Source organism: Lachnoanaerobaculum sp. MSX33, from assembly GCF_000512995.1.
Classification (GTDB): Bacteria; Bacillota; Clostridia; order Lachnospirales; family Lachnospiraceae; genus Lachnoanaerobaculum.
The window spans coordinates 1-57,671 of record NZ_AZXX01000060.1 but is presented as its reverse complement, the minus strand read 5'-3'; the positions used below and the strand labels follow the sequence as shown (position 1 = coordinate 57,671).

The window sequence follows — 57,671 nt, the reverse complement described above, 5'->3', positions numbered from 1 at the left end:
AATAACTATAATAGATAAGTTAAGTTACGATCCTGTTTTTTTAGTACATCTTCTGATGTATTCTAATAAATATATAATGTCATTTGTATCTAAAGTGGCACAGGCCTCAATAAATATGCAGAAGATTAGGAACTTTGAATACTATTTTCCAGGCTTTGAGAAACAAAAATATTTTTCTACCTTTGTCGAACAAGTCAACAAATCAAAAGTTGAAGTTCAAAAAGCATTGGACAAAGCTCAGTTATTATTTGATAGTCTTATGCAAAAGTACTTTGGGTAGGTGACAAATAGTAAAAACAGAACAAATGTATACAAACGTTTTGTTATTGAATAATTAAATCAGTATATATAATAAGGAATTGGATGGCGTAGGATGATGGTATACAAAGGAGAATACCATCATGGAAGACAAAATTGTAATAATACTAAACGAAATGTCAGAGTACTTATCTATTTCGCAGATGAAAAAGCTTCAGGAAGTAATTTTGAAAGCTTTTTCTGATTGTGAGGCTACTAAGCAGGATATATCGAATGAAGATTTCTTGAAACTCTTTTTGGATGCAAAGAAAGTGGAGGGATGTTCTGAAAGGACGATACAGTATTATAAAGTAACAATAGAGCATTTGTTAAGGAATAAGGATACACCGGTAAGAAGAGTAACCACCGAAGAGATGAGAGAGTATCTCTCTGACTACCAAAAGATAAATAATTGCAGTAATACTACCATTGATAATATTAGAAGAAATATTTCCAGTTTCTTTTCATGGCTCGAAGAGGAAGATTATATTTTAAAAAGTCCTATGAAGCGTATTCATAAAATAAGGACTAAGACAGTGGTAAAGAGCGTAATTTCTGATGAGAGTATAGAAAGACTTAGAGATAATTGCTCATCAAAAAGAGACAAGGCTATAATAGACTTGCTGTATTCTACCGGTATAAGAGTAGGTGAGCTTGTAAATCTAAATATTAGTGACATAGACTTGGAAGGTCGTGAATGTGTTGTATATGGGAAGGGAAATAAAGAGAGAAAAGTATACTTTGATGCTAAGGCAAAGGTACACCTTATTGATTACATTGAGACTAGAGATGATGATAATGAGGCTCTTTTTGTTACATTGGATGCACCACATGATAGATTGAAAATAAGTGGTGTAGAAATTCGATTAAGGCAGCTTGGTAGAAAGCTTAATCTTGAAAAAATTCACCCACATAAGTTTCGTAGAAGTATGGCAACAAGAGCTATAGATAAGGGAATGCCAATCGAACAAGTGCAGAAGATACTTGGTCACTCTCAAATTGATACTACAATGCAATATGCCATGGTAAACCAAAATAATGTAAAGAATTCCCATCAAAAATATATTGCGTAAAATACAGATTGAGATTTGTGTGGGATTTTGAATGAAATTAGGTTTCTGTGAAGTATTTGATGATTACACAAGTAGATGTAGAAAAATACCTAAAGAGGAATATTTATCTAATGGAAAGTACATTGTAATAGATCAAGGACAAAATAATATTGCCGGATATACAAATATTGATGATGGTTTGTTTGAAGATGTACCTGCTATTGTGTTTGGTGATCATACTAGAATTATAAAATATGTTGATGAGCCGTTTTTCTTGGGGGCAGATGGAGTAAAACTTTTAAAGTCAAAGATTAAAGATGCAAATTATAAATATTTATATTATGTATTGAGGAACGCGAGAATACCTGACACTGGTTATAACAGACATTTCAAATGGCTTAAAGAGATTAATTTGGAATATAAGGATGCGGAGTCTCAGAAAAATATTGTAAAAACATTGGATACAGTTACAAACATAATTGAGCTATATAAAGTAGAATTAAGTAAGCTAGATAATTTAATTAGAGCCCGATTTGTTGAGATGTTTGGAGATCCAAGTGTTAATAATAAAAGGTGGCAAAGGGGAGTAATTAATGAAATTGGGTCTTGTATTGCAGGTGCTACACCAAGTACAAAAGTTGATGAGTATTGGAATAATGGTACTATTCCGTGGATGAGTTCTGGAGAGGTCAATAAAGGTAGGATAGATAGAACAGATAATTTCATAACACATTTGGGGTATGATAAAACAAGTACAAAACTTGTTCCTCCGAAGACTGTGGTATTAGCGATGGCAGGGCAGGGAAGAACGAGAGGTATGGCAGCAATAACTGAAATTGAGCTATGTACAAATCAATCAATCTGCTCAATAGTGAATAATGAAAAGATAGACGCTGAGTATTTGTTATATTTTTTAAAACGTCAGTATAATGAGCTTAGAAGAGCTTCTACAAATACTGATGGAAGAGGTGGGTTAAATCTTAAGATAATAGGAAATTACCCTATTATTATTCCTCCAGTTGGTTTACAAAAAAGATTTGCCAACTTTGTTGAACAAGTCAACAAATCAAAATTGTTATCCGTCTCACAACCTCAAATCCATATATACAAAACCCTAACTTTGCTGTAAAATGGTCATAGTTAACGATTTTCTTAACACGATTGAGTTTTGCATAAATAAAATTTTAAGAATATTCCTATAAAGTTGAGATATTCTCTATTAAATACTACTTACTAAAACTATGGGGAGGTTTGCCATGGGCAACTTTGACTATTTGAAAAAGGAAAAGAGATTTGATACCTTTTCAGATGTTGCTATTGCGGCAGAAAAAGTTTTATATATAGATCCGGGGCTGTGTGTAATGAATTGCCGCAGAGCCATGGAGTTTGCTATTAAATGGATGTATTCGGTAGATGCTTCATTGACTAAACCATATCAGGATAATCTGATAAGTTTGATGAATACTGAAGAATTCAAAGATATTATTGATTCAGACTTGTTTAAGCGTATGGATTATATACGTAAGATAGGTAATGACGGTACTCACAATGCAAGGAAGGTAACAGAGGAGAAGGCAATACTTTGTCTCGAGAATCTACATATATTCTTTGATTTTGTGAGCTATTGTTATGCGGATAATTATGTTGAACAAAGCTTTGATAAATCACTTCTGACAAAAGAGGTTGAGCCGCCAAAGACAACTGAAATTTCCGATATAGATTTGGATAAATTGATAGCAGAGAATGCATCACTTAAGGCTTCACTTACAGAGCAGAGAGAAGAAAAGATCCAAAGCTATGTTACAAAGCCGCTTGAACTCTCAGAATATTCAACAAGAAAAATGTACATTGATGTTATGCTGGCAGATGCAGGATGGAGAGAAGGTTCTGATTGGTTAAATGAGGTAAAGATAGATGGATTGCCTACAGATTCAGGTGACGGATTTGTAGACTATGTACTTTATGATGCTTCTCACAAACCACTTGCAATAGTAGAGGCAAAGCGTACATGTGTAGATGTTGTGGCCGGAAGAAAACAGGCAAACGACTATGCAGACGCTATTGAGAAAAAATTCGGTAGAAGACCTTGTATTTTCCTTACAAACGGATTTGAGACCAGAATAATAGATGGTGATTATCCTGAAAGGAAGGTAGCAAGCGTATATTCAAAAGAAGACTTGGAAAAGATGTTCAACTTAAGAAAAATGAGAACATCTCTTGAAAATGTCGTTATAGATAAGAATATTGCAGGTAGATATTATCAGGAGGCCGCAATCAAGGCGGTATGTAATGCTTTCGATAATAAACATCGTAGGAAAGCATTACTTGTTATGGCTACGGGTTCAGGAAAGACAAGAACTGTAATAGAGTTGTGTCATGTACTTCTTGATGCAGGATGGATTAAGAATATCTTGTTCCTTGCGGACAGAACATCTTTAGTAACTCAGGCAAAGAGAGCGTTTAGAAATAATTATCCTGACCTTTCAGTAACCAATCTTTGTGATGAAAAAGATAATTATAATGCTCATTGCGTTTTTTCTACATATCAGACTATGATGAATTGCATAGATTCGGCTAAGGAAGAGGATAGAAAAATATTTACATGCGGACATTTTGATCTTGTGATATGTGATGAAGCACATAGGTCTATATACAATAAATATAAAAATATTTTTACATATTTTGATGCTCCTTTGGTAGGACTTACAGCTACACCAAAAGACGACATTGATAAAAACACTTATGAAAGATTTGATCTTGAGCAGGGAATTCCGACATACGGATATGAACTCTCACAGGCTGTAAATGATGGATATCTTGTTGATTTTTTATCAGTTGAAACGAAGCTTAAGTTTATTGAGGAAGGAATTGTGTATGCGGATCTTTCAGATGAAGATAAGAGCATATATGAGAATACTTTTGAGACAGAGGATGGTTATTTACCGGAGTCAATAAGCTCATCTGCACTCAATGAGTGGATATTTAATTCTGATACTATTCGTAAAGTTCTTGATACATTTATGAAGAACGGAATTAAAATAGATTATGGACAAAAAATTGGCAAGAGCATTATTTTTGCAAAGAATCATGCACATGCTGAGAAGATTCTTGAAATCTTTAATAAAGAGTATCCACATCTAACCGGATATGCTCAGGTTATTGACAACAGAATTAAATTTGCACAGCGTATTATTGATGATTTTTCGGATGCAAATAAATTTCCTCAGATAGCTATTTCTGTAGATATGCTGGATACCGGTATTGATGTTCCGGAGGTTGTCAATCTTGTTTTCTTTAAGAAAGTAATGAGTTATGCAAAGTTCTGGCAGATGATAGGACGTGGAACAAGACTATGCCCAGGGCTTATTGACGGTGTAGATAAGTCTAAATTTTATATTTTCGATTTTTGTGGTAATTTTGATTTCTTTAGAATAAGTAAGGGTAAGGCTACGGATAATTCTATTCCTATACAGAGTGCCATCTTTAATTTAAAGTTTGAAATTGCATATAGATTGCAGGATTTGGATTATCAGAGTGATGAGCTCAGAGCGTTTAGAAAAAGACTTGTGGAAGAGATGGTAGCAAAGGTATCAGAGCTTTCAAGAGACAGCTTTGATGTAAGGCAACATTTAAAGTTTGTGGAATTATATTCTACTGAAGAAGGTTATAAGGCACTTACATTTGAAGATACTGTGTTGATAAGAGAAGAACTTTCACCTCTTATTTTACCTGAAGATGATGAAATCAGTGCAGTGCGTTTCGATGCATTGATGTATGGCATAGAGCTTGCATGTCTTGCAGGTAAATCATATAAGAGGTTTGTTACTGATTTAAGGAAGAATGCGAAAAAACTTGCAAGTATTGCTAATATTACAGAAATAAATGAGCAATCAGACCTTATAGGAGATATATTACATACTGATTACATAGAGGGCTGTGGTGTAAACGAGTTTGAGATAATAAGAGAAAAGCTCCGTGGACTTATGAAGTATATCCCAAAGGGAGGTATTATATATGATACTAACTTTACTGACGATATAATTTCAATAGAATGGAATGACTCTGATCTTGAAAGTGATTCATTGAAGAATTATCGTGCAAAGGCTGAATATTATATTAAAGAGCATCAGGACAATGAGGCTATACAAAAGTTGAAATCAAATATTCCTTTAAGCAAAGATGATATAAAAGAACTTGAAAAAGTACTTTGGTCAGAACTTGGAACAAAAGAGGAATATGAGAAGGAATACGGACAAAAGCCACTTGGTGAGTTGGTAAGAGAAATAGTCGGTCTTGATATGAATGCAGCTAAGGAGGCATTTTCAGAGTATCTTGAGAACAGCAATCTTGACAGCAGACAGATTTACTTTGTAAATCAGATTGTAGAGTATATAGTTCACAATGGAATGATGAAGGATTTATCTGTATTACAAGACGCTCCATTTACAGACCAGGGAAGTATAGTTGAGATATTTACAGATTTGGGAGTATGGGCAAATATCAAAGGTATTATAGATAGCATTAATGAGAATGCTGCTGCGTAGTTATAGTATTTTGATACATATTATAATATGTAAAATCAGATACCAATGCTAAAATATTAAACTATAATAAAGATGAGATGACATATAGATGGTTTTTTGAATATAAAGTTACATAAATATAGGATGGATTGTTAAAATTTTAGAGAATAGGAGTTATTTATGGAAGCAGAGAGTAATCTTAGTAAAGAAGAAGTAGTATATAAAATATTTGAATTATATGAAGAGTGAAAAAAATTCCCAGAATGGAATATAATAATAGATAATATACTTACTGCTATCGGTGATGAAAATGTGATTGAGTTTTTTGTTTCTGTTGGTGATATATTTTTAAGTCAGCAATTAAGAGAAGTAGTCAATAAAGGTATATTTTAATTAAAGGCTGACATGGATATTTGTACTTTATTCAATTTCTCAAAGTGTGTAGCATTAAACACATGATATACTATGTGTAGTGTAATGTCTGGAATGTTAGAAAAGTTTGAATAGGAGGATAAACGATGGATAAAAAAGACAACATGATTGTAAATCAGGAATCCCTTGCAAAAAATTATATTATTAGGGGATAGGAAGTTTTTCTTGACGTATCTGAACGTTCAAGGTCACAAAATGTGACCTTGAACAAGGTTGCTGGGAGAGGTAGTAATATTAAGCACAATACTCATGCTTTAAGAGCTGCGGAAGATCAAGTGGAGAGTTTCATGACAGAAGTGACTGATCAGACAATAGTTGTATACAAAGAATACGAAATACGTTTATTCTGACAGCATATAGTGTTATTATTGTACTATATTAGATTGTAAATAATAAATGGATTTTTGATAAATTAGGAGTGGCTATGATAGATAATAAACTAGAAAAAATAGTAAAAAATGTATTGGATGGGAATGCAATCCTTTTTTTAGGTGCTGGTTTTTCAGTTGGAGCGAAAAATATTGATGATACTGATTTTCCTATGGCAGCTGGTTTGTGTAAAGAATTAATAAAACAAGGAAATATAGATATAGATGGAGAAGACGAAAAAGATCTCGAGGACTTAAGTTATATATCAACAAGGTATCTAGATGCAGGAAATACACTAAGAGATTTAATAAATATACTTAAGAAAAAATACAGTTGTTTGTGTGTAGGTGATGAGCATAAAGTTATAGCAGGAATTGATTGGAAGAGAATTTATACTACAAATTATGATGATGTAATGGAATTCGCATCAAGAAATAAAGGTATATTGAGAGAGCCAATAACATCCTCATCACGTATTTCAGAAGTACATAATCAGAAAAATGCTGTAATACATATTAATGGTTATATTGGAGAAGTAAACGAGAATAATATTAATACTACCTTTAAGTTGACGCAACAATCATATTTGAAAAGAACAATTACTGGTAGTGATTGGGCAGTTGCGCTACATCATGATATTGTAAATGCTAAAAGTGTTATATTTATAGGATATTCCTTGGGATATGATATAGAACTTCAACAAATATTTTCAGAAGATTCATCATTAAAAGATAAATGCATATTTGTAACTTTTGAACCTGGCAAAAGAACATTATCAGTAATGGAGAAATTTGGAGAAGTCTATGATAAGGGGCTGCTAGAATTTAGCAAATATATACAAAAAGTTGATAAAAGCTACAATAGGTCTAAAAAAGAACATGAACTAATCTGTCTGAGAGAATGTAAAAAGAGTAAAAGTGTTGCAAATAACATTGATTCAAATAGCATTATTGAGTTATTGTTATACGGTATAGTAGACGATGACAAGATTGCAACTAATTATAAAAATAATTATGTTGTTGAAAGGGAATGTGTTGATTCAGCTATTAAGTTTTTGAATAAAGAAGGTAAAGTTGTTATATTTCATTCGGATTTAGCAAACGGAAAAACAGTTGTAATGAAACAAGTGGAGGAACGTTTAAAATTATTGGGACGTGTATACTATTTAGATAAATTTGATATTTCATTATCAGACGATTTATCACATCTTGCATCAGAAAAGGGAATGCATTTTTTGTTTTTTGAAAATTATAATCAGCTAGTAGATAGCTCTATCTGGGAAATTATACTTAGATATAATTGTAGTAATATAAAATTTGTTTTTACGGCAAGAAGTTATATAAATGATAATTTTTATGGTAGACTTATTAAGGGACTTAATTTAGATGAAAATTCGCTGGCAATGTATGAACTGAATTTTTTAACTCAACTAGAGATACAAAGTTTTATAAATTATTTGAATCAATACAATCTGTGGGGAAGTCAGGCAGCAATGAAAATAAATAAAAAGCAGAATTTTTTGAGTAAGAAATGTAAATCTGAAATTAGAAATATTCTGTTGGAAATATATAAATCTCCAAATGTTATTGATAAATTTAATGAAATTATAGGTATAATATGTAAAACTGAAGAGTGCAAAAAAATACTTTTGATGGCTTTCATATGTCATGTTATTGCTATAGATATTACATATGACGATATAGAGACTATACTAGGTTTTAGAACTAATATTTTGTATTTTGATAAGTATAAAGAGATAAAAGATCTAGTGCTACTTGATCGCAATACTATTAAATTCAAGTCATCAAGTGTTGCATATCATATAATTGCGAATAATAGATTTAATAATGATATATTAGATATTTCATGTGAAATGGTAAATTTTTTATCAAAGCATGCATATATTCAAAAGAATATTTCTATTTTAAAATTAATTATTTCATTTTCAAATTTACGTATGATATTTAACCGAGAAGATAAAGAAATTAATAAAATGTATATTAGATTTTATGAAAATGCAAGAAAGACTCAGTATTACTCAAAAAACCAATTTTTCTGGATTCAGTATGCACTTGCAGTTATGGAAATTCATGATTATAGTGCAGCAGAAATATATTTAGAGACTGCGAGTGCTTTTTCAAAAGAACGATATTCTGAAGAGTCATATCAAGTTGAGAGTTTGAGAGCTAGATTGTTGTTGGAAAAAACAATATATAATAATGATAAGGAAAATGCATATAAAAATTTTGCAGAAGCTCATAAACTTATATGTTCAAATAAAACACCAGAAAGACATTATCCATATAGGCAGGTTGGACAATATATTGTTTTCTATGAAAAGTTTTATAAAATTTTTGATAATAATCAAAAAGTATCTTTTTCGTTTATGTGTATACAAATAAAGGATAAAATGAAAGAATATATAAATAGTTCAAATCGTTATGAGAGGAATGATAGAAGTAAAAATAAAGAAATTTCTAATATTATTTTAAAGTTAGATAATATAATTTATAACATGTGTAATAAAACTATTTGAAGAATTAGGATAAGTTAAATTTTATATTACGATTTCTGTATCCGATAGTAGTTGAATATAACCAGATTGGAAAATAAGTTGTTCGGGGTCACATTTTGTGATCCCAAAAGTTCATAATTTAACATACTCAATCAGATGGTAAAACTAGAAATTTGACAACCGAACGAATATTATATAAAACCTAAATATAGCAGGAATTGGAGTATAGAACTTAATACAGTATTCGGAATAGTAAATACACGACTTGACTTGATTATAGGAGGACAAATATTGAAGTGGGCAAATAACTTAAAATCTATTATTGACAAAAATGCTCCCGGCAATTGCCCTGTTTGTAATAGTATAAATACGGATTATTCAATGCATATAATAGATGATAAGACAAATATGGGATATGGTGTCATATGGTGTAATGATTGCAAAAATGCATTTCATATATCGAGGATAAAAGTATCTCCAAATATGAAAAATATCCCGGTTCCGGAAGGGTTAAAGTATTAAGTAACATTAGTAGCTTATTTTTAGTTTTATAGGAATCAAACCAGTAATTAATAAAAAGACAGTACAAGAATCTATGTGTTATATGTTAGGAATAATTTTATATGAAAACTTACTATATATGGATTGCTACATTCAAAGAGGATGATTTTGAACAGTATTGGGATAATGAGCCATATGAAAATGAATTAAAACTTTTCAAAGAGGGGCTTGGATCTAAACCTGATATTAGCCTAAAGTGTGGATTTTGCAGGGAAACGGGATTGGAAGAACTGGATGAAAAGGACTTTTGGTTTTGTTTTAGGGCTTCTTTATGTAATGTACGCGAGCTTGAAAAAGATTATATCTCTGATTTGGATGAATTTGAGAGGGTGTGTAATGCAAAAGGGATTTTAGAAGGAAATGTTATTTGGGGAGTAGCTGTTAAAGATTTTCCGGATTTAGATTCGGAAGGTTGCAGTAGTATGAAGTATGTAGGTATATTAAAGGTGTAAAGTTTTCTTAATTCCCTTTATTTTACTTTCTATATTGTGCTAATATATCAGAAAATAAATTTTATAAAGAACAATTATACTCGTATGGAAATTTCAATACAGGGTATATGGGAGATATTTATGTACAAGATATTTGTATATGGAACTTTGAAATCTGAATATTTGCAAAATAAGCTCTTAGGGCATACTTTGGAATCATATGATGCAAGACTAGAGGGATATTCTATAAACACAGCTGAGAAGTATTTCAATGTAGTTCCAAATGAGGGAGGATGTGTTAAAGGTAAGGTATTACTTGTAAATAAGGAGGACATGTTCTATATAGACCAATGGGAAGTAATTCCTATGTATATAAAGGCAAAGGTGAGAGTTCATTCCGAGTATGGTTATGAGGATGCTTTTATTTACATAAAAAAAGATAAGGAAGAGAAGATACATTTGCAGGATAATGTCAGCAATATGTGCAACAATGAAAATCTTGAAGCCACAATTGATGAATTTGCGGATGTGAGAGATATGGAGTTTCCGGTCTGTGATCTATACCTTAATTATCCTATAGAAGACTTAAATAATCTATCAAAAAATAAGGATATATTCACTGAAAAAGTAAAAGAGGTAGTTACAGATAAAGAGTTTTCATTTATCGGATATGAGTATTTAAGCTACAATTATGGCGATTGTCAAGTAACTGTAAGAGTATCACTTTATATTATAGAAAATAATGAAAAAGCTACATTAAGCGTAATGCTACCTGTTTCGACATGTAATCCTGCAAAGTTTTGGGAGAAGGCTTTTACACGAGAGTTGGAAATAGAAGGAAGAAACTTTGCAGATTATATTTATTCAAAATATAATCTCAAAGTCTTGGATGCACCTAAATTTATCATATATTCATCAGGTGAAATTGATGAGTCAAAAAGGCTTGATGTTTTCTCAGTTGAAAAGTGTTTTAATAAAGCGTTTGATATTAGTAAAGCGGTAAATACGGATATTTCAAAAAACAAGGATGTTAAGATTTATATTTCCGATAATGTAAAAATCGAAATACCAAATGACTTTGAGGTCTGTTATACCGACAGATTAAAATCTGTTATATTAACTCTATCTGTATAACATTCATTAGTAAAATATGATAAAATAGCCTATATCTATAGATAAGGAGAATACTATGTTGGAAGTAGGAATAAAGGGACAAAGAGAGACTATTGTAACAAAGGAAAATACTGCAGCAGGTATAGGAAGTGGAAGTTTAGAGGTGTTTTCCACACCGATGATGATACTTTTGATGGAAGAGTCATGTTTTATGAGTGTTAACGATATACTGGAGGAGGGATTTACTACAGTAGGTACTTGTGTAAATGTAAAGCATTTATCAGCCACACCGCTTGGGATGAAGGTCGTGATAAAGTCTGAGCTTATAAATGTGGATGGAAGAGCTCTTACATTCAAGGTTGAGGCATATGATGAAAAAGGTCTTATAGGAGAGGGAATTCACGAAAGATTTATTGTAAATAATGAAAAGTTCCAGGCAAAGACTGACAGTAAGTTAGATAAATAAGCTAAGGTGCAGAAGGGTAAAACCGACTGCACTTTTTTATTTTAAGACTATCTTTATTGGTGGTACAATTATTTTGTGATAGTATAGGATAAAAGGAGGACTTTATGAAAAAGAGTTTTATATATTTGATTCCTGCAATTTTTTTATTGGCAGGATGTGGAAAGAAAATTTCAATAACAATTAATACAAATGAAAGTACAGTGGCTGAAAGTTCTGCGAAAGAAAGCATTCAGGAAACTGAAACAAAAGTACAAAATGACGTGGAAATGCTAAAGGCACATGTATATTACAAAATAGCGGGTGACGGAAATACAATACCTCAACTTAGTGTAGAGGGAAATGAAAAGTTGAATGACATTGTAAACAAAATAAATAATGAATGGGTGGGAGGATATTATCCAAGGATTAATCTGACTCGAACCGATACAAGTGTTTTCAGTGCATTGCTGGCTACTACCGTAATGAATGGAAGTACTGATACCAAAGAACTGCTTAGAGGAGTAAATATAGACTCAAATACAGGCAAGGAGCTTAAGATAGAGGATGTATTAAAGGATCCTACAGGTCTATATGATAGGATTGAAAAGGATAATTATCTTGCAGATGAATATGGAGAAGATATAGAGGGATTTAGTGAGAAGCTAAAGACAGTTCTGACAAATCCCGATGCTTTTAATTTGGGTGCAAACGATAAGGCTGATCTTGCGTGGACACTAAGTAGTGGTTGTATGATGATTTATATGACTGCAAAGGATGAATATACAGAAAGGATAGTTTCCATACCTTTGGAGTTTGCAAGATATGGTGAGTTTTTTAATGAAGAGATACTTAGCTTGCCAAAGGACTACGCTTTTGAAATACCAACAGATAAAGAGGTAAAGATAGATCTTGACGGTAAAATTAGAACTGTTAAGATAGAACAGGATATTGACGAGTATCTTATGTTACAGAAGATAGATGTAACAATTGACGGTGAAAAAAGCATATATGAGGAAGATGCAAGCTATGGTATTTCCAAGGCAAGTGTGGTGAAAAAGGGAGATAATGCCTATCTCTATATTGAACTGCAGTATGACAATGATTACAACAGTATATCAATCATTGATTTGAATAATAAATCAGAAAAACTTGAAATTTCTGAAAGTTTTGCAGATACTGCTCTTTTAAATCCGGATGAATTTTATCTTGGAGACAGGATTTATACTATAAGTACCTTGGGTATAGAGGGAAGATATACTGTTGGAAGTAAAGGAATACCGAAGATTTTGGAAAACTACTATACAATTACCACACCTATACAATTGACAACTAAAATCTCCATAAAAGCTAAGAAGTTGGACGGTATAAACGGTAAGGAAGTTGGGGATTACGATATTCCTATCGGCAGTGTACTGGTTCCGGTAGGTACGGATAAGGAGAGTTTTACCGATTATACAACTTCGGATGGCAGTCTTATTCGTATACCTATGGGAAAAGCTTCTGAATACGGTTTCAGTATAGAAGGAAAGAACATAGAAGATGTGTTTGACGGTACAATCTTTGCAGGATAATGATATGTCGGAAGGTCAAATAATTATTCATGTGGATATGGATGCCTTTTATGCTTCAGTGGAGATGAGAGATGATAAGACTCTAATAGGTAAGCCGCTTATCATAGGTTCAATGCCGAATGAAAGAGGAGTTGTATCGACCTGTAATTATGAAGCCAGAAAATACGGTATTCGTTCAGGGATGAATATTAAAGAGGCGTTTAATCGTTGTCCTAAAGGAATATTTAGGCATCCGAATTTTGAGAAATACAAAAAAGTATCGGAGCGGTTGCATAAGATACTGGAAAGTTATACCGATATAACGGAGTATATTGCACTTGATGAAGGATATCTTGATCTTACGGAAAAGGTGGATTCATGGAAGGAAGCAGGAAAAATCGGGCTTGAGATCAAAAAAAGGGTAAGAGAGGAGCTTTCTCTTACCTGCTCTGTAGGTCTGGCGTATTCAAAGACTGCAGCAAAGACTGCAAGTGAAGAGAAAAAGCCTGACGGATATTTTGAAATAAAGACAAGAGAAGATTTTGTAACATTGGTACTTGATAGAAATGTAAAATCATTATATACAGTAGGAGAAAAAACTGCAAAAAGGCTTCATTTATACGGTGTTGATACAGTAAGAGATTTACAAAATAAAAGTAACGAAGTGAAAATGTTTATGGGAAAGCAGGGTGAATATCTTGTTGATCTGGCTTTCGGTTATGACGATAGAAAGGTAATACCTTATAGGGAAGAGGATACAAAGTCTATCAGTAAGGAGTTTACATTTCAAAAGGATGTATCAAGCTTTAAACTTTTGGATGATGTGCTTTTTATATTGTCTTTTCGTGTTGCAGGGAGGGCAAAAAGACTTGGACTTTACGGGGAAGGTGTTTCCCTTAAAATCACTTATTCCAATATGAAGAGTATAACAAGATCCATGCTTATAAGTGCAAGTACAAGTGATGCCTATACCATATATGAAAATGCGAGCAATCTTTTAAAGAATGTACATAAAGGCGAGGTAAGACTTGTTGGTACAGGGCTTTATCATTTGAGAGAGGAAGATGGAAGACAGCTTAGTTTTTCAGATATTTTCTCTGTAGAAAAGGATATGGTAAAAGAGAAAGTCGAAAGTAAATGGCAGGAAATGAGCATGTATTATAATCTTAATTTTGATGAAATAAAGGACATGCAAAATAATGTAAAAGTATATGATTATATAGAGCGAATGAGGGAAGTTATGGACTCTATACAAAAGTATAACAGTTAAAAATTTGTGATATAATATATCCAAAAGATATCGGAAAGGATCGAATATGAGAACTTTTGATGAGCAGGCTATAGTTTCTATAGCACCTAATGCGAATGCGGTTTCAAACGGCAGAAAGCTGTCATCAGGAAACAGTTTTGTAAAAAGAATGAAGTCGGCTGATGACAGTCTTTATTTTGGTGAGTGCAAAGGAAGTGGAAAGAGCAATTATAATGTTTCCATAGACTTTGAAAAAGAGGGTGAACCGGTATTTCGATGTTCTTGCCCAAGTAGACAGTTTCCATGCAAACATGCTATAGGCTTGATGTTTGAGATGAAAGAGGGAAAGAGCTTTGAAACGGCTGAGATTCCTCAGGATATTTTGGATAAGAGAGAAAAGATAGAGGCAAGAGAAAAGAAAAAGGCCGAGAAGGAAATTGAAAAGGAGAAAAATCCTGACAAGCCGAAAAAAACAAGTGCAGCCTCAAAAGCGGCCAAAACAAAGAAGATAAAAAAGCAGATTGAGGGATTGGATCTGTTAAAAGATGTTATGAGTCAAATAACCGGTTCAGGTGTGGCAGCTTGCGTGGATAAAGCATTTGATAAAAAATATGATGAACTGGCAAAACAGTTGGGAGATTACTATTTGCCGGGAGTACAGATAATATTTAAAAGATTTTTAAAATCTTTAAGAACGATAAAAAATGATCTGTTTATAGAAGAAATAATAAATGATTATCCTAAGAGCTATATAGATGAGTTAAGAAACGACTATCCAAATGACTATGTTGAGGAGTATTTGTTATCTTTAGCGGTAAAGGAGCTCACAAAGCTTAGATATATAGAAAAGAGAGCAAGGGATTACCTTAATAAAAAGCTTGAAAGTGATTCTACCGACCCTGATGATAATATACTCTATGAGGCACTTGGTGGAGTCTGGAAGCTTGAAGAACTTGGAGAAACAGGTCTTAAAAAGGAAAATGTATCAATTGCGGAGCTAAGCTTTATGTCGGAATATGATGATGTAAAAGCAGAATATATAGATAAAGGCTATTGGATAGATCTTGATACCGGAGATATAAATTATACAGCCAATTATTGCCCCCTAAAAGCAAAGAAATATATTCAAAGAGATGACAGCTTCTTTGGTAAAAAGTTTATTGAAAAGCTTTATTTCTATCCTGCAAATGAGGGAGAAAACAGAAGAATCCGTTATGAGAGCGGCACAGATGAAGATTTGAATATAGATGATATCAAAAAGATAAGAAGTTTTGCAAAGAAGAATATAGCAGAGTTTTTAAAGCCTGCTAAAAATATATTGAAGGCTACTTTATCCGATAATGCTTATGGAGTACTTTTTGAGTTTGCAAAGATAGGTACAAACGGCAGTGATATTGTAGCAGAGGATAAAGAAGGCAAGCAGATTTTACTAAGGGCTATGACAAAGGATAAAACAGCTATGGACGCAATATTTGGACTTCCAAGTAAAGACTATCTTAAAAATCAGGTGTTATTCGGATTGGCACATTATGACTCGATGCTGAAGCAGATTTGTGTAGAGCCAAGAAGTATTATCACGGAAAACGAAATACTCAGATTGGCATATTAAGGGAGGCTATTATGAATTTGGATATTTTATATAAATTACAGGAACAATTAAGAAACAGTGTAATTACAGGCAGCTCTCTTATAAAGGAAGACTTCAGACTGAAAAAATGTGTAGATGATATGGAAGCACTTTCAAAGGCGGCACCGGTGTTTACTCAGATTAAAAAGCAGGCAGATGAGCTGTTTGTATGTGATAATCCCGGTGAGAAGACTTTGGATCTGCTTGCACTTGTAGATGCGGTACTTGAAACTCAAGCCGGTATATATGAAATCAGCGAGCTTTCAGATATTAAAAAAAGCTGTGGAAGGGTCAATGGAAATTATTCTTATAAGATGCTTGAGCCTATTATAACTGCACTTACTACAACAGGAAGCGGTAGATGGGAAGTGTTGGTGGAAGCCAGAAAAGAAAACCCTGATATCTTCTTAGACTATAGAATATTGCCGAAGTTTATTGACGGATTGGGTGATGGATACAGTGAGATCTCGTTTATGATCGGAAGATGGATAATGCAAAACGGAAAGATGATGGTAGAGCCGCTAAAAAGAGGCTTTGATCCGATGGGAAAGAGTGAGATGTATCTGAGATTTGATATTATCGCTGATCTCGCAAAAGAAGAAGAAAATGATTTTTATTTGTCTGTTATAAACGGAGAGGCAAGGAAAGATATAAGAAAAAGAGCTATAAGGTCTTTGAAGTATAGTGAAGATAATATAGACTTTTTGATTGAACTTGCAAAAACATCCGATAGAGCAAGTAAAACCGATGCTATAGAGACTTTAAAGACATTTAATAATGAAAAGGCTGTTGAATTTTTAAAAACTGTAGAAGTTAAGAAGAAATAAAAGGTGATAGATATGAGCGAAGAATTACAAAGGCTTCCGGCGGAGGTCATGTTCCAAAAAGAAATAGATGCACTTATTGCGGCTGAAAAAAATCCCGTTCCTGTCGGGTGGAAGATGTCACCGAAGTCTGTACTTACTTACATTATGGGTGGTGAGTGCAACGGTGTTAAAATAATGCCGAAATACATAGGAAATAAGAGAATAGTTGAAATAGCAATAGCAACTTTGGTAACAGACAGAGCATTACTTTTGATCGGTGAGCCGGGTACTGCAAAGTCATGGTTGTCGGAGCATCTATGCGCCGCTATAAACGGTAACTCAACCTGTGTTATACAGGGAACTGCAGGAACTACAGAGGAGCAGATAAGATACTCATGGAATTATGCCATGCTTATAGCAGAAGGCCCAAGTGATAAGGCAATTATAAAGAGTCCTGTTTTTGAGGCTATGGAAGAGGGTAAAATTGCCAGATTTGAAGAGATATCACGTTGTGCCTCCGAGGTACAGGATGCCCTTATTTCAATTCTCTCCGAAAAGAGAATTTCGATTCCTGAACTTGGTAAGGACAGTGCGGCTAAGAAGGGATTTTCCATAATAGCTACAGCAAATACCAGAGACCGTGGTGTAAATGACATGAGTGCCGCTCTAAAGAGAAGATTTAATATAGTGGTGCTTCCAAGTCCGAATACTCTTGAAGAGGAGATGGATATCGTAAAGACCAGAATCGAGAAGCTTTCAGAAGGTATGGCATTGCTTTCAAAGGTGCCTGAGGCTGAGGTAATAAAGAAGGTCTGTACAATATTCAGAGAGCTTAGACAGGGTGAGACACTTGACGGAAAGCAAAAAATCAAGTCCACAGCAAATGTACTTTCTACCGCAGAGGCTATATCCTTACTTACAAACAGTATGTCTTTGGCAGGCAGCTTCGGAGACGGTGAGATAAGTGATGCGGACCTTGCAGCAGGACTTCAAGGTGCAATAGTAAAGGAAGATTCCAAAGACTCAAAAGTTTGGGAAGAGTACCTTGAGAATATAATGAAAAAGCGTGGAAAAGAGTGGATTGGACTCTACAATGAATGTAGGATGCTCAATGGCTAGGAGGCAGCCATGAAAACTTTTGGAATTAGACATTTTTCACCTGCAGGTGCATATTTTCTAAGACAGTTTTTGGATGAAGTAAAGCCTTCACTTGTGCTTATAGAGGGACCGGCGGATTTTGACTTTTTGATAGATGATATTGTCTCAAAAAAACTTGTTCCTCCGTTTGCCATTATGGCATATACAAAGGAAGCACCTATTGACACGATACTCTATCCGTTTGCAGAATATTCGCCGGAGTATCAGGCAATTCTTTGGGCAAGGGAAAATAATACAGAATGTCATTTTTTTGACTTGGAATCCGATATAATTTTGGGACTTGAAAAAAAGAATGACGATACTCAAGAAGAGGAGATTATCTCAGAAACAAATCCAAAGAAAAGTATTGAAACGGATATGGAAGGTTTTTGGGAAAGAACCTTGGAGCAGAGTGAGGATATGCAGGCTTATAGAGCCGGCAGTGCTTTGTTTGGAGAAAGCATAAGAAAAGATACCAATGCAGATGACAAATCCTTTATAAGAGATACAGTCCGTGAAAGCTTTATGAAAAGAAAGATAAAGGAATATATAGAAAAGGGATTTGATACTGAAAAGATAGTGGCTATAACAGGCGCTTTTCATACATCAGCTATTGAAAGTCTTGAAGGAGCAATGTCCGATAATGAATATAAGGCATTGGTAAGAAGAGAATCCAATGTCACACTGATGCCGTATTCTTACTATAGACTTAGTAAAAGAACCGGTTATGGTGCGGGAAATGCGGCGCCGGCGTATTATGAGTTACTTTGGCAGGGATTTTTAAACGGAGATATTACTTATCATGAAAGAAAGTATCTGAGCAGCTTGGCAAAGTATATGAGAGAGCATGGCGGAATCGTTTCATCCGCTCAGGTAATAGAGGCGACAAGGCTTGCAAGAGAACTTGCGATTATTAGAGGAGGCTCTGTTCCCACACTTGAAGATTTAAAGGATGCAAGTATTACCTGTATGGGTGGTGGAAGCTTCGGCGAGATGGCAATGGGATTTGCAGAGACCAATATAGGCAAAAAGATAGGCAGTGTTCCACAGGATGCTATGCAGACTTCTATACAAAGCGACTTTGCTTCTAAACTTAAGCAGTTAAAGCTTGAAAAATATAAGGAACTTGTAGCAACACCGCTGCAGCTTGATTTAAGAGAAAACTTAAGAGTAAAGTCAAAGGATAGTGCTTTTCTTGACTTAAACAGATCGTTTTTCTTATACAGACTTGTTGTACTTGGAATAGATTTTGCCAAGATAAAAAGAAGCAATCAGGATAATGCAACCTGGGCCGAGAACTGGATACTTCAGTGGACACCGGAAGCTGAGATACAGATAGTTGAAAGCGTATTAAAGGGAGATACTATAGCGGATGCAGTAGCATTTGTATTGAGTGAAAGGCTATTAGAGGCTACAAAGATATCTGAAATAGCGGATGTTATAGAAGATGCGTTTAATTGCGGACTTCCTAAGATAGTTGAGGGTGCAAAAAGAAGTCTTGATGAGACGGCAAACGGTGCAATAGCTATGTGTGATATTGCGGATACCGTGAGCAAACTTTCAAATATGATTTCATTCGGTGATATCAGAAAACTGGACAGAGAACCTCTGATACCTATTGTCAAAAGACTTTGTATCAGAGCTTCACTTATGCTTGTCGGGGAGTCGGCATGTGATGATATAGCGGCAGCTGCATTGGCTGAGGATATTCAAAAAATACATAATGTTTTTATGGTACAGGACTTTTTGGATGAGAGCCTTTGGTTTGATAAGCTTACAGAACTCTCAAATAGAGATGATCTGAATACAAAAATTTCAGGACTTGCTACAGCAATACTGCTTGATGCAGGTAATATAGATGAGCCGACTCTTAGAAAAGAGGTATCAAGACGACTTTCTGTAGGTATGCCTGCAGAACTTGGTGCAAACTGGTTTGCAGGTCTGTCTATGAGAAATCATTATGCTCTTATAGGGAGACTTACACTTTGGGAAAGCCTTAGTGAGTATCTGGATACCTTGGATGAAGAGGAATTCAGACGTTCGGCAGTTTTTTTAAGAAGAGCTTTTGTAGAGTACAGCGCTAAGGAAAAAGATATGATTGCCGAAAATCTTGGTGAAATATGGGGACTCAATGCTCAGGAAGTAAGTGAAATAATAAACTCTGAGATAAAGGAAGTAGACACTGAGATTCTCGAAGACTTTGATTTTGGAGACTTTTAGGAGATATAAATGGATACAAATGACAGACTGAGGCGATGGAGACTGATACTTGGTTCTGAAGCACAAAAAAGAATGGAAGGTATGGGAGACGGACCGGATTTAAGTCAGGAAGATCTTATGATGGATACGGCACTTGATGCCATCTATAACAGAGATATGAAATTCGGCTTCGGAGGAGGAGCCGGGAAAGGTGCATCAAGTCCGCAGATAAGCAGATGGCTTGGGGATGTGAGAACACTTTTTGATAAGGATATTGTAAAGATAATTCAGTCCGATGCTATGGAAAGATGCGGCTTAAAGCAGCTGATATTTGAACCTGAGCTTCTTGAAAATATAGAGCCGGATATGCATATGGCAAGTATGATACTTACCCTAAAGGATCAGATACCGAAACAGAGTAAGGAAAATGCCAGAGAGTTTATAAGAAAAATAGTGGAGCAAATAAATGCTTTGCTTGAAACGGATTTAAAAAGGGCGGTTACAGCAAGTATAAACAGAAAGTTGCATTCTCCTATTCCGTCAGCATCCGCACTTGATTTTCAGACTACTATAAGAAAGGGTATCAAAGACTACAATACAAAGTTAAAGAAAATAATCCCTCAAAAGTATTATTTCTTTGAGAGAAGCGCTACAACCGCCGCCAATAAATATACTGTTATTTTGGATATTGATCAAAGCGGTTCTATGGGAGAGTCGGTAATATATTCATCTATAATGAGCTGTATCCTTGCCAGTATGAGTGCTATAAAGACTAAGGTTGTGGCTTTTGATACCAATATCGTGGACTTAAGTGAAAAATGCGAGGACCCTATTGATTTACTTTTCGGATTTACTCTCGGCGGTGGAACAGATATTGAAAAATCAATAAAGTATTGCACTAAATATATTGAGAACCCGAAGAAGACGATTTTCTTTTTGATTTCAGACCTTGAAGAGGGCGGAAACCGTGCAGGACTTCTCAGAAGATTGACACAGATGAAGGAAGACGGTGTTATTGTGATCTGTCTGCTTGCCATATCAGACTCAGGCAAACCTTATTATGATGCAAATATGGCACAAAGAATTGCAAATAACGGTATTCCATGTTTTGCAGCCGCTCCGCAGATGTTGCCGAGGCTCTTAGAAAAAGCAATGAAAAATGAGGATATGAGTGAGTTTGCAACTGGTAAATTTGGTGTGGAAAAATAAGAAGATAAGAAAATGAGAAAATTATTTACTGTTACACTGGGAATGCTCTGTGCGGCTTCAATTATGGGTTGCGGCGTAAAGGCAGATAATACAGAGACTCAGGAAACAACTATAGCACAGGAGAGTACCGTTACTAAAGAAGCAGAAGAAATAAATGAAACAAACGAATCTGCACCTATAACAGGTGGATGGGGAATAAATAATAATTTTGACGGAACAGATAATGCAAATGCTATGTCAGCTTTTGAAAAGGCCACAGAGGATTTGGATGGATACAGATATGATGTAGTGGCGGTACTTGGTTCGCAGATTGTTGCCGGAACAAATTATTTATATCTTTGCAGAGCGGAAATTGTAGTACCGGATGCCAAGCCGGAGTATGTAATTTTAAAGGTATATGAGGACTTGGAAGGAAATGCTGAAATTACAGGTAATCTCAGACTTTTGGAAGGAAAAGAAGGCTGGGAATACAATGATGCAAATCCTTATATGGATGAAAATGAAGAGGTCAAGGCTGCTTTTGATAAGGCACTTGAAGGCTTGACAGGAGCGGAGTATAAGCCGATTGCATATATAGGTCATAAGGATAATTCATATGCAGTGCTTACAAAGATAACCATTGTTTCGGTAGAACCTATGACAAGCCTTTCGGTTGTGTATATAACTGCTACAGAAAGCGGAGCAATGATCGATAATATATGATATTGATTTAGATTTAGAGGCTGTTTCGAATAATTAAAATTTATAAGGGGGAAATATGAATTTCAGATTTGCAAAAAAAGAGGATTGCGCTTTAATACTTTATTTTATAAAAGAGCTGGCATCATATGAGAAAATGCTTGATGAAGTGGTTGCTGATGAGAAGATTTTAGAAGAGTGGATCTTTGATAAGCAGAAAGCGGAAGTTGTTTTTGTAATGGAGAATGAAAAGGAAGTCGGGTTTGCACTTTTCTTTCACAACTTCTCTACATTCTTAGGCAGAGCCGGAATATATCTTGAGGATCTTTTTGTACTGCCGGAGTTTAGAGGAAGAGGATATGGTAAGGCCTTATTAAAGAAACTGGCCTCAATCGCTGTAGAGAGAGGCTGTGGCAGACTTGAGTGGTGGTGCCTTGACTGGAACAAGCCGAGTATTGACTTCTACCTATCTCTTGGTGCCGAGCCGATGTCGGACTGGACCACATACAGGATAACAGGGGATACATTAAGGAGGATGGCGGAAGCGTAAAAAATACAATTGATACAGTATGATAAGTTGAATAGACTGGTACACTTTGTGTAGTAGTCTATTTTTTTATATTTTAATTCATAGTATTTAATGATATAATATTGAATTTTTTTAATATATAAGATAATATATTATATATCTTACATGACTTATATTTCTAAATTTTCTTAAAATTCTAAAATCAAACAATATTAATCCCCGATGGAATAGATAGTAATTTTAATTTTTGGTATAATAGGGAGGAGACATGAGAGAAAAAGATGTAACTCAAAAAATGTTGGAAAACTATAATGATGTTTTCGCAGATGTTTTAAATGTACTTTTATTTGACGGTAATATGATAGTTGATGAGGGTAAACTTACTGATGCTTTACCAATGAGTATGCTGAAAGTGGACGGAAGAGTCAGAACTCAGGACAGAGATGTTGCAAAATATTGGAACAAGAATAAAATAAATATGGCATTTTTGGGATTGGAAAATCAAACCGGCCCTGATAAGTTAATGCCATTTAGAGTCTTTGGATATGACGGTGCAGAGTACGTAAAACAAAGCAGGAGGGAAAACAGGAATGAAATAAAATATCCTGTAATTACTTTAGTATTATATCTTGGATTTGACAGAAAGTGGGAATATCCCAAAACACTTTTTGAAATACTTGAAATAGAAGAAAATATAAAACCTTATGTTAATGATTTCAAGATAAATCTTTTCGAGATAGCATATTTAGATAGAGAAAAGATAGACTTATTTAAAAGTGATTTTAAAATATTGGCTGACTACCTGTACCAAATGAGAGTAAATAGGGACTATGTACCTGATAAAACTGTAATTGATCATGTAGAAGAATTGTTAATGTTGATGGCTGCAATGACCGGAGACGGAAGATTTGAGGAAACTATAAATGATTTGAACGGAAAGGAGAGAGTGACTATGTGCGAAGTACTTGATAGAGTAGAGGCAAAAGGCATTGAAAAAGGAATTGAAAAAGGAATTGAAAAAGGAGCGGATATAGTAAGCAAGTTGAATGAAATATTGGTAAGGGAAGGGGATTTGGAAAAAATTCTTAAAGCTAATACTAATAAGGAATACAGAAATGAATTACTTAAAAAGTATAATTTGATGGATGCTTTTAAAAACTGAGTTTATAATGGAACTTGAAACAGGGTACTGTAAAATCTGATTTTGCAGTACCTTTTTTATTTTAAATTATATAGGCAAAAAATCAGTGGTACAGGCACTATTTGACTACTTTTACATAGTATTTACAACTTTTTTGTTATATAAGTAAATTAGCTTATTGTATAAAAATAAAGGAGGAATGTGACAAAAAATACAGAACAGAATGGTGGTATATTGTTAAAAAATAATGATTTTTGAGGGAAGGATATGAAAAGAAATATTTTGAGATGCTTTATGGCATATATTTTAAGCATATTACTGTTAAGTAACAGCTTGGAAGTATTTGCAAGTACTTTGACAAACGGGATAGAGATAACATCAGAAACCGAAGAAAGAAGTGATACCGTTATTTCAAAGGCAACGGATTCAAATGCAAAAGAATGGGAATTTACGTATTTCGGACCTTCTACATCTACAATTACAAATACTGTAAATGATGATGCAGATATAGATGGAGAAATAATTTTAAAATCGGCAACATATAAAAAAGACGGAAGTATAAATAAAAAAGGTGGAAAGTTCGTGTCTTCCGATCCTGCTGACGGAATAAGTTTCTATTATACAAAAATAGATCCGAGTAAAGAAAATTTTATTCTTGAGGCGGATGTAAGGATTGATTATATGAATCCGAAACCTGACGGACAGGAGGGATTTGCACTGATGGTAAGGGACTCTATAGGTGAAAAAGGAGATCCGGCAAGTTCGGAATCAAATTTGGTATCTATAGGTGCAACACAACTTCCTAAGGGAGAACTCAATTCTACAAGTCAAGTAAAAGATATGCTTGGAGTAAGGGCATACACAGGTATTGATAATAAGATAAAGCCTAATCCCGATACATTTAAAGTTTACAGATTAGGATTTGACAAGGACGGAGGCAAGGTAAGCAGTGGAGATACTTACAGAGTCAGGTTGGAGAAAAATTCTTCAAGCTATGTTGTATATCAGCTTGCTATGGACGGCTCTGAGCTTTATAAGTATGAAATTCCTATACAGGCAAAGGATATTCGTGCAAACAGTATAAGCGGATATGAAGAGTTAAACGACCCTATGAATGTACAGGATCGTTTTGCATATGTAGGATTTGCTGTTGCAAGAGGTATGAATGTCACATATTCAAATATAAAATTTGAAAAGAGTGAGTTTGATGCAAATGATTGGAGACCTCAAGAAAGCAGATATATAGATCTACAGGCTAAGATTACAAGTCCTGATACTGCGGCAGAAGAAAATTATACATTAGTGTTTAAAGCCAATGCAAACGGATCGGCTAAAATTTATCAGGATAATGTACTTAAAGACAGCGTGGAAGTCGTTAATAATGAGGAACTTAAGAAAGATTATGATTTATCAGCAGGTAAAAACTTCAGTGTTGAGTTTACCCCGGAAGCAGGTTATGAACCTGAACCTTTTGTGAAGCTTAAATCTTATGAAACTGTTACATTAAATAAAAGTGTATCATTAAGGACTATAGGAAAAGACTCTTATATATATGTATCAAATACAGGCTTGGATGAAAATGACGGTTCAGGGTATGATAATGCAATAAGCTTGGAGTCTGCAATAAAGTATGCGAAGCCGGGGCAGACAATATTATTGAAGCCTGAAGTTTATGATATGTCAAATAAGTCTCTAATTGTACAAAAGGGAAGAAACGGAAGAGAAGATAATCCTATAAGAATACAGGGAGACGGTGGTTTTGCAACATTAGACTTTAAGAGAAGCGGTAAGGGATTTAGCCTTGGCGGAGATTATTGGGAACTTAAGCAGTTTAATATTGCGAATACTGCAGACGGATATAAAGGACTTGGAATCTCGGGAAGCCATAATACAGTGGAAAGGTTAAATTTGTTTAATAACGGAACAACCGGACTGCAGATTTCAGGGAGCAGCGAAGATTCTAAAGATAAATGGCCGAGTTACAACTATATTTTAAACTGTACGTCAATGAATAATGCCGATTCGGCTATGGAAGATGCTGACGGATTTGCAGCTAAGATCACATCGGGAGTAGGTAATGTTTTTGACGGTTGTATTGCGGCATATAATGCTGATGACGGCTGGGATCTGTTTGCCAAAGTGGCAACCGGGTCTATAGGAGATGTAACAATAAAAAATAGTGTGGCTTATAGAAACGGATATATACTGATAAAGAACGGCGGTAATAAAAAGAACTTTGAATTTGCACCGGGAACAGTGGATGAGTACGGAAATTTGTCGTTTGAAAAGCCTAATATAATGTTGGATGCCGGAAACGGTAACGGATTTAAAATGGGTGGCTCAAATGTATCCGGTGCACATAAACTTGATAATTCAATTTCATATGAAAATAAAGCAAAGGGAATTGATTCAAATTCAGGTCCGAATATAAAGATTTCAAATTCAACATCATATAATAACGGAAGTTATAATGTTGCTTTGTATACAAGTGATAAAACATTAAAAACAGAGTTCAGTGCTAAAGGTATATTGTCATTTAGAAAGGGAACGAATATAGGAGAGCAGCTTTCTTTGCAAAGCCAACCGGTTTCAGATGTAATGGACGGAACAACTTTTTATTGGAATAAAGATGAGAATATTTCAAAAAATACTGCTTCAAAAGTAATTACCGTGGATGAAAATGATTTCATTAACCTTAATACTGAAAATGATCCGAAGCGAAACGAAGACGGAAAAATCGATATGAACGGGCTTTTGCTTTTAAAACCGGAAGCTAAAGAAAGGCTTTCTTCAGGTGCAGGAGGTAGAGCTTTTGGGGAAGATGAAAATATAGCAACTGTTTGGGTGGTAGGAGATTCAACCGTTTCAGGTTTTAATGATAATTATTATATTCCAAGGGTAGGATACGGAGAAGAGTTAAAGAACTATTTAAATGCAGAAGTATATAATTTAGCCGTATCAGGAGCATCAAGCAAAGATTTCACAACCATGAAAAACTATGATGTACTCTTAAACGGTAATTCTGATGTACCAAAACTGGGAGATGGTGATAATGAGAAGTTCTTAATTATAGGATTCGGTCACAATGATGAAAAGAGCGAATTATCAAGATATACGGATCCAAATAGTAGTTATGAAAATGAAGGAAGTTTTGCGAATTCAGTATATAAAAATTATGTAAAACCGGCATTGGATAGAGGTGTTACTCCGATAATAGTTACACCGATTGCAAGACTTACAGATGATAACACATCAGAGAGTTATAATTCACCTTCAGGACACATAACCAATGATGTAGTGGTAGGTAATAATATATTTAAAGGTGGTGATTATAGAAAAGCGTTGATTGATATGTCAAATCAGCTAGGTCTTGAATATATTGATTTGACAGAAAAAACAATAGATTTAAATATTGAGATGGGTAATGATGCGAGATATCTATATGCATATACAGGTGCAAAAAAGGAAGGTGATAAACTTGTACCTAAGGGATTGGATAAAACCCATACAAATCTATATGGTGCTAAACGAAATGCATATTTGATAGCGAATGCAGATACAACACTAAAAAAATATTCTAAAAAGAGAGAATACCCTGTAAAGGAAGATTTCTTTGAAGATGCGATTAATAAAGATTATAAAGTCATAGATTATATTACACCTACAGAGGAATCTAAAAACTGGCCTGAATTTTCGGATGTTGAAGGAAATGTATTTACAGGTTCTGTATTTGGTAATGTAGGTGGTGAAGATAAGATTACAGGTGGAGACTTTGAGGTATTCAAGTCAGATAAGAGTATAAATCTTACAGTTAAAAACAACAGGGGAAAGATTGCATCTAATGTAGACGGTATTATGATGTACTATAAAAGGCTACCTGCAAATACGGAGTTTACACTTAAAGCAAAAGTAAAAATAAATGATATTGCAAAAAATGATCAAGTATCATTTGGGCTTATGGCAAGAGATGATATGTATGTCGACAGGTCAATTACAGATAGTATAGGTGACTATGTTGTTGCCGGTTCAAGAATGCAAGGTAAGATAAACGGATTTGGAAGAAAAAATTCGAAATTGCATGATGGTGGTGTTGCAAATATTATTTATCAAAAAGGTGATGAACTTGATCTTACTTTAACAAAAACTCAAGATGGTTACATGGTAAAATATGGAGAAAATGAACCGGTAAGTGCAGGGTTTGATTATCCGTTGACACAAATTGATTCAGAATATATTTATGTTGGATTTTTTGTTGCAAGGAATGCAAATATTACTTTTAGTGATGTTAGTTTAAAATTAAAAGACAATGTCGATAATGAGAATAATAAAGCAGGAGAAAAAATTATTCCTGACACACCAAGTAAAAACAACAATATAACTGAAGAAAAGCCAAAGGATAAATTACCGAATGATGGTAGAGTCGTTATACCGAAGAACTCAAACAGCAAGGCAAAAAACCGCAGGTTGAGTTCATCAAGCGGAAGCTCTTTTAAGGGATCTAAGAAAGTATTTCATAATACTTTTACAGGATGGAAAAAAGAAACCGTAAACGGTCACAATGTTTGGAAATATGTGGAAAACGGAAAGAATGTAACATCTCAGTGGGCATACATATTTAATCCTTATACAAATAGAAATGCATGGTTTAAGTTTGATAAAGACGGAATTATGGAGACCGGATGGATTAATGAAAACGGAATAAATTATTATCTTAGTGAGATTTTAGACGGATCTTTGGGAGAGTGGATTAAAAAATAGTATATAAAACTTTATAATTATTAAAAGGGCTGCAGTAATCGAAAATGACTACTACAGCCTTTGTTTATGCTATTATTTCAGCCCTGCTTCCGCCGGTTTTGTCCTTTTTAACAATAATTTGTTTGTCGATTTTTTGCTTTAGTTCACCCACATGGGAGATGATGCCGATAAGCTTATTGCTGCTTGCAAGTGAGGCAAGGGCATTCATTGCCTGAGCGAGGGAGTCTTCATCAAGTGATCCGAAGCCCTCATCAATAAACATGGTATCAAGCTGTATACCGCCGGCTGAGGATTGTATCTCATCAGAGAGTCCCAGTGCCAGAGCCAAAGAAGCTTTAAAGGATTCGCCGCCTGAGAGTGATTTTACACTTCTGGTAGTACCGTTGTAGTGGTCTATTACATCAAGGTCAAGGCCGCTTTGACCAACTTTACTAAGGGCTTCTTCTCTTCGAACAAGGTCATATTGTCCGCCGGTCATTATCATAAGCCTCGTGTTGGCTCTGGAAATTATTCTGTCAAAATAATGCATTTGAATATATGTTTCAAGCATTATTTTATCCTTTCCCGTGATATTGCCGTTTGCAGTATCTGACAGAGCCTTTACCCATGTATATTTTTTTTCAATATCTATAAGCTCAGAAGATTTTAGCTTTATATTGTCACAGTTTGACTTATTATTTACAATTCGGCTATGAATAGATTCCTTGTTTTTTCTAAGCTGAATTCTGTTTGATTCAAGCTCATTTAGCTTGATTTTTTCGGCTTCAAGGTCAACTTCCTGCTTGCCCTCCATTTGCTTTAAGAGTACATCATTCCTTGCAACTGCGGAGGCAAGATTTTCACTACATTCTTTTAAACTCTTTGTGGCCAGATCTATATCTTTTTTGATTTTTAAAATCTGAGCTTCATTTTTTTGAATTTCCTTGGATGCTTCAAGTTTTGAAGAGAATACCAGCTTTTCTTTTAAATCAATGATTCTTGAATTAAGTGATTTATTCTCGGATTCCAAAGTACTTATAGTATTGTTTATATCAACAATACTGTTTTGTAACTCATCCTTCTTTGTGCGTAACTGAGGAAGTTTTTTTTCAATAGCATCTTTTCTGGAGCTGTTTTTTGTTGCTATTTCAATATTTTCTTCAAGTTCCTTTATATTAGTCTTAAGCTCGCTTATTTTATCCTTTGTAATATCGGTGGCATTACTCATATCAATATCTCCAAGTAACTCTTTAATTGAGTTTACTGTAGTATCTTTCTTTTCATCAAGCACACCTTTTAAGTTTCCTACTTTCTGACTGACTGTATTTGCATCATCATTTGCCTTTGAAACTTTAGATTGAAGAATATCAAGTTCATCTTTTTTTGGCACTTGTGTAGGTTTGATTGCCTTTTTAGGATGTGAGAGTGAGCCACATACAGGACAAGGCATATCATCGACAAGGTTTTCCGCCAAAAGGCCTGCCTGAGAATCAAGGTAAAGATTGTACTTTACTCTAAATGATGCGTCAAGCTCACTTGCCATGAGTTTTTTTTCTTCAAATATTTTCTTCGCTTCTTTATAATTTGCAGAAACTTTTTTCAGTTCTTCCATACTCTTTAACAGAGCTTCAAGCTTTGAAAGACTTTCCAAATGAATTGTTTTTTGATTTTCAAATAAAATCTTTTGTTCACCGGATTTTTGCAGAGCTTTTGCTTCCTCAGTTAAGCGTTCTATTTCAGCCTGTAAATCCTCAATATCTTTAAGAGTTTTTGTGAGTGCTGCTTTATTTTTTTCAATATTTAAAGCATTGCCTTTTAATTTGGATTCCTTTTGGTCCAACTCATCATAGTCAGGCAATTGTGCCTGTATGGTGGCAGATGCTTTGGTAAGTTCTTCCTGAACAGATGTTTTTTTCTTTTCTTCTTCCAATGCATTAGTAAGAGAAGATTTCTCTTCAGTCAACTTTAAAATCCTTGCTTTATTTTGTTCAAATGCTTGCTTGGCTTTAACAAACTCTTCACCACGCTCAATATTTATTTTTAATATATCCAGTTGCTTTTCTATTTCAGTTATAGAATTGTCAGCCTTTTCTTGAGCTAAAGTATCTTCATCTATCAGTTTTTCAATAAGTAAAATACATTCATCAGTAGGCAGGTCGCCGTTTTTTGCCTTTGTGACATCAAGTGACAAAAGCGAAGAGTCGGAACAGTTTATTCCGGCTATGTACTGTGATATGCTTTGCTTGATTTTTGAGCAATCGTTATTAAGTACAGATAATTCGGACTTTAATCTATCCTGCAAATCTGAATAAAGTTTTGTTTTAAAGATATGCCTGAATATTTCAATTCTCTCTTTGGTAGGCGAAATCAACAACTTTAAAAAATCACCCTGTGCAATCATTGCTATTTGGCAAAACTGTTCTCTGTTAATGCCTATAATATTATTTATAGCATTGTCTACTTCCTTTGTCTTTGTAAGAGGTTTTCCGTCAGGAAGAATAAGCTCCACACCTGCTGTTTGCCTGGTAAGTCCATTTCCTCGTTGCGCAGCTCTTTCGTATTCAGGATTTCTTTCTATAGTGTATTCTTTTCCCTTATAGTTAAAAGTGAGGCGAACAAATGTCGGTGTGTTAATATCGGCATATTTTGAGCGGAACATGGAAACTTCTCTGTTATTACCGCTGGGATCCCCATAGAGTGCGTAGGTAATAGCATCAAATATAGTTGTTTTTCCGGCTCCGGTATCTCCGGTTATAAGATAGAGTCCACCCGTACCAAGCTTATCAAAATCAAACTCCGTCTTTCCGGCATAAGGTCCAAATGCTGAAACAGTTAGCTTTATCGGTCTCATTATTTATTCCTCCAAATATCTTCAATAATATTTTCAATAAAATCTTTTTGTATATCGCTTAAATGTTGACCGTTTCTTGACTCGTAGAAAATGTCAAATAATTCCAGAGGTGACTTTGATTCCATATCATTTATAAGATTAATCTCAGAGCTGCTTCTGGTCCTTTGATTGTCATAATCAAGCTTCATAATATTTTTATATACTACACGAAGCCTCGTGATAACATCAAGTATATCATCTTCATCTGTCAATGTTATATGAACATAATCATCAGGGTATGTGGTATTTTCATAAAAGCTCCTTAGCATAAGTTCTTCATATGTTCCCTTCAGCTCCACCATATCTCTAAGTGGTGTAAGAGGGATAAAGTCAAGTTTTATATTACCTTTTTCCTTTATGTCAATAACAGTTATACTTTTAGTATCCTTTGATTCCGAAAAAGAGTATTTTAGCGGAGTACCGCAATATCTTATATATTCACTACCACAGCTTTGAGAGCGGTGAATATGACCAAGTGCAACATAGTCAAAGTCTTTGAAAACCACAGAGTCAACATTATCACTACCACCGACTGATACATCTTCCGACTCGGTGCGGGAAGAACCGGTTACAAACTGATGTGTTACAAGGATATTTCTGCTACTTGTGTCTATATGCATATTTTCAATCACTGTGGAAACTGCATCGGTGTAGGATGTTATTTCTTTATCCGGAAAATATCTCCTTACATGTACAGGTTTAATAAATGGCAACATGTAGATATTTAATTTCCCAAAATCATCATGCACTTCTATAGGTGAGATAGTACCGTTATATACGGGTGACAGATAAATACCGGTTTTGTCAAATAGTCTTGCACCGAAAGCAATACGTTCGGCAGAATCATGGTTTCCGCTTATAATAAATACCTGTATATTTTTTTGTGACAATTTATATAAAAAGTCATCAAAGAGTTCCACAGCTTCTGCAGGAGGGATGGGCTTATCATATATATCCCCTGCAAGTATTATCCCGGTAGGCTTTTCATCATCAATAATATTTAGGATTTTATTAAGTATATAGGCTTGGTCCTCCAACATGGAAAAATCATTTACACGCTTTCCAAGGTGCAAATCGGATAGATGCATCAGCTTCATTTTTTGTTCCTTTCATTTTTGTGAAATCACGATTTATAACTTTTTTGTCCTGAATTTATATTAGAATGGGACTTTAAGTATAAAAATATATATGTTAATATTATAGCATAATAAGGATAGATGTTGGACTTTTTTTGGCTGATTTTATGAATTAGAACAATAATATATGACTGTAGGAGGACTTATGAATTTTTGGATTTTTATGCTTGTAATGAACTTACTTATTCCTTTGGTTATGATAATTTTCGGACGTGTTTTTGAGAAAAAACCGCCAAAAATAGGGATGAGTAAGTTTGCCTTCGGATACAGAACCATAATGTCTATGAGAAATGCCGATACATGGGAATACGCTCATAGATTTTTCGGAAAGCTCTGGTTTAGATTTGGTATTGTATTGGGGTTAATAAGTATAATTGTATTATTCTTTTTTATCGGAAAGGACAAAGACACTGTAGGATTTGCAGGCATGATAATATGCTATGTTCAGATGGCTGTAATGCTTATACCGGTTATTCCGACAGAAATATCACTTAGAAAAAGATTTGATAAAAATGGAAACAGAAAGGATGATGATGAGAAAAATTAAGCTCTGTACGCTATGTTATATTGAGAGAGATGATAAATACCTGATGTTACATAGAGTAAGCAAGAAAAATGATATAAATAAAGATAAGTGGATCGGTGTAGGCGGACATTTTGAAGAACTGGAGAGTACTGAAGATTGCCTTATCAGAGAGGTAAGGGAAGAGACAGGATATGAGCTTTGTGACTTTGATTTTAGAGGTATTGTCACCTTTGTTTACGGCAAAACAGGTGAAGAAGTTATAGAGTATATGCACCTTTTTGTGGGTAGAAATGTAGTGGGAGAGCCTATTGAATGTAATGAAGGTGTACTAAAATGGATAGATAAAAAAGAAGTATTGAATCTGAATTTATGGGAAGGTGATAAAATTTTTCTGAAACTCTTGGAAGAGCGAAAAAACTTTTTCTCACTTAAACTTGTATATAATGAAGATGAGATATTGACGGAAGCTTTCCTGAACGGAAAATCAATGGATATATGATTATAGATGAATTTTTGAAAGCAATATTGTATAATGAAATTAATATTGGATTTGAGGGGGAATTATGGAAAAGAAAATTCGTATAAAGGGTGAAGTATACTTATTACTGTCCGGATTTTTCTTCGGACTGCAACCTTTTTTTGCAAAAATCATATATGCTCACGGTGGCGATGCATACAGTTTGCTTGTGCTTAGGTTTTTGATAAGCGGAACGGTATTTGCAGCTATTTATATGTTAATGGGACAGAGTATATGGTTAACTAAGGATGAGTTTATATCAATATTTATTTTGTCTGTTCCCGAAGTTATTATGTGTATACTGTTATTTTTATCATACAGTTATATATCATCAGGTTTAGCTTCCACATTGCATTTTTCTTATCCTGCAGCTGTTATTTTACTTGAGTTGTTGATTTTCAGAAAGAAAATAAGTAAGATAAAGCTGTTATGTTTATTATTCTGTGCAATAGGTATCGGAGTATTTTATCAACCTGACGGAAATATAAATATCTTGGGAATGGTTATGGCACTTGCTTCAGGTGTGGGATATGCCATATACATTTTAGTGTTGACACATGGAAAAGCCGGTAAGATACCTGTAATTAAAATGTCTGCATGGCTTTCATTTTTACTTGCAATAGAGATTGCAATCGTAATGCTTGTATCCGGTAAGTTCAGATTTCAAATGAATGCCACGGCTATAGGAATGAGTGTGTTTATGGCGGCAGTTATATCTACATTGGCACTTGCAACATTTCAAATCGGTGCACCTATGTGCGGAGCTCAGACGGCGGCACTTCTTAGCACTATAGAGCCGGTGAGCAGTATTTTACTTGGAGTAATATTCCTTGGAGAACATATGAGTCTGAGGATTTTTGTAGGTATATGCTTTATACTGATGTCAATTGTAATTCAAATTAAAGAGAAGAAAGAATAGGATGTGAAGGGAGTTATATGAAATTAGCAGTAGCATTACAGGAAAGAGCGGATCTTAATATAAAGATTGAGGATTTGAAGGCCAGAGTGAACAGAAATGTATTGGTACAGGAAGGTGAAAAGCCTACAGAGAATCCTAAGGATTTGAAAAAGGAACTTGATGCCTGCATAGACAGACTTGAGTATTTGATAGCAGCTATTAATAAGACAAATTGTGAAACAATGGTTGACGGAAAGTCTATTACTGAATTGCTTGCCAGAAAGGACGCTTTGGTGTTAAAGGCAAGTGCATACAGAGATATAGTTTATGTAGGAAGTAGTAATACAGACAGAGCAAGAAGCACTGAGATAAAGATTCTTTCTGTGATAGATGTTAAAGCTTGGCAAAAAGAGACTGATGAGACAGCAAAAGAAATCAGACTTATAGATAATAAGATTCAGGAAACAAACTGGACTACAGAACTTATAGAATAATTTTTTTAGACGGTAGCATATTCAGGGCGAGTAAAAAATGTGCGTTTGCATACATATCGGAGCCTTGGGCAAGCATTTGTTTATAGTTATGCCCCGATAGTGTACAAGTGTATTGTTATAGATAACTGTTATTACCAATTACTGACTGTTTGTGTGAGGGAGGGAAGCGGGATTATGATAAAAACAATATCGGATTATTGTAAAGAAAAATTTGGAACAAAAGTGTATAGATTGGCACTGACTACAGGAGCCACCTGTCCCAACCGTGACGGAAAGGTTGGGGTGGGTGGCTGTAGTTTTTGCTCTGAAAAAGGTTCAGGTGAATTTGCAGTAAGTGCCGATGATATAAAAGAACAAATTGAAAAAGCAAAGACTTTTATCTCTGCTAAGATACCAAGCTCCATAAAGGAAAACGACAGAAAATATATTGCTTATTTTCAATCATTCTCAAATACTTACGGTGATACAAAGAGACTAATCAGCCTGTTTGAACAGGCCATACTAATAGAAGAAATAGTGGCACTATCCATTGCAACAAGACCGGATTGTTTCAGTGAGGATATGTTGAATTCTCTTGAAAAATTAAATAAAATCAAGCCGGTTTGGATAGAGCTTGGACTACAGACAATAAATGAAAATACAGCAAGGGCATTTAACAGAGGATATACACTGGATGTATTTGAAAAGACATATGATGAGCTGAAGAAAAGAAATTTTGAAGTAATAGTACATATGATTCTTGGTTTGCCGGGTGAAAGTAAAGAGGATATGTATAATACGGCACGGTATTTAGGAGAAAAGAGGATAGACGGCATTAAGATACATGGACTCCATATATTAAAAGGAACAAGGCTTGCAAAGGAATATGGAAAGCACCCGTTTAAAATAATGAGTCTTGAAGAATATACAGAGGTACTTATAAATTGTTTAAAAATACTTCCGGAGAGTACAATTATACATAGAATGACCGGAGACGGAGATAAGAAGCTTCTTATTGAACCTATGTGGAGTGCAGATAAGAAAAGGGTGCTCAATTATATAAATAAAAGGATAAGAGAAGAGTTTTTATAAAGCTTGCAAGAACATATGTTTTGGTCTAAAATGAAATAAAGAAAATTTTTAGAGGTATTATGTCTACTATATACGATAAATTAAATGATAAACAAAAACAGGCGGTTTTTACTACAGAAGGTCCACTTCTGCTTTTGGCGGGAGCAGGTTCCGGAAAAACCGGTGTGCTCATGCACAGGATTGCATATTTGATAGAGGAAAAACATGTAGATCCCTATAATATTATGGCAATCACCTTTACAAATAAAGCCGCCAAGGAAATGAAGGAAAGAATAGGTAAGCTTATAGGTGAAGAGGGAAATTTTGTTTGGGTAATGACATTTCACTCAAGCTGTGTAAGATTCCTTCGAAGATTTATAGATAAAATAGGCTTTGACAACAGCTTTACAATATATGACAGTGATGATCAAAAAACTCTTATGAAAAAGATTTTCAAAGAGAATGATATAAACACAAAAGTATACAAGGAAAGGGCAGTACTTAACATTATTTCAAGTTGTAAGAATGAGCTGATGTCACCTTCTGAATATATGAAGTCGGCTGTGGATTCATACGAAAAGGGTGTGGCAAGACTCTATGAAATCTATCAAAGTACTCTAAAAAAGAATAATGCCCTGGATTTTGATGATTTGATATGCAGAAGTGTGGAGCTTTTTGAAAAATGTCCTGAAGTACTTGATTATTATCAGGACAGATTCAGATATATAATGGTGGATGAGTATCAGGATACCAATACGGCACAGTTTAGGCTTATTTATTTACTTGCACAAAAATATGGAAATATATGTGTAGTTGGCGATGATGACCAGAGTATTTATAAGTTTAGAGGGGCAAATATTGAGAATATTCTGAGTTTTGAGGATAGGTTTGAAAATGTAAAGGTAATAAAGCTTGAACAAAACTATCGTTCCACAGGAAATATACTTAATGCGGCCAATGCGGTTATAAAAAATAACAGAGGAAGAAAAGATAAAAGCCTTTGGACAGAGGGAGAAAGCGGAGAAAATATAGAACTTCGCCAATTCCAAACTGCGAATGAAGAGGCTGACAATATAATAAAGGATATTAGAGACAGAGCAAGGGATAATTTCAGAGACTTTGCTGTGCTTTACAGAACAAATGCTCAGTCGAGACTTTTGGAGGAGCGTTGTGTAACTCTTGGTATTCCATATCAACTTGTGGGCGGTGTAAACTTCTATCAAAGAAAAGAAATAAAGGATGTGCTTGCTTATTTAAAGACTATAGCCAATGGAAATGATGATATTGCTTTGCTTAGAATTATTAATGTGCCGAAAAGAGGAATAGGGGCTACCTCTATTGCAAAGGTAAGTGAGTATGCCAATGAAAATAATATAAGTTTATATGATGCCATGAGTATAAGCGAAATGGCCGGAGTAGGTAAGGCAAGTGATAAAATCAAAAGTTTTATTACAATGATTGAGGAGTTTAGAGAGAAGGTAGCACAAAAGGCAAATATTGCAAATCTGATTGAAGAGCTGCTTAAGGAGACCGGATATATTGAAAGCCTCTATGAGGAGGGTGAGATAGAAGGAGAGAGCAGAAAAGAAAATATCGAGGAACTTATAAACAAGTCGGGAGAATATGAGGACGGAGAACTTTCACTATTCCTTGAAGATGTATCTTTGGTTGCAGATATTGACAGGATGGATGAAAATGCCGACAGGATAACACTTATGACTTTACATGGTGCTAAGGGTTTGGAGTTTGATACTGTATATCTTGCAGGTATGGAAGAAGGGCTCTTTCCAAGTGCTATGAGTTCAAATTCAAGAGAGGATTTGGAAGAAGAGAGAAGACTCGCTTATGTAGGTATAACAAGAGCAAAGAAAAATCTTATACTTACTTCGGCTAAGCAGAGAATGGTTAACGGAGAAACAAGGTATTCTTTGATGTCAAGATTTGTAAGTGAAATCCCGAGGGAACTTTTAAATAAACATGTTCTTGATACCGAAAAAAGGTATACAGAAAGAAGCGCCAGTTTTGGCGAAGCATTGCCTTGGGAGAGTAAAGCCAAAACCAATAATAATTTTGAGAAGACTCTTAGTTTCGGAAAGCAGTTTAAAGTTGAAAAAGCGCAGAGTCTTGACTATGCTGTAGGTGATACTGTAAAGCATATAAAGTTTGGAACAGGCAAAGTTCTTGAAATAGTTGACGGAGACAGAGATTTTGAAGTCAAAGTAAATTTTGAGAAATTTGGAATTAAAAAGATGTATGCAGGGTTTGCCAAGCTGGTTAAAATATGATAGAATCAATTAATTGAGTAGTTAAGCATTTTGCCTGACTTTTTACACAAAATATATCTTTAAAAGAGAGGTATGGTTATGGATAAATTTAATAATTTAAGTTCTAGAATGGAAGAATTAGTTAATGCATCAAGACTTAACAGTCTTTTGGCAAAGAGAGAAGAAGATGAGAAGAAGAAAAATACCATCATATGGGTTTTGGCTATTATCGGTGCAATCGCTGCTGTAGCAGGTATTGCTTTTGCAGTATATAAATTCTTCACACCTGATTATCTTGAAGACTTCGAAGAAGACTTTGATGATGATTTTGACTATGACTTTGATGATGAAACAGAAGAATAAGAAATAACATGATATGATGGCGGCCCTTGAGGTCGCCTTATCTTTTATGAGGTGATAATGAAAAAAGGCGATATTTTTAAGGGTACGATTACAGAAAGTCAGTTTCCGGACAGTTCATATGTAAATTATGAAGGTGAAAAGGTACTTATAAAGAAAGGCATTTTAGGTCAAACCGTAGAGTTTGCAATTACAAAAAAGAGAAAAGGAAAGCTCGAGGGAAGAACTTTAAACATAATTGAGAAATCAAAATTAGAGGATAATGAAAGTCCATGCATACATTATGAGGTATGTGGAGGCTGTACTTATCAAACCATAAGCTATGATAATCAGCTTAAATTAAAAAACGACCAGTTAAAAGCGCTTATGGAAGGTGCAACAGATAAGGATTTTGAGTGGGAGGGAGTTATACCTTCACCAAAGTATCTGGCATACAGAAATAAGATGGAGTTTTCATTCGGTGATGAAAGAAAAGACGGTGATTTGGCACTTGGTATGCATAAGAGGGGCAGTCACTATGATATAGTTAATGTGTTTGAATGTAAGATAGTTGACAGTGATTTTACCAAGATACTTGAGCTTACTTTAAACTTCTTTAAGGAGAGAAAAGTATCATACTTTCATAAAAACAGTCATACAGGTTTTTTAAGACATTTACTTATCAGAAGAAGTGAGTACACTGGAGAGATTTTAGTTTCTTTGGTAACTACAAGCAGTTTCGGTTTTGTAGAGGATCCTAATACATTGCCAAATCCTTCAGTACTTGGTGTTGAAGAAGCAAAACTTATAAAAGAATGGGCAGATTATATAAAGTCAGAGACTGATAAGGGGATTTTAAACGGAAGCATCGGAGGAATTTTGCATACAAAGAATGATTCATATGCCGATGCGGTACTCAATCAAGGTACAACTCTATTACATGGTAAGGACTACATTACAGAGAGATTAAACGGTCTGGATTTTAAGATAACACCGTTTTCATTTTTCCAGACCAATTCCAAGGGAGCAGAGGTTTTATACAATGTTGCCGGAAAGTATCTTGGAGATACGGCAGGGAAATCTGTATTCGATCTGTATTCCGGTACAGGAACTATTGCACAGCTTCTTGCACCCGAGTCGGAAAAGGTTTATGGTGTGGAAATTGTAGAGGAGGCTGTAGAAGCCGCCATAGAAAATGCAAAGAAAAACGGTCTTGATAACTGTGAATTTATAGCAGGAGATGTATTAAAAGTTGTGGATACATTAGGTTTTAATCCGGATATTATAATACTTGATCCTCCAAGAGACGGAATACATCCAAAAGCACTTCCAAAGATACTGGAATTCGGTGCAAAGAAAATCGTGTACATATCCTGCAAACCTACATCTTTTGTACGAGATCTTAAAATAATGGAAGCCGCAGGATACAGAATGGAAAAATGTGTCGGAGTAGACATGTTCCCAAACACAGTTAATTGTGAGGCGGTTGTTATGCTGTCGCGACCGTAGGGAAGCGAGAGCATTACAAACCACCCATGCAATAGCCGTCTGTGATTGTCAAGTGCGAAGCACGCAGACAGAACGGAAACGGCGAACTGCGGAGGCGGTTGTTATGCTGGACCGTAGGGAAGCGAGAGCATTACAAACCACTAATGTAAAATAGTGAAAAAATAGTGTAAATTTAGTGGAAAAAGAGCTGTATAAATATTTGAATTATTTGAGGAGAAAATATATTGAGTTTATAGTCTAAACAGGATATAAATGGTGCATATATGAAACTATTAACAATTGATGAGATAATATCTTCGATTCTTGATGAAACCAAGGGACTTGATGAAGAGATAACTGACGGAATGATTCTCAGAGAAGAGATGATTCCATATTCAAGTATTAATAAAGTAAAACAACTGCTGAAAATAGAATCTTTAGATCAGGTATTCTCGGATTATATTTTAAAATATAACTGGGGTAATGTCGGTTTTTTAAGTTATCAATTTGGCAATAATGATGAGACGGGACTTGATTGGTTAATAAATAGAAATCTCGAATACGGTGATTATCATATCTTACAAAAAGAAGGTCTTATTATTATTGCAAATGGAGATCCATATACTGTTCTGCTTGAATGTAAAACAGGAAAGATATATGCATTTACAAGTGATATGAGCTATGATAATAAAATACAAATAGCTTCAGACTTTGAAGAGCTGGTCAAAGCTATGGGAACAGGTCAATATAGCCTTTGGAAGAATATCGAAAAAGATTTTATTGATTTGATGAGCAGTATAGTTACAGAGAAAGGTCTTGACTTTTGGAAGGATTTTGTTGGATTGTATTAAATATATAAGAGCTTTATATGAGGAAAAAAGTTAGTTGTAAAAATAAAATAGAGTTTATAAATGAGGTGGCAGAGGATTGTCTAAAGGATATGTCTGCAGAAGATAAAGAATACCTTATGGAGAATCCGGTTGCTATAGAGTACCATTTTTCATATTGTCTGTATATACGGAATAATTATATTCATAATAGAGACTTTTCTGAGGTCTCATTTTTTACACATGCGGATGATTTGTCTTCTGATATTATACGAATGATTTTTTCTAAGCTTCTTCCGGATTATGAGTATGGGAATTTTTTTATTGAAATATTATATGATAATAAAGATTTTATACTATTACGAAAAAAGTATAAGAATAAATATGGTGAATATCCGGAAGCTCTTGTGGAAAGATACAAGACGCAGGCCTGCTTAGAGCCTGTACATTCAAGGGAAGAAAGAAGCTTCTTTAATAATGAAGAGCTTGAAAGGGAATGGGAAATCATAAAAAGAAACTATGACAATGCTTTAGTAATTGTAGACAGTCTTATAAGAGAGCTTAAAGGTATTCTTAGAAATTAGATATTATACTGAATATTTAGCAGAAAGGAGAAAATCCTGTAGTAAAAAAGAATATGGGATTGTGAAGATATGAAAATAATAGAAAACAAAATGGTTTTTGCATTTGATGGAAAAAATAAATGTGTAGCGGAAGTTGAGGACGGTGAAACTCTAATCTTTCGTACACATGATTGCTTTGATAATCAGTTAAGTGAAGAGGGTTCATCTATCGGTAGCCTGAACTGGGATTGTATCAATCCGGCTACAGGACCTGTTTATGTAAAAAATGCTCTTGCAGGTGATGTGCTGAAGGTTGAAATACTTGACATTAAACTTGAAAACCAAGGTGTAATGTGCGCACTCCCTGATAATGGAGTACTTGGCTCTTTGGTAAAAGAAGAGTCTGTAAAGCGTTTGAAAGTGGAAGACAATAAGGTTTACTTTAATGAAAATATTGTATTTGATGTAAATCCTATGATTGGAGTAATTGGTGTAGCACCAAAGAGCGGAGCTATAAATTGCGGTACACCGGGAAATCATGGTGGAAATATGGATAATAAGAGAATTGCAAAAGGAGCAACTCTTTATTTCCCTGTATTTCATGTCGGAGCAATATTTTCTTTAGGAGATGTACATGCAGCCATGGGAGACGGAGAAATAATGGTCAGCGGTGTGGAAATTTCAGCTGATGTTACAGTGAGACTCTCTGTAATAAAGGGTGTTAGTATTGAGACACCGATGCTTGAAAACGATGATATCTGTGGTGTAATCTATTCTCATGAAGAGATTGAAAAAGCTGTATTTCATGCAGTAAGAATTGCAAATGAGGTAATGCAAAAGAAGCTTGGACTTTCATTCAATGATGCCGGTATGTTAATCAGTGCAGTTGGTGATTTAAGGTTTTGTCAGGTAGTGGATCCAGAGCGTACGGTTATGATGTGCATACCTGAAACTATACTGAGTGAATTGTTTTAGATAAAAGTATAATTAAATATTGATAGATTAATATTAGCCGGAGAATGAATACTTCTCCGGTTTTTTACAGTTTAAATATCAATACATTGACTATATATCAATTGCTTTTATAATGGAATAAGAGAATAAGTGGTTGCTGAGTAGAATAAGAAATAATAAATGGAGAAAAGTATGGATAAAGGTAACATACTGGTTATAGGTGATTCCGGTGTTGGCAAATCTACTTTAATCAATGCTGTTTTAGGTGAAGAAATAGCTGAAACGGATTTTGGTGATAAGGGAACAACAAAGGAACTGAAAGTGTATGAAAGCGATGTATTGGATTTTCGCATTATAGATACTGTAGGATTTGAGCCTTCGTTTTTTTAAAGAATGAGGGCTGTCAATGCAGTAAAGAAATGGTCTAAAACGGCTGTTAAAGAGGGAAGAGAGAATTCTGATATAAATGTTATATGGTTTTGCGTTGAAGGTACATCGAGTAAATTATTTCCGGAGGCAATAAAAAGTCTTTCAAAAGCAACATCAATGTATCCTTCGGTTCCGATTATCGTTGTAATTACAAAATCATATTCAAAGCCGGAGCGTGAGAAAAATATACATATGGTGGAAGAGGTTTTTGGAAAGCTGAAAAGTTCAAAAAACTTGAAGGGCATTATTCCTGTAGTTGCTTTGATATATGAAATAGATGAAGAACAGTTTGTGGCACAGGAAGGTATAACTGAGCTTATAGATATGACCTATGATTTGATACCTGAAGGTATGCAAGCAGCAAAAAAAGACATTGAAGCATTTAAACTAAACAGAAAAAGATCATTTGCACAAACTGCAATTGCTACTTTTACTTTGAGTGCCGTGGCAATAGCGGCAATTCCTATTCCTCTTTCAGATGCGGTCTTGTTAACACCTTTGGAAAGCGGTGAAATAAATGCTATAGCAAAGATATATGGTATTAAGATCGACAAGAATTCTAAAAGATTCATAGCTTCTCTGGTGGAAGCGGGAACTGTAGTTGTGGCTGCAAAGGCGGCTATAAATGCACTAAAGGCAATTCCTGCAATTAATTTGGCGGCTTCTGTAATAAATGCAGCTGTTGCAGGTGCTATAGTCCTTGGAATAGGAGAAGTATGTGTCTACATATATGAGCAAATTTACCTTGGAATTAAGTCAATTGATGATGTTGACTGGCTTAACAAAGTAATTGAATCCAAGCTGAATAAACAAATAATTGAGAAGATAAATATGATAGTCACAGATGAGGACTTTAGAAACGGCAATATAACTAATTTAAAGAAGCTGTTTACAAAATTATTATCAAGATAAGGAGTCTTATGGCGATAGACGGAGTTAAAATTATAGACAGTGATGATGCTTATGATATTTATAATGATATCGTGGAGCGATATAAGGATGGAACAGATGTTGAGCTTATTAAAAGAGAATGGCTTGATGAGGAAGCAAATTTTTGCATAGATGAATTGTATACAGAGATATACTGGACATCTCTTGCCTATGCGCTTTGGAAGATAGGACATTTGGATGAAGATATAAAAAATAAAGCTATGGAAATTATATCAAAAGGTGCAAGCAAACTATGGAACGAGATAGACGAAAGGGCGGTAAAAGCAAGACAGAAAGCTTTAAATAAATTAGCTCTTCAAATTCAAAGTGAGAATCCAAGACCGATTAAAAAGCCTAAGTCCGTTAAAAGTAGAGAACCGTATTTTGAACTTGGAGATGTTATCTCGATAAAGTTTGAGAATAAATATGGTATCTGTTTTGTCTCGGATTTGGAAGTTAGACCGAGAAAGATAGACTATCATATAGCCTGTGCAAGAACATTACAGGATTTTGAGCCTACCATAGATGATTTTTTAAACAGCAGTATTGCGTATAAGAAAATGAATACCGAGTTTGTACTTGAAACAGACTGCTGGTTTAATCATAAAGATTTGGGTGTATTACTGCCATATTTAAAGAAAATAGGCAAGGTAAAATTAAAACCATACAGTCTGGGAGTACTCTCACCTGCCGACTCACTTGAGCATTTTTATGATGATATTACAAATAAGTCGGAACTATGGCCTTTTAAAACAATTGAGATAAGCGAAATAATAGAAGAAATTTTAGAAAATTAATAGGGGGAGTAATTTATAATGAATAAAAAATGTTGTATAAAACCTGAAGATTTAAAAGATCTTTTTCACACAGACGGTCCTGAGGGTTGTATAGCTTCCGACAGAATAATGGTAGAAGGCAGAAAGGTCGGATATATGTACAGAGAGCATGCCGACCGCAAAGAAGACAGCGGATGGAGATTCACTGCAGGAGATGAGGATGAAGAGTATATGTCAAATGCTGAAAATGCCGGAGTATATACTTTAAATGCTGTTGCCAATATTGATACGGATATTATTCCTTTTTTGAACTCACCTGTAGGAAGCGGATTTCTCAGGGATGAAAACGGTCAGCTTGTGAAGGATGATTTTAATATAATTGCAAGGCAGGAGATAGATGAGATCTTATATGAACATAATATTGCAGACTCAAAGGACTTTGAGAGCAGAGATCCGGAGGAGCTGGCAGAAATTTATGAGAATATAAAGGTTGTTCAGGAAAATTATGATCTGTCTGATAATGAAGCGGAGGAAATGATAAAAAGCATATTCTCAGATTATTGAGAATAATGTTTTAAATAAAAAACGTACCGAATCGGTACGTTTTTTATTAATAGCTTGTAAGCTTATCTACATTTTCAATTATAACAATCTTTGTATCGGCATCTACGCTGTTTACGAGTTTTTTCATGTACTCCTCAGGAATTCTTATACAACCGGCTGATGAAGTATCGTTGTCGGTTTTTGTACAATGAATAAAGATTGCTGATCCCTTACCCGGTATGGCCTCTGTATTATAGTTAAGTGCCAATGCATAGTTATAGAAAGGATGAGCCGCTTTTAAATCTTCAGCTGAATTCCAGTCTTTTTTTACATTTGATGCATTTACCCATTTATTGTAGTATGCACTGTTTGAATCATCTACCCAGTAATCGTCGTCACCGATTTTACGATATTCCAAGATGCTTCCCGGATTATCCTGAAGTCCGAAGGCGAACATAGCACTGAATACTCCTTCAGGTGTTTTTCTGTCACCTTCAGCTTTTTGAAAAGAAATGCCGTTTGTACCTGCAATACCGTTTACATACCAGTTCTTTTTCCATGTGCCGTCAGCCGACTTTGTATAGTCGTTTACCGTAACCTTATTTTTATTGCTTTTATGTCCGACAATAAGCACAATATGACTTGCAGATTTTGAAATCGTCAGTTTCTCTACAGGTAGGGCTGCATGAGAGTTTATAGTTGTACTTGCCAGCAGTGTTGAGAGAACCATAAAAGTTGCACATATTTTTTTAATCAATTTCATATATAATTCCATTCCGTATTGGAGATGTAAATACATCTCATTATTTAAAATTTTCTATAAACAAGATTTTATACTGATAAATATGTTTTAGTCAATGAAAAAAATATTAAAAAATATAGTCCTTATTTTTTTACATAAAAAACAGGTGACATATAACAGTGTAATGTGATAACATACTAAAGTATACACGAAGAGAGGTAGCATATGTTGAGTACGATAACAAAAAATTTGAGCACGGTGGATGACTTTGTTTGGGGATTACCACTGATTATTTTGATTTTGGCAACGGGATTATTTTTGACTGTAAGACTAAGGGGACTTCAGATAAAGAGGTTACCTCTCGCAATCAAGTATATGTTTTCATCGGATGAGGAAGACGGAAGCGGAGAGGTATCAAGCTTTGCAGCACTTTGCACAGCCCTCTCGGCCACAATCGGAACAGGAAATATTGTAGGAGTGGCTACGGCCATAGTTTCCGGAGGACCCGGAGCACTGTTTTGGATGTGGATGGCAGCCATAGTAGGAACCGCAACAAAGTATGCGGAATGTCTTCTGGCCGTAAAGTACAGAGTCGTTGAAAAAGACGGACATGTTATCGGAGGACCTTTTTATTATATTGAAAACGGAATGGGCAAGCAGTTTGGATGGCTGGCAAAAATATTTGCAATATTCGGTATAATGGTAGGTCTCTTTGGAATAGGAACTTTTACACAGATAAACGGTATTACAAGTGCAATAGGAAACTTCTTTGATAAAGAGAGCGTTCATTATGTAAATTTGTTTGGAAGAGATTATTCTCTTACTATTATTATATCAGGAATTATACTGACCGTTTTTGTGGCATCGGTTTTAATAGGAGGATTAAAGAGAATTTCAAATGTGGCGCAGATTATAGTACCCTTTATGGCAATTATTTATGTCGCTGTGGTTATGATTATTCTTATACTTAATCTGAGAAAGATACCGGCTGCACTTATTGAGATAGTACAAGGTGCATTTGGACTAAGAGCTTTTGGCGGTGGTATGTTTGGTGCTATGATAGTAGCCATGCAAAAGGGAATTGCCAGAGGAATATTTTCAAATGAGGCAGGACTTGGAAGTGCACCGATAGCGGCTGCTGCGGCTCAGTCTAAGGAAGAAGTAAGACAGGGGCTTATTTCAATGCTTGGAACTTTTATAGACACTATTATTATCTGTACAATGACAGGACTTTCAATAGTAATCACAGGTGCATGGGATATGGGGCTTGAAGGTGTAGCTGTTACAACAAAGGCCTTTCAGATGGGATTGCCTTTCCCGGACAGTGTGGCTGCATTTATATTGATGGTATGTCTGGTGTTCTTTGCTTTTACAACAATTCTCGGCTGGGATTATTATTCTGAAAAATGCCTTGAGTACATAATAGGAAATAAGCCGAAGGCTATAACGGTTTACAGATGGGTTTATATTGCATGTATCTTTATAGGTCCTTATATGACGGTTAAAGCGGTATGGACTATTGCGGATATTTGTAACGGACTTATGGCAATACCGAATCTGATAGCTTTGATAGCATTAAACGGAGTGGTGGTAAGAGAGACAAATTCATTCTTTGAGCGTGGCGTTCATAATAAAATATAAAGTAAAAAGGTCTTAGACTCACAGATGTATAACTGTAAATCTAAGACCTTTTGTTAATTATTATTGTTCTGCATATTCAGGGAATGTAATACTGTTTTCCTTGAAAACATGAACAAAAATATCCTCAACGAAATCCTTAATAAGTTTAAATGTATTGGCATATGTGACACAAGTATCAGCCGGTACTTGAAAGTTATTTGTAAGCTGTTGCATTTCCTTAATCATGTCGCCTACATCTACATGTTCACCTTCAAGTTCACTTATCAATTCAAGAGTCTCTTTGTCAGGGTGATGATTTGAACGCATCAACGGGAATATAAGCCTCTCTTCTTTTGCAAAATGCTCTTCAAGTTCTGCTTTCATTCTTGCAAATAAGTTGTGAATCTTTGCAAGTTCCGCACCATGATGCTGATAATGTACTATCAAAATCTTGTTTAAAAGCTTTTCGATTTGTTCCATCATCTCACGCTCTGTAACATGATGAGTTGCCTCAAGATTATCAAGCATCTCATTAACGCTTAGTTTTTCAAAATCTTCTATGGATTCCACTCTTTCTTTATTTTGTGGAACAGGCTGCGAAGCTATATTGTTAAGTTCATTTATAAGTGAAGTAATGTCAATACTCCCGTCTGTGAAAGACTCATCAAGTGGCATATGACCACCACAGCAGTAGTCAAGGTGTAAGTTGTTAAGATAAGGAATTGTTTGAGGATATTGTTTAACAATATCGGCAAGTGACATTTTAGCTGTAATCATAGCATACCTCCTTAAAGTGAGTGAATTATCATAAACAAATTCACTGTCGGTTTTATAGATAAAGATGAACTTACATCAATATCTATAAAAGAGTATACACTTATAAAATATCGGAATCTGTAACAAATAAGACAAAACAAAATATTATAAGAATATAATTATAGTTTTGAATTTATAAGATACAAAAAACAGATGAAATGGTAGGGTTTAAAATCAGCTTGAAAGAAGTATGTATTTGTTGTATACTTTTTTTGTTATAATTATATATCGGTTCTCTTAGTTAAATGGATATAACGATAGCCTCCTAAGCTGTAATTGTGGGTTCGATTCCCGCAGGGAACATTTTTGGCGGTAATGACTTGTGATAAATGCGTGTCATTATCGTTTTTGTTGTATATAAAAGTTTGATTTTTATTGAATAACTATTTATTATATGAGAGAATAATAGCGAACAGTCAAGTTTAATCTTGATTATAAAAGCAAAGATAAAAAAAGGCAAAACAAATCCGAAGAAAGCTCAACGTGATGTAAGAAAGCAGATGCAAGTATCCGGTATAGGAACAAAGTCACAGCTTGCATTAAAATCGCAACATGAACAGAATAAGAAGGAAAGTAAGGTAAGAAGGCGAGAAGAAAAAGAGGCGGATGTGCTTAAGAAATTTTTGTTAAAACAGTATAAGAAAAGAAAAAAACATAATGGACATTAATATTAAGTACAAGTATTTGTAAGTGAAAGCTGGTGTTTATATGTATGAAAATGAGAAGACAAAGCTTCAAAAGATAATTGATGACAGTAACAATATAGTATTTTTCGGTGGTGCCGGTGTTTCTACCGAAAGCGGTATTCCGGACTTTCGAAGTGCGGACGGACTCTACCATCAAAAGTATAAGTATTCACCGGAGCAGGTGGTAAGCCACAGCTTCTTTATGAAATATCCTGAAGTTTTTTATGAGTTTTATAAGGATAAAATGATGTGCCTTGATGCAAAGCCTAATGCAGCACATAATAAACTTTCGGAGCTTGAAAGCTCGGGAAAGCTTAAGGCTGTAGTGACACAGAATATTGACGGACTTCATCAAAAAGCCGGAAGTAAAACAGTCTATGAGCTTCACGGAAGTATACATAGAAATTACTGTATGAAGTGTCAAAAATCCTATGACGCAAATTATGTTAAAAACCAAAAAGGAATACCGTATTGTGAATGTGGCGGTATGATAAAACCTGATGTTGTTTTGTATGAAGAGGGACTTGACGGAAATGTAATAAACGCTGCAATAAGAGCTATAGCATCGGCAGACACTCTTATAATAGGTGGAACATCCTTGGTAGTATATCCTGCTGCAGGTTTTATTGACTATTTTCACGGTAAGCATCTTGTTGTAATAAATAAGTCGGAGACCGGAAAAGTTCCAAATGCCGAGCTGTCTATAACTGCTCCTATAGGAGAGATTCTGAGTGGAATAAAGACAAAATAGAAGATAAATAATTTAATCAGAGGAAATGAAAATGGGGAGATATCTTTGCAATATTCTCCCCACTTTATTTAAAGAGGTTGTTTGATTGAGTTATATTAGTTTGCGGCAAAGTCTGAGATATCAGAAACTTTTCTTTCTACAGCAAGAATAGAAATCACATTTGTCGGTGACATATTTGCATCGTCGGGAGTTGTTGTATCATAAGTTCGTTTGTAACGTTTCTCATCATTAGTGTTTTGTTGTAGTCTCACCGGATTTTTCCATTGTAAATTCATAATATTCTTCATCATTGCTGTAAGTAATTACAAATACATCATCCTTATATTCGCCATAAAGATTGGCGCCGTCTGCAACTTCGCCTTCAAACAATACTGAATCTATGAAGAAAGACCATGTAGGGGTTGCGATTTCTTCGTCAGCAAAACTTATGACTGCTGTATGATCTGCATTTAAAGTTGCTGTGAAAATATCAGGTGTTACATCTTTTGAAGCATCGCCACCCAATACATCGGCCACTGAAACACCAACCCAGTCACCTGTAAGAGCTTTATCTTCTTCAGAAACATAGTTCTCAGGGTTTGCTGCGTCTGTACCTTCTTTTGCAAATGTTATATCAAGCTCAACTCCCAAATATTCATCTAGAAAATTCTCAAAGATAATAGTATCTTCGCCAATTTCTCCAACTATTTCTTCATTATCTATGGTTATAGTAATTGTACTGTCATTGCTAACCCATTTTCCTGTTGCATTTTCACCCTCTAAAGAAATAGAGGCTTTACCGTCTTTTTTTAACTCGAGTGTGAATCCGGATACATCGTTCCCGGTAAGAGTCATTCCAAAAGATGTTTCACTTACTCCTATATATTTTCCGGCCAGCTTGGTGTCTCTCTTGCCGGAAGAACCTACACAGGCAACCAAAGCCATAGATAGTATGATTGTAATAAGCATTGATAAAAATTTTTTCATTTTACTCTCCTTTCTTTTATACGCTTTTTGCCAATCAAGTTTTTTTCTTTGAATTCATACTACGCTTTATGAAATTAAAAGTATATTACCCTTCGAATACTCTTTTAGTAAAAAAATAAATGGTATCACATGAATAAGAAATAATGCACAATAAAATAGCTATAAATACGAATAATTATTATACTATGACTACGAATTGGATATTATAATATTTACTATTCATAAATAATTTTTTTTAATAAAAGTCTTAATATAAACACTACAAGGAGGATATATTTGAGTTTAAGATAAGATGTTATTATGATACAATTACATCAAAAAATATTGATAAAAAAGAGGTGAATTATGCCAAGGGGGAGCAATCAAAAATTTAAATTTACATATCTTATGAAGATTATGACAGAAAAGACTGATGATGAGCATAGTCTCACTATGCCTCAGATACTTGAGGAGCTTGAAAAGTACGAAGTAAGTGCCGAGAGAAAGAGTATCTACGAAGATTTTAAAGATATGGAAAGATTCGGCATAGATATTATAAAGGAGCAGAAGGGCAGGGAAACCTTTTATCATATTGCCGGAAGAGAGTTTGAACTGGCAGAGGTAAAGCTTCTAATTGATGCCGTGCAATCCGCAAAGTTTATTACTCAAAAAAAGTCAAAGTCTTTGATTTCAAAGGTGAAAAATTTTGTGAGCGAGCATCAGGCAAAGCAATTGCAAAGACAGATAGTTATAAATGATCGTGTAAAAACCATGAATGAAAGTGTATATTATAATGTGGATGATATACATACTGCAATAAATCAAAATAGGAAGATCAAGTTCAAATACTATAAATGGGATATTGATAAGAAACTTGTGGAAAGACATGGCGGAATCTATTTCGTTGTGAGTCCATGGGCACTGCTTTGGGATGATGAAAATTACTATATGATTGCCTTTGACGATTGGGATAATAAGATAAAACATTACCGTGTAGATAAGATGATGTATATCGAGGTAGGAAATGAAGAGAGAGCCGGAAAGGAAGAGTTTAAAAACTTTGATATGGCGAAATATTCAAATGCAACTTTCGGTATGTATCATGGTGAAAAGACTAAGGTATGTATAAAATTTGCAAATCATATGTGTGGAGTGTTTATAGACAGATTCGGGAAAGATACTATTTTTAGAAAAATAGATGAAAACAATAGTGAGATGATAGTGGATATAAATGTCAGTCCGCAGTTTTTCGGATGGATCTTCAGCCTTGGAAATGATGTGGAAATAGTTTCTCCAAAAGAAGTTGTTAATGAATTGATGGAATACACAAAGAAATTTATGCTAAAATATGAGCAAATCAGAGGTGAATTACAGTTCTAAAGAGAGCTTTTTTGTTGAATTTAAAAACGGAAAAGAAATATGAATAATCTTATATACAAGTCTTTAGCAACTATTTTTTTAAAACATATATTTTTAAAACTGAATAAAATCATACTGGACATAAGTATGAAGGCAATGTAAAATAATAATAGATAATTTAATGTATAAAAAATCAAAATTTACATATCATAATAATAAATTTATACAAAAAGCTACAAATTAACGTTGATTGATAAATATAAATTATGATATTTAGTTATACAATTTACGTAACAGTTGGTTTAGAGAGAGGACAAAATGAATAGAAAAAAGACTTTACATTTATTCGTAATAATATTTGTTGTGATTCTGGCAGGATGTACATGGAGATTAGGGAAAGAGAAGGAGCAAGTCGTTCTTACACTTTGGCATGTATACGGTGGTCAGACGGATTCTCCTTTAAATCAAACTATAGATAAATTTAATGAGACCGTAGGAAAAGAAGAGGGTATTAGAATAAATGTTACAAGCGTAACAAATACGAACACAATACATGAAGCTGTTATTGCAGCTGCAAAAAATGAGCCCGGGGCGGCAGAGCTTCCGGATATGTTTGTCTCATATCCAAAAACTGTACTCAGTTTACAGGATAAAGATATTTTGGTTGATTATAAGAAATATTTTACGGAAGATGAGCTGAATGAACTTATTCCTGCATTTGTACAGGAAGGAATAATTGATGATAAGTTGATGGTATTCCCTGTAGCGAAATCAACAGAGATTCTTTTTGTAAACAGGACATTGTTTGAACGCTTTGCAAAAGAAACCGGGGCAAAGGAGGAGGATCTTGTTACATGGGAAGGTCTGTTTGAAATGGCAAAAGTCTATGAAAAATGGACAGATGATAAGACTCCGGATATTCCAAATGATGGAGAGAATTTCTTTGTACATGACTATCATTTTAATTATTTTCAGGTGGGGTGTGAGTCGCTTGGTGAATACTTTTTTACAGATGTATTAAAAGGTGGCAAGTTGGCATTTGGAGATAAATTTAGAAAAATTTGGGAACCTTATGCTGATGCGGCTATTTCCGGTGGAGTATGGCTACGTGACGGTTATGCTACAGAACCGCTAAGAACCGGAAAAGCAATAGTGAGTGTAGCATCATCCGCAAGCGTACTGTATTATGAGGACATTGTAACATATGAGAATAATATTTCAGAACCTATAGAGGTTGTATCATATCCGGTACCTGTTTTTGAAGGTGGGAAAAAGATGGTTATGCAAAGGAGAGCCGGCTTTTGTACAGTTAAGTCTACTCCGGAGCGCGAAAAGGCGGCAGCATTGTTCTTAAAATGGCTTACAGAACCTGACAATAATATTGAATTTGTGGTAAAAGCAGGATACATGCCTGTGACAGAAAAGGCATTTGCACAGCTTTCCAAGGTGGCAGGAAAGCTTGAGAGCACTAAGTATAGAAGTTTATATGAGGCTATCTCAAAAACTAAAGAAGAATATACTTTCTATGTAGCACCGCAGCTGTCTAATTATCTTGACATGGAAATGTACTTTGAAAAAAATGTAAGGCTTGAGCTCTCAAGGGCAAAAGAGGAATATAAAGAAGCTTTGCAAAATAATGAACACCCGGATAAAGAGGCTTATATTGAAGAGGCATATCAAAATATTATGAATGCGATGCAATAGTTTGGAGACAAAAAATGGAACAGAATAAAGAAAAAAACAGGTCTGCAACTCTAAGAAATAAGTTATCTTTTTGCGAGATTCTAAAGGGAATCAATCATCAAAGTAGATCAATGCGTAGCAAACTTATGATATATCTCTGTTGCCTGGTTTTGGCAGGAACGGGAATATTATTGGTTATGCTGGTGGCTTCAGGTGTGTTTTCAGAAAGTGGAAGACAAATTGAGCAAAACCTGCAGGTCCATCTTCAAAATCAAAAAAAAAGATATTAAAGATAGAATGGATTTGTTTACAACAAATGGTATAGATCTATCAAAAAGGCTTACAATATATTTAGAGAGAGAAGTGCTGTCATATCCCTATGATATAAAAGAATTGGAAAATGATGGAGACAAACTTCGAAAAATGCAGGAAAATATGTATATGCTGTTAGAAGGCAAATTACATGTTACTCGTGCAAGTGGTGTTTATGCAGTATTTGATACTACAGTAAATACTTCAGCACCAAATGCGGAATACTCGCGTAGTGGAGTTTATTTGAGGTTGGCTAACGTAAGTGGAAATGTTTTGGAAGATGATGTGTTTCTCTTTCGCGGGAATCCAAATGTAGCTATGCAGAATAAAATCCAGATACATAATCGTTGGAATATGGAATTTAATACTGAGGATATGTACTGGTTTAATAATCAGGTATCTACAGGAGGTAACAAGGTTGCAACAGAGGAGTATTTATGGATTAACAGACAACATTTGAAGGATACATGGGAAAACAGTATATTTTTAAGTGTACCGGTTATTGGAAGCGAGGGCAGAAGATATGGAATATGTGGTCTTGAAATCAGTGGTCTTTTATTTCGTTTAAATTATCCCAAATTCGAAAGTAAATATGGTGATATGGTGACCATAATCGCACCTGTAGATCAGGGTAAGTTATTGCTTAGTGAAGGACTTAGTGGTTCTCAGGGTAATAGCTATATTAATGAAAATGATGATCTTTTCATTGATATCGGTAAAATATATAATGTTTACTTTAATTCTCAAGGGAAATATATTGGAGTACAGCAGACAATAGAAGGGGCTTTTGATCAACAAGGCAGAAAATGGGCGATTGCCGTACTTGTTTCCTATGGTAGTTTTGATGCTCAAGAAAGATATGAAAAAATAATGATGATAACAATACTAATGGTATTTAGTTTTGTCATGTTTATAATATCATTTATAATATCCAGACAATTTGTAAAGCCGATTGAGAAAGGGATAGAGAATCTGAAGGCAGATGATTTTTATAAAAATAATTCCCGTACAGGAATTGCTGAGATAGATATTCTTGCGGAGTTTCTAAAGAGCAAGGAAGAAAAATACAAGAGTATGGGTGCAGTCCCATCAGAAATAGAAGAGATGTTTGATCGCTTTATAAAAAATTCAAAGGAATTGACTGCATCAGAAAGAAATATTTTAGAATATTATGTAAATGGATATGAGATTGCCGAACTACCGGACTTACTTTGTATAAGTTTAAATACAGTAAGAAAACATAATAGGAATATATACACAAAGCTTGAAGTGAATTCTAAAGATGAGTTACAGATATATATTGATCTATTGGTACGCTGTGGAAGGATTAATGAAATATTGAAGTAAAATTAGACACACCTAATATTAGTATAAATCATACAAATGTTAGGTGTATTTTTGTGCGTTTCTTTGGTATTCAACGGATACTATTTGAAAAATTAGATTAAAAGTATTCTTTGAATAATATATTTTTGCTTTAAAGTATGATATTGATAATACAAATAGAAGTATTTACATAAAAAAATAGAAAAGAGGAGGTAAAATTATGTAGACATTTTAATATTGATGTAAATTATAAAAATATAATAAGAAAGGAATGTATTATGAATCAAAAAAAGATAATTATAAAAGAAATAATTAAAACTGTACTTTTTCTGTTTTGGATATTGGCACTACTTTACATTATGCAAAAAGAGTCTTATGCAATGAGTAACTCTTTTAATTATGAAATTAAGTATGTAGATGAATTAGGTAATATTGTAAAAACAGATATTGGTAATCAAATGAGCAGTAGTATAGGTTTAATTACGGAAACATTTACAATTCCGGTGTTACCTACATTTACTGAAGACGGTATAACATATTATGTTAAAAGCAGTGCGGATCAGAACTTGCTTACTGATGCAATTTTGAGTTCTACAAGGGATGAGCTTGGTGCAACTGTTAATTGGATTACATATACAGGTAGGGTGACTTATAATCTGTTATGTACGGATAATCGATATTCATATGTAATTAAATATGAAGATGAATCCGGCAATACACTTATCAATGATCAGATTGGCAGGGCCCCGGATATGACTTGGATACCTTTAACTAATACCGAATTTGTCGCTACACAATATGATGCCGGAATAGTTTATGTGGTAAAGCTGAATCAGGTATATCCTACATTTCAGTATCAATATAACTCATCAAGTGATATTAAGGTACTTGTAGGTGCAAATTATCCATTATACACAATTATATGTACAAGAAAGTATCCGACAGGAAGCGGAAGCACAGGTGGAAGCGGAAGCACAGGTGGAAGCGGAAGCACAGGTGGAAGCGGAAGCACAGGTGGAAGCGGAAATACAGGCGGAAGTGGAAGCACAGGTGGAAGTGTAAGTACAGGTGGAAGCGGAAATACAGGCGGAAGTGTAAGTACAGGTGGAAGCGGGAGCACAGGCGGAAGTGTAAGTACAGGCGGAAGCGGAACAACTGGTGGAAGCAGTGGAACAAATCCAACACCGAGTGTAGTAGTAATTCCCGGTGGAACAAGTGGAAGTGGAAGCATAGGTAAAGTCGAAAGAAGCCATAGTAGTGGAAGCGGTAGAGGAGTTGGCCATAAGGCTATTGGAAAAGGTGAGTCAGGAATCGGAGCAACTATTAAGCAAGGCTGGATATTAGAAAATGACAAATGGTACTATTACTCAGGAACTACCAGAGATACACTGAAAAAAGGTTGGCATTTGGATCCACAAGACGGAAAATGGTATTATCTAAATCTTTTAGACGGTGTTATGTTTACAGGATGGAACAATATAGGTGGAAAGTGGTATTTCTTTAATAACCATACACCTAATTGGACTTGGGAATTGCGTAATGGTGAATGGTTTTTTAAGAATATAGAAAATTCAAGACCACTTGGATCAATGTATACAAACGAAAAGACTCCGGATGGATTCAAAGTTGATAAAAATGGAGAATATATTCGTTAGACAAGTGTTTTTGAATCCAATATAAACCGGAATAAACTGTTCAATTTCCCAAAAGGAGGGAAGATGAAACGATATAGTACGATTTTGATAATAATAATTAGTTTATTATTCTGTATGGGTTGCTCAATTAATGAAAAAAGAGATGAAGCATTGGTAGGGAAATATATAGCGATATCAGGAAAAGCATTCGGACTTAATCTTTCTCGTGATGATATAACAGGATTTACTATTGAGCTAGGCGCTGATGGGCAGGCAATTATGGTAGCGGAGGATATAAGAGTAGAAGGTAAATGGTTTAATGATGATACTACTGTTACAGTTAAAATTGATAAGATAAATATGGTAGGAACAATTAGTGAAGATACAGTTACATTTGAAGGATTTTTAAAAGATCAGGTAGGGGCGTCAATAGAGTTGCAGTTTGCAAGAGAAGGAACAGATGTTGTATATCCTTAAAACCAAAAAAATCTCTTTTATGAAATTGAACAGGGAGTTCTGTTGTTGATGTGTTGGATAATGGTATCTATTATATATTTATGATTTGAAATTTTG

General features: G+C 34.6%; 50 protein-coding genes and 1 tRNA gene (1 of these 51 running past the window's edge). 45 read left to right on the top strand and 6 right to left on the bottom strand.

The features are described 5' to 3' along the window. From HMPREF1495_RS13450 to HMPREF1495_RS05145, 20 genes are all read left to right on the top strand, one after another. Nucleotides 1-280 carry the end of a restriction endonuclease subunit S gene (locus tag HMPREF1495_RS13450; RefSeq protein ID WP_084544492.1) on the top strand. Its footprint begins 890 nt before the window's first position, so 280 of the gene's 1,170 nt are visible here — the last part of the coding sequence; its start codon lies beyond the left edge, outside the window; its stop codon occupies nucleotides 278-280. Nucleotides 281-401: 121 nt separating this feature from the next. Next, nucleotides 402-1,370: a site-specific tyrosine recombinase/integron integrase gene (xerA, locus tag HMPREF1495_RS05235; RefSeq protein WP_034212661.1), complete on the top strand. Its 969-nt coding sequence runs from the start codon at nucleotides 402-404 to the stop codon at nucleotides 1,368-1,370. A gap of 31 nt (nucleotides 1,371-1,401) precedes the next feature. Next, nucleotides 1,402-2,478, top strand: a complete 1,077-nt coding sequence (locus tag HMPREF1495_RS05230) for a restriction endonuclease subunit S (RefSeq protein ID WP_034212659.1) — start codon at nucleotides 1,402-1,404, stop codon at nucleotides 2,476-2,478. Between the two features lie 127 nt (nucleotides 2,479-2,605). Further along, nucleotides 2,606-5,893 (top strand): DEAD/DEAH box helicase family protein, encoded by a 3,288-nt coding sequence (locus HMPREF1495_RS05225; RefSeq protein ID WP_034212657.1) that lies wholly within the window; start codon nucleotides 2,606-2,608, stop codon nucleotides 5,891-5,893. Between the two features lie 835 nt (nucleotides 5,894-6,728). Further along, complete coding sequence (locus HMPREF1495_RS05220) at nucleotides 6,729-9,209, top strand: SIR2 family protein (RefSeq protein ID WP_007590858.1); 2,481 nt, start codon at nucleotides 6,729-6,731, stop codon at nucleotides 9,207-9,209. A 270-nt stretch (nucleotides 9,210-9,479) separates the two neighbouring features. Continuing rightward, complete coding sequence (locus HMPREF1495_RS05215; RefSeq protein ID WP_034212655.1) at nucleotides 9,480-9,710, top strand: hypothetical protein; 231 nt, start codon at nucleotides 9,480-9,482, stop codon at nucleotides 9,708-9,710. A gap of 101 nt (nucleotides 9,711-9,811) precedes the next feature. Then, on the top strand, nucleotides 9,812-10,201 hold the full coding sequence (locus HMPREF1495_RS05210) for an immunity 22 family protein (protein WP_034212653.1): 390 nt from the start codon (nucleotides 9,812-9,814) through the stop codon (nucleotides 10,199-10,201). Between the two features lie 120 nt (nucleotides 10,202-10,321). Beyond that, nucleotides 10,322-11,314, top strand: a complete 993-nt coding sequence (locus HMPREF1495_RS05205; protein ID WP_034212651.1) for a gamma-glutamylcyclotransferase family protein — start codon at nucleotides 10,322-10,324, stop codon at nucleotides 11,312-11,314. 55 nt (nucleotides 11,315-11,369) lie between these two features. Continuing rightward, nucleotides 11,370-11,759 carry a thioesterase family protein gene (locus HMPREF1495_RS05200; protein WP_034212649.1) on the top strand — a complete coding sequence of 130 codons (390 nt, stop codon included), beginning with the start codon at nucleotides 11,370-11,372 and terminating at the stop codon, nucleotides 11,757-11,759. A 104-nt stretch (nucleotides 11,760-11,863) separates the two neighbouring features. Next, nucleotides 11,864-13,309, top strand: a complete 1,446-nt coding sequence (locus HMPREF1495_RS05195) for a hypothetical protein (RefSeq protein WP_034212648.1) — start codon at nucleotides 11,864-11,866, stop codon at nucleotides 13,307-13,309. A gap of 4 nt (nucleotides 13,310-13,313) precedes the next feature. Continuing rightward, nucleotides 13,314-14,558 carry a DNA polymerase IV gene (gene dinB / locus HMPREF1495_RS05190; protein ID WP_034212646.1) on the top strand — a complete coding sequence of 415 codons (1,245 nt, stop codon included), beginning with the start codon at nucleotides 13,314-13,316 and terminating at the stop codon, nucleotides 14,556-14,558. 46 nt (nucleotides 14,559-14,604) lie between these two features. Further along, entirely contained in the window at nucleotides 14,605-16,146 is a 1,542-nt protein-coding gene (locus HMPREF1495_RS05185) for an SWIM zinc finger family protein (protein ID WP_034212644.1), read from the top strand. Nucleotides 16,147-16,157: 11 nt separating this feature from the next. Beyond that, the gene (locus tag HMPREF1495_RS05180; RefSeq protein WP_034212642.1) at nucleotides 16,158-16,991 is read left to right on the top strand and encodes a HEAT repeat domain-containing protein; all 834 of its coding nucleotides are present in this window, start codon (nucleotides 16,158-16,160) and stop codon (nucleotides 16,989-16,991) included. A 12-nt stretch (nucleotides 16,992-17,003) separates the two neighbouring features. Then, nucleotides 17,004-18,089, top strand: a complete 1,086-nt coding sequence (locus HMPREF1495_RS05175; protein WP_034212640.1) for an ATP-binding protein — start codon at nucleotides 17,004-17,006, stop codon at nucleotides 18,087-18,089. 9 nt (nucleotides 18,090-18,098) lie between these two features. Next, the gene (locus HMPREF1495_RS05170; protein WP_034212638.1) at nucleotides 18,099-20,327 is read left to right on the top strand and encodes a DUF5682 family protein; all 2,229 of its coding nucleotides are present in this window, start codon (nucleotides 18,099-18,101) and stop codon (nucleotides 20,325-20,327) included. Nucleotides 20,328-20,336: 9 nt separating this feature from the next. Then, nucleotides 20,337-21,515, top strand: a complete 1,179-nt coding sequence (locus tag HMPREF1495_RS05165) for a VWA domain-containing protein (protein ID WP_034212636.1) — start codon at nucleotides 20,337-20,339, stop codon at nucleotides 21,513-21,515. A 12-nt stretch (nucleotides 21,516-21,527) separates the two neighbouring features. After that, nucleotides 21,528-22,217, top strand: coding sequence for a hypothetical protein (locus tag HMPREF1495_RS05160; protein WP_242832864.1), 690 nt, complete (start codon nucleotides 21,528-21,530; stop codon nucleotides 22,215-22,217). A gap of 55 nt (nucleotides 22,218-22,272) precedes the next feature. After that, nucleotides 22,273-22,743: a GNAT family N-acetyltransferase gene (locus HMPREF1495_RS05155; RefSeq protein WP_034212634.1), complete on the top strand. Its 471-nt coding sequence runs from the start codon at nucleotides 22,273-22,275 to the stop codon at nucleotides 22,741-22,743. A 247-nt stretch (nucleotides 22,744-22,990) separates the two neighbouring features. Next, the gene (locus HMPREF1495_RS05150) at nucleotides 22,991-23,884 is read left to right on the top strand and encodes an Rpn family recombination-promoting nuclease/putative transposase (RefSeq protein WP_034212632.1); all 894 of its coding nucleotides are present in this window, start codon (nucleotides 22,991-22,993) and stop codon (nucleotides 23,882-23,884) included. A 246-nt stretch (nucleotides 23,885-24,130) separates the two neighbouring features. Next, nucleotides 24,131-28,621: a hypothetical protein gene (locus tag HMPREF1495_RS05145; RefSeq protein ID WP_034212630.1), complete on the top strand. Its 4,491-nt coding sequence runs from the start codon at nucleotides 24,131-24,133 to the stop codon at nucleotides 28,619-28,621. 64 nt (nucleotides 28,622-28,685) lie between these two features. Here HMPREF1495_RS05145 and HMPREF1495_RS05140 read toward each other — a convergent pair whose 3' ends face one another. Further along, nucleotides 28,686-31,451 (bottom strand): AAA family ATPase, encoded by a 2,766-nt coding sequence (locus HMPREF1495_RS05140; RefSeq protein WP_034212628.1) that lies wholly within the window; start codon nucleotides 31,449-31,451, stop codon nucleotides 28,686-28,688. Further along, nucleotides 31,451-32,587: an exonuclease SbcCD subunit D gene (locus tag HMPREF1495_RS05135; protein WP_034212626.1), complete on the bottom strand. Its 1,137-nt coding sequence runs from the start codon at nucleotides 32,585-32,587 to the stop codon at nucleotides 31,451-31,453. Before HMPREF1495_RS05135 ends, HMPREF1495_RS05140 begins: the two co-directional genes overlap by 1 nt. Before the next feature lie 184 nt (nucleotides 32,588-32,771). Here HMPREF1495_RS05135 and HMPREF1495_RS05130 point away from each other — a divergent pair, with 184 nt between their 5' ends. From HMPREF1495_RS05130 to HMPREF1495_RS05065, 15 genes are all read left to right on the top strand, one after another. Further along, nucleotides 32,772-33,173: an SdpI family protein gene (locus tag HMPREF1495_RS05130; protein ID WP_034212624.1), complete on the top strand. Its 402-nt coding sequence runs from the start codon at nucleotides 32,772-32,774 to the stop codon at nucleotides 33,171-33,173. Beyond that, on the top strand, nucleotides 33,160-33,651 hold the full coding sequence (locus tag HMPREF1495_RS05125) for an NUDIX hydrolase (RefSeq protein ID WP_034212622.1): 492 nt from the start codon (nucleotides 33,160-33,162) through the stop codon (nucleotides 33,649-33,651). Before HMPREF1495_RS05130 ends, HMPREF1495_RS05125 begins: the two co-directional genes overlap by 14 nt. Nucleotides 33,652-33,715: 64 nt before the next feature. After that, nucleotides 33,716-34,588, top strand: coding sequence for a DMT family transporter (locus HMPREF1495_RS05120; RefSeq protein WP_034212620.1), 873 nt, complete (start codon nucleotides 33,716-33,718; stop codon nucleotides 34,586-34,588). A 17-nt stretch (nucleotides 34,589-34,605) separates the two neighbouring features. Beyond that, nucleotides 34,606-35,061: a DIP1984 family protein gene (locus HMPREF1495_RS05115; protein ID WP_034212618.1), complete on the top strand. Its 456-nt coding sequence runs from the start codon at nucleotides 34,606-34,608 to the stop codon at nucleotides 35,059-35,061. Between the two features lie 174 nt (nucleotides 35,062-35,235). After that, nucleotides 35,236-36,132, top strand: a complete 897-nt coding sequence (locus tag HMPREF1495_RS05110; protein ID WP_034212616.1) for a TIGR01212 family radical SAM protein — start codon at nucleotides 35,236-35,238, stop codon at nucleotides 36,130-36,132. A gap of 59 nt (nucleotides 36,133-36,191) precedes the next feature. After that, the gene (locus tag HMPREF1495_RS05105; RefSeq protein WP_034212614.1) at nucleotides 36,192-38,396 is read left to right on the top strand and encodes an ATP-dependent helicase; all 2,205 of its coding nucleotides are present in this window, start codon (nucleotides 36,192-36,194) and stop codon (nucleotides 38,394-38,396) included. Nucleotides 38,397-38,474: 78 nt separating this feature from the next. Continuing rightward, nucleotides 38,475-38,738 carry a hypothetical protein gene (locus tag HMPREF1495_RS05100; RefSeq protein WP_007590897.1) on the top strand — a complete coding sequence of 88 codons (264 nt, stop codon included), beginning with the start codon at nucleotides 38,475-38,477 and terminating at the stop codon, nucleotides 38,736-38,738. A 57-nt stretch (nucleotides 38,739-38,795) separates the two neighbouring features. Next, nucleotides 38,796-40,223 carry a class I SAM-dependent RNA methyltransferase gene (locus HMPREF1495_RS05095; protein WP_034212612.1) on the top strand — a complete coding sequence of 476 codons (1,428 nt, stop codon included), beginning with the start codon at nucleotides 38,796-38,798 and terminating at the stop codon, nucleotides 40,221-40,223. A 263-nt stretch (nucleotides 40,224-40,486) separates the two neighbouring features. Beyond that, complete coding sequence (locus HMPREF1495_RS05090; protein WP_034212610.1) at nucleotides 40,487-41,053, top strand: SMI1/KNR4 family protein; 567 nt, start codon at nucleotides 40,487-40,489, stop codon at nucleotides 41,051-41,053. 17 nt (nucleotides 41,054-41,070) lie between these two features. Further along, on the top strand, nucleotides 41,071-41,613 hold the full coding sequence (locus HMPREF1495_RS05085; protein WP_034212608.1) for a hypothetical protein: 543 nt from the start codon (nucleotides 41,071-41,073) through the stop codon (nucleotides 41,611-41,613). Between the two features lie 69 nt (nucleotides 41,614-41,682). Then, a complete protein-coding gene (locus HMPREF1495_RS05080; protein WP_034212606.1) occupies nucleotides 41,683-42,567 on the top strand; it encodes an acetamidase/formamidase family protein in 885 nt (294 codons plus the stop codon). A gap of 171 nt (nucleotides 42,568-42,738) precedes the next feature. Next, on the top strand, nucleotides 42,739-42,936 hold the full coding sequence (locus HMPREF1495_RS14045; RefSeq protein WP_242832863.1) for a GTPase: 198 nt from the start codon (nucleotides 42,739-42,741) through the stop codon (nucleotides 42,934-42,936). A 3-nt stretch (nucleotides 42,937-42,939) separates the two neighbouring features. Next, entirely contained in the window at nucleotides 42,940-43,887 is a 948-nt protein-coding gene (locus HMPREF1495_RS05075; RefSeq protein ID WP_242832862.1) for a YcjF family protein, read from the top strand. A gap of 8 nt (nucleotides 43,888-43,895) precedes the next feature. Next, complete coding sequence (locus HMPREF1495_RS05070) at nucleotides 43,896-44,702, top strand: hypothetical protein (protein WP_034212604.1); 807 nt, start codon at nucleotides 43,896-43,898, stop codon at nucleotides 44,700-44,702. 18 nt (nucleotides 44,703-44,720) lie between these two features. After that, nucleotides 44,721-45,245, top strand: a complete 525-nt coding sequence (locus HMPREF1495_RS05065; RefSeq protein WP_034212602.1) for a DUF2185 domain-containing protein — start codon at nucleotides 44,721-44,723, stop codon at nucleotides 45,243-45,245. Nucleotides 45,246-45,291: 46 nt separating this feature from the next. Here the strand turns inward: HMPREF1495_RS05065 and HMPREF1495_RS05060 are convergent, their stop codons facing one another. Beyond that, entirely contained in the window at nucleotides 45,292-45,987 is a 696-nt protein-coding gene (locus HMPREF1495_RS05060; protein WP_034212600.1) for a L,D-transpeptidase family protein, read from the bottom strand. A gap of 204 nt (nucleotides 45,988-46,191) precedes the next feature. Here HMPREF1495_RS05060 and HMPREF1495_RS05055 point away from each other — a divergent pair, with 204 nt between their 5' ends. Then, nucleotides 46,192-47,607, top strand: a complete 1,416-nt coding sequence (locus HMPREF1495_RS05055) for an alanine/glycine:cation symporter family protein (protein ID WP_034212598.1) — start codon at nucleotides 46,192-46,194, stop codon at nucleotides 47,605-47,607. A gap of 60 nt (nucleotides 47,608-47,667) precedes the next feature. Here HMPREF1495_RS05055 and HMPREF1495_RS05050 read toward each other — a convergent pair whose 3' ends face one another. Further along, the gene (locus HMPREF1495_RS05050) at nucleotides 47,668-48,363 is read right to left on the bottom strand and encodes a DUF542 domain-containing protein (protein WP_034212596.1); all 696 of its coding nucleotides are present in this window, start codon (nucleotides 48,361-48,363) and stop codon (nucleotides 47,668-47,670) included. Nucleotides 48,364-48,633: 270 nt separating this feature from the next. On the opposite strand from HMPREF1495_RS05050, the gene HMPREF1495_RS05045 reads away from it, so the two are divergent. From HMPREF1495_RS05045 to HMPREF1495_RS05035, 3 genes are all read left to right on the top strand, one after another. Beyond that, nucleotides 48,634-48,705 (top strand) — tRNA-Arg (locus HMPREF1495_RS05045). Nucleotides 48,706-48,830: 125 nt separating this feature from the next. Next, on the top strand, nucleotides 48,831-49,070 hold the full coding sequence (locus tag HMPREF1495_RS05040; RefSeq protein ID WP_242832861.1) for a DUF2992 family protein: 240 nt from the start codon (nucleotides 48,831-48,833) through the stop codon (nucleotides 49,068-49,070). A gap of 40 nt (nucleotides 49,071-49,110) precedes the next feature. Continuing rightward, a complete protein-coding gene (locus tag HMPREF1495_RS05035; RefSeq protein ID WP_034212594.1) occupies nucleotides 49,111-49,839 on the top strand; it encodes an NAD-dependent protein deacylase in 729 nt (242 codons plus the stop codon). Nucleotides 49,840-49,934: 95 nt separating this feature from the next. On the opposite strand, the gene HMPREF1495_RS13760 is transcribed toward HMPREF1495_RS05035, so the two are convergent. Next, complete coding sequence (locus HMPREF1495_RS13760; protein ID WP_156912980.1) at nucleotides 49,935-50,090, bottom strand: hypothetical protein; 156 nt, start codon at nucleotides 50,088-50,090, stop codon at nucleotides 49,935-49,937. Continuing rightward, a complete protein-coding gene (locus tag HMPREF1495_RS05030) occupies nucleotides 50,068-50,805 on the bottom strand; it encodes a hypothetical protein (protein ID WP_034212592.1) in 738 nt (245 codons plus the stop codon). Before HMPREF1495_RS05030 ends, HMPREF1495_RS13760 begins: the two co-directional genes overlap by 23 nt. Nucleotides 50,806-51,150: 345 nt before the next feature. Here HMPREF1495_RS05030 and HMPREF1495_RS05025 point away from each other — a divergent pair, with 345 nt between their 5' ends. The 6 genes from HMPREF1495_RS05025 to HMPREF1495_RS05005 all read left to right on the top strand — a co-directional run bounded on the left by HMPREF1495_RS05025 (nucleotide 51,151) and on the right by HMPREF1495_RS05005 (nucleotide 57,575). Next, complete coding sequence (locus HMPREF1495_RS05025; RefSeq protein WP_034212590.1) at nucleotides 51,151-52,164, top strand: helix-turn-helix transcriptional regulator; 1,014 nt, start codon at nucleotides 51,151-51,153, stop codon at nucleotides 52,162-52,164. Nucleotides 52,165-52,461: 297 nt separating this feature from the next. Then, the gene (locus HMPREF1495_RS05020; RefSeq protein WP_034212589.1) at nucleotides 52,462-53,847 is read left to right on the top strand and encodes an extracellular solute-binding protein; all 1,386 of its coding nucleotides are present in this window, start codon (nucleotides 52,462-52,464) and stop codon (nucleotides 53,845-53,847) included. A 14-nt stretch (nucleotides 53,848-53,861) separates the two neighbouring features. After that, a complete protein-coding gene (locus HMPREF1495_RS14040; protein WP_242832860.1) occupies nucleotides 53,862-54,116 on the top strand; it encodes a hypothetical protein in 255 nt (84 codons plus the stop codon). Further along, nucleotides 54,055-55,485, top strand: a complete 1,431-nt coding sequence (locus tag HMPREF1495_RS05015; protein WP_242832859.1) for a helix-turn-helix transcriptional regulator — start codon at nucleotides 54,055-54,057, stop codon at nucleotides 55,483-55,485. The genes HMPREF1495_RS14040 and HMPREF1495_RS05015 overlap by 62 nt, the downstream gene beginning before the upstream one ends. A gap of 257 nt (nucleotides 55,486-55,742) precedes the next feature. Beyond that, complete coding sequence (locus HMPREF1495_RS05010; RefSeq protein ID WP_034212588.1) at nucleotides 55,743-57,119, top strand: hypothetical protein; 1,377 nt, start codon at nucleotides 55,743-55,745, stop codon at nucleotides 57,117-57,119. Nucleotides 57,120-57,182: 63 nt separating this feature from the next. Next, nucleotides 57,183-57,575, top strand: a complete 393-nt coding sequence (locus HMPREF1495_RS05005; protein ID WP_051402808.1) for a hypothetical protein — start codon at nucleotides 57,183-57,185, stop codon at nucleotides 57,573-57,575. Nucleotides 57,576-57,671 lie beyond the last annotated feature (96 nt).

Bases quoted from the DNA above. Each gene is read 5' to 3' on its own strand.
- HMPREF1495_RS05120 (WP_034212620.1), top strand. From the start codon at position 33,716: ATGGAAAAGAAAATTCGTATAAAGGGTGAAGTATACTTATTACTGTCC.
- HMPREF1495_RS05185 (WP_034212644.1), top strand. From the start codon at position 14,605: ATGAGAACTTTTGATGAGCAGGCTATAGTTTCTATAGCACCTAATGCG.
- HMPREF1495_RS05085 (WP_034212608.1), top strand. From the start codon at position 41,071: ATGAGGAAAAAAGTTAGTTGTAAAAATAAAATAGAGTTTATAAATGAG.
- HMPREF1495_RS14045 (WP_242832863.1), top strand. From the start codon at position 42,739: ATGGATAAAGGTAACATACTGGTTATAGGTGATTCCGGTGTTGGCAAA.
- HMPREF1495_RS05200 (WP_034212649.1), top strand. From the start codon at position 11,370: ATGTTGGAAGTAGGAATAAAGGGACAAAGAGAGACTATTGTAACAAAG.
- HMPREF1495_RS05090 (WP_034212610.1), top strand. From the start codon at position 40,487: ATGAAACTATTAACAATTGATGAGATAATATCTTCGATTCTTGATGAA.
- xerA (WP_034212661.1), top strand. From the start codon at position 402: ATGGAAGACAAAATTGTAATAATACTAAACGAAATGTCAGAGTACTTA.
- HMPREF1495_RS05080 (WP_034212606.1), top strand. From the start codon at position 41,683: ATGAAAATAATAGAAAACAAAATGGTTTTTGCATTTGATGGAAAAAAT.
- HMPREF1495_RS14040 (WP_242832860.1), top strand. From the start codon at position 53,862: ATGGAACAGAATAAAGAAAAAAACAGGTCTGCAACTCTAAGAAATAAG.
- HMPREF1495_RS05005 (WP_051402808.1), top strand. From the start codon at position 57,183: ATGAAACGATATAGTACGATTTTGATAATAATAATTAGTTTATTATTC.
- HMPREF1495_RS05035 (WP_034212594.1), top strand. From the start codon at position 49,111: ATGTATGAAAATGAGAAGACAAAGCTTCAAAAGATAATTGATGACAGT.
- HMPREF1495_RS05010 (WP_034212588.1), top strand. From the start codon at position 55,743: ATGAATCAAAAAAAGATAATTATAAAAGAAATAATTAAAACTGTACTT.
- HMPREF1495_RS05030 (WP_034212592.1), bottom strand. From the start codon at position 50,805: ATGAAAAAATTTTTATCAATGCTTATTACAATCATACTATCTATGGCT.
- HMPREF1495_RS05140 (WP_034212628.1), bottom strand. From the start codon at position 31,451: ATGAGACCGATAAAGCTAACTGTTTCAGCATTTGGACCTTATGCCGGA.
- HMPREF1495_RS05145 (WP_034212630.1), top strand. From the start codon at position 24,131: ATGAAAAGAAATATTTTGAGATGCTTTATGGCATATATTTTAAGCATA.
- HMPREF1495_RS05225 (WP_034212657.1), top strand. From the start codon at position 2,606: ATGGGCAACTTTGACTATTTGAAAAAGGAAAAGAGATTTGATACCTTT.
- HMPREF1495_RS05115 (WP_034212618.1), top strand. From the start codon at position 34,606: ATGAAATTAGCAGTAGCATTACAGGAAAGAGCGGATCTTAATATAAAG.
- HMPREF1495_RS05220 (WP_007590858.1), top strand. From the start codon at position 6,729: ATGATAGATAATAAACTAGAAAAAATAGTAAAAAATGTATTGGATGGG.
- HMPREF1495_RS05055 (WP_034212598.1), top strand. From the start codon at position 46,192: ATGTTGAGTACGATAACAAAAAATTTGAGCACGGTGGATGACTTTGTT.
- HMPREF1495_RS05070 (WP_034212604.1), top strand. From the start codon at position 43,896: ATGGCGATAGACGGAGTTAAAATTATAGACAGTGATGATGCTTATGAT.
- HMPREF1495_RS05170 (WP_034212638.1), top strand. From the start codon at position 18,099: ATGAAAACTTTTGGAATTAGACATTTTTCACCTGCAGGTGCATATTTT.
- HMPREF1495_RS05105 (WP_034212614.1), top strand. From the start codon at position 36,192: ATGTCTACTATATACGATAAATTAAATGATAAACAAAAACAGGCGGTT.
- HMPREF1495_RS05230 (WP_034212659.1), top strand. From the start codon at position 1,402: ATGAAATTAGGTTTCTGTGAAGTATTTGATGATTACACAAGTAGATGT.
- HMPREF1495_RS05125 (WP_034212622.1), top strand. From the start codon at position 33,160: ATGAGAAAAATTAAGCTCTGTACGCTATGTTATATTGAGAGAGATGAT.
- HMPREF1495_RS05155 (WP_034212634.1), top strand. From the start codon at position 22,273: ATGAATTTCAGATTTGCAAAAAAAGAGGATTGCGCTTTAATACTTTAT.
- HMPREF1495_RS05025 (WP_034212590.1), top strand. From the start codon at position 51,151: ATGCCAAGGGGGAGCAATCAAAAATTTAAATTTACATATCTTATGAAG.
- HMPREF1495_RS05060 (WP_034212600.1), bottom strand. From the start codon at position 45,987: ATGAAATTGATTAAAAAAATATGTGCAACTTTTATGGTTCTCTCAACA.
- HMPREF1495_RS05195 (WP_034212648.1), top strand. From the start codon at position 11,864: ATGAAAAAGAGTTTTATATATTTGATTCCTGCAATTTTTTTATTGGCA.
- HMPREF1495_RS05165 (WP_034212636.1), top strand. From the start codon at position 20,337: ATGGATACAAATGACAGACTGAGGCGATGGAGACTGATACTTGGTTCT.
- HMPREF1495_RS05205 (WP_034212651.1), top strand. From the start codon at position 10,322: ATGTACAAGATATTTGTATATGGAACTTTGAAATCTGAATATTTGCAA.
- dinB (WP_034212646.1), top strand. From the start codon at position 13,314: ATGTCGGAAGGTCAAATAATTATTCATGTGGATATGGATGCCTTTTAT.
- HMPREF1495_RS05020 (WP_034212589.1), top strand. From the start codon at position 52,462: ATGAATAGAAAAAAGACTTTACATTTATTCGTAATAATATTTGTTGTG.
- HMPREF1495_RS05175 (WP_034212640.1), top strand. From the start codon at position 17,004: ATGAGCGAAGAATTACAAAGGCTTCCGGCGGAGGTCATGTTCCAAAAA.
- HMPREF1495_RS05100 (WP_007590897.1), top strand. From the start codon at position 38,475: ATGGATAAATTTAATAATTTAAGTTCTAGAATGGAAGAATTAGTTAAT.
- HMPREF1495_RS05050 (WP_034212596.1), bottom strand. From the start codon at position 48,363: ATGATTACAGCTAAAATGTCACTTGCCGATATTGTTAAACAATATCCT.
- HMPREF1495_RS05180 (WP_034212642.1), top strand. From the start codon at position 16,158: ATGAATTTGGATATTTTATATAAATTACAGGAACAATTAAGAAACAGT.
- HMPREF1495_RS05095 (WP_034212612.1), top strand. From the start codon at position 38,796: ATGAAAAAAGGCGATATTTTTAAGGGTACGATTACAGAAAGTCAGTTT.
- HMPREF1495_RS05110 (WP_034212616.1), top strand. From the start codon at position 35,236: ATGATAAAAACAATATCGGATTATTGTAAAGAAAAATTTGGAACAAAA.
- HMPREF1495_RS05160 (WP_242832864.1), top strand. From the start codon at position 21,528: ATGAGAAAATTATTTACTGTTACACTGGGAATGCTCTGTGCGGCTTCA.
- HMPREF1495_RS05065 (WP_034212602.1), top strand. From the start codon at position 44,721: ATGAATAAAAAATGTTGTATAAAACCTGAAGATTTAAAAGATCTTTTT.
- HMPREF1495_RS05150 (WP_034212632.1), top strand. From the start codon at position 22,991: ATGAGAGAAAAAGATGTAACTCAAAAAATGTTGGAAAACTATAATGAT.
- HMPREF1495_RS05130 (WP_034212624.1), top strand. From the start codon at position 32,772: ATGAATTTTTGGATTTTTATGCTTGTAATGAACTTACTTATTCCTTTG.
- HMPREF1495_RS05135 (WP_034212626.1), bottom strand. From the start codon at position 32,587: ATGAAGCTGATGCATCTATCCGATTTGCACCTTGGAAAGCGTGTAAAT.
- HMPREF1495_RS05075 (WP_242832862.1), top strand. From the start codon at position 42,940: ATGAGGGCTGTCAATGCAGTAAAGAAATGGTCTAAAACGGCTGTTAAA.
- HMPREF1495_RS05210 (WP_034212653.1), top strand. From the start codon at position 9,812: ATGAAAACTTACTATATATGGATTGCTACATTCAAAGAGGATGATTTT.